Genomic DNA, 57,671 nt, shown 5'->3' with positions numbered 1-57,671 from the left:
GGGTAGTGCGGTTTACGAAGAACACCACCCCGGCAACCACGGCGAACAACGACTGCACAACCGGGTTGGGGAACAGGTCGAACAACGCCCAGCCTACGGTAAGGCCGAACGCGGTGCCGACTATCCGCTGCCCCAGCTTGCGCCGGGTTGCACCGTAGTTGGGCTGGCAGACGAACAGGGTGGTGAGGATGATCCAGTAGCCTTGGGTCGGATGGATCAGGTGCACCATGCCATAGCCGATCGACAATGCCAGCGGCAGGCGCAAGGCATGGCGGAACAACAGTGAGGTCGGTGTCAGTTGGGTGCGCAAGCGCGTCCACACGTCCTTCAGTGAACGTGGCGAGCGGTCGAGCAGGCTGCTGTCGCTGGCATCGGCCAGGCTGTCCGGGTTGCTGGCCGCACTGAGCAGGCGGTCCAGCGTTGCCAGGTTGGCCGCCAGCGCCCTCAGCGAGCGCAACAGGCCGCGCCACGCCGGGTTGCTCTGGATGCGCAGGTGTTCCAGCGAGGCGTTGAGGTCCTCGAGGGCTTCGGGATAACCGCTGGCCAGGACGAACGGCTGGCGCAGGCGGATCGAACGGGCCAGCTCCTGGCAGGATGAGCCCTGTTTGCGCAGCAGACGTTGACAGCGGAACATCACGTCGCTGTGGAAGAACGCCTCGGTCAGGGCGTTGTAGGGATAGTGCGAGGCGCTGACCCGCTCATGGATGTCCTGCGCCAGGAAGTACAGCTTGAGGTAGCGGCTGACCTTGGAGTTGGGCTGGCTGTTGCCGACTCGGTGCAGGATGATTTCCTTGGCTGCGTTGAGGGCCGCCACTACCTTGCCGTTCTGCTGGGCCAGCTCCAGGCGCCGCGCTTCGATGTCGAGGGTGCGGATGGGCTCGAACAGGCTGGCCTTGAGCTTGAGGTAGCTGCCCAGCTCGAAGAACAGCTTGGCCAGGCTCTGCTGCACCGGCTGGTTGGAAAACAGCGCCTGCCACAGCACCGACAGCAGCCCGTACCAGGCCGCACCTGCCACCAGCAGCAATGGTTCGTGCCAGAAGTCGGTGACCTGGCCGCCGCGCTGGTCTACGCCGATCATGGTGTAGACCGAAGTGATCAAGGTTGCCGAAGCGATGGCGCCATAGCGCTCGCCCAGCGCCCCGAGCATGGTCAGGCTGAAGGCCGCGAGGGCCAGGGCAATGACGAAGATCCAGGGGTAGGGGAACAGCAGCTCGACCGCCAGCGCGGCGATCGCGAAGCACACCAGGGTGACGGCCAGGGCGCTGAGGCGGCCCTGCCAGCTGTCATCGGTTTCCGCCAGGGCGCTGGCGATGATGCCGAGGAACAGCGGAATCAGCAGGGCCATCTCGTTCTGGTACCAGCACAGGGCCAGGCTGCCGGTGAGTGCGATGGTGACCCGGATGCTGTAGCTGAACTTGTCTTGGCCCCACAGGCGACGCAGTGACTGACGGAACGAGCTCGATGACATGATGGCCTGCTGGGCAGTGAGCGATTGAATGCATGGCGGCACGGTCAGCAAGAAGCGTTCCGTGCTGCTGAATGGATTCTACTCTACACGAACTGCGCAGCGGCGTTGGCGGAGGCCCAGGCCCATTGGAAGTTGAAACCGCCCAGGTGGCCGGTCACATCCAGCACCTCACCGATGAAATACAAGCCAGGGCTCTTCAGCGACTCCATGGTCTTGGACGACACTTCGCGGGTGTCCACCCCACCCAAGGTCACCTCGGCGGTGCGGTAGCCCTCGGTGCCGGCCGGTACTACCTGCCAGTTCGCCAGCTTGTCGGCGATCTGCGCCAGTTCTGCCGGGGTGTACTGCTTCATCGGCCTGGACTCGAACCACTGCTCGGCCAGCAGGTTGGCCAGCTTGCGGGTGAACACCTCGCCGAGCACGGTCTTCAGTTCGGCGTTGGCGCGTTCGGCCTGCATCTGTTGCAGCCAGGCCAGCGCGTCGCGGTCGGGCAGCAGGTTGATCTCGACCGTGTCACCGGCCTCCCAGAATGACGAGATCTGCAGGATCGCCGGGCCGCTGAGGCCGCGGTGGGTGAACAGCAGGTTCTCGCAGAAGCTGGTGCCGTTGCAGCTGGCGGTGCAGTCCAGCGAGGTGCCGGACAGCTCGGTGCACAGTGCCTTGAGTTGGGGCTCGGTGATGGTGAATGGCACCAGGCCGGCGCGGGTCGGCAGCAGGGTGTGCCCGAACTGGCGCGCCACCTGGTAGCCGAAGCCGGTGGCACCCAGGGTCGGGATCGACAGGCCGCCGGTGGCGATCACCAGTGACTGGCAGGCGAACTGGCCGCCGCTGGTCTGCAACAGGTAGCCGCCTTCGGTCTTCTCGATCTGTTCGATGCTGGTGTGCATGCGGATCTCGGCACCGGCCTCGTCGCATTCGGCCAGCAGCATGTCGAGGATGTCGCTGGCCTTGTTGTCGCAGAACAGCTGGCCGAGCTTCTTCTCGTGGTAGGGCACGCCGTGCTTGCACACCAGCTCGATGAAGTCCCACTGGGTATAGCGGGCCAGGGCCGACTTGCAGAAGTGGGCGTTGTGCGAGAGGAAGTTGCCGGGTTCGGTGTACAGGTTGGTGAAGTTGCAGCGCCCGCCACCGGACATGAGGATCTTCTTGCCCGGTTTGTTGGCGTGGTCGAGTACCAGCACCCGGCGGCCGCGGTGGGCGCTGAGCTGGGCGCACATCAGGCCGGCGGCGCCGGCGCCGAGGATGATCACGTCGGTGGAGTGCACGGTGTTACCTCTTCAGGATTGCTGGGGCTGCCTCGCAGCGCTTTCGCGACACAAGGCCGCTGCTGCAGGAGTTTCTTGCGATCCCCTGCAGGAGCGGCCTTGTGGCGCGAAAGGGCCGCGACGCGGCCCAAAATCAGGTCAGACGATGCGAACTTTCAGGGAGCGCCCCTTGATCTTGCCGCTGTTCAAGCGCTGCATGGCCTGCCTGGCCAGTGGCCGCTCCACGGCAACAAAGGCCTGGAAGTCAAAGATCGCAATCTTGCCCACCTGCTTGCCAGGGATCCCGGCATCCCCGGTCAGCGCGCCAAGGATGTCGCCCGGGCGCAGCTTGTCCTTGCGCCCGGCCGCGATGCACAGGGTGCTCATCTGTGGCAGCAGCGGCTCGCCGCCCTTGCTCTTCAGGCTGTCCAGCTGGTCCCAGCGCAGCGGGCTCTTCTGCAGGTCTTCGATGGCCTGGGCGCGGTGCCCCTCGGCAGGTGCCACCAGGCTGACTGCAATGCCTTTTTCGCCCGCGCGGCCGGTACGGCCCACGCGGTGCACGTGGATCTCCGCGTCACGCGCCAGCTCGACGTTGATGACCATGTCCAGGCCGTCGATGTCCAGGCCGCGTGCAGCCACGTCGGTGGCCACCAGCACCGAGCTGCTGCGGTTGGCGAACATGGTCAGTACCTGGTCGCGGTCGCGCTGCTCCAGGTCGCCGTGCAGGGCCTGGGCAACGATGCCCTTGGCGGTCAGGTGGGCGACCAGGTCCTCGCACTGCTGCTTGGTGAAGCAGAACGCCACGCAGGACTGCGGGCGATAGTGGCCGAGCACGCGGGTGACGGCCTCCAGGCGCTGCTGCGGGTCGATCTCGATGAAACGCTGCTCGATCTGGTTGTCGCTGTGCAGGCTCTCGACCTTGACCTGTTGCGGGTTGCGCATGAAGTCGGCGGCCAGTTGCTTGATACCGGCCGGGTAGGTGGCCGAGAACAGCAGAGTCTGGCGGCGCGACGGGGTCTTGCCGATGATGCTGGCGATGGCGTCGAAGAAGCCCATGTCGAGCATGCAGTCGGCTTCATCCAGCACCAGGGTGTTCAGGCCGTCGAGTACCAGGGTGCCCTTGTCCAGGTGCTGCTGGATACGCCCCGGGGTGCCGACGATGATGTGCGCGCCATGCTCCAGCGAAGCGATCTGCGGGCCCAGCGAAACGCCGCCGCACAGGGTGAGGATCTTGATATTGTCCTCGGCGCGGGCCAGGCGACGCAGCTCCTTGGCCACCTGGTCGGCAAGCTCGCGGGTGGGGCACAGCACCAGCGCCTGGCAGCCGAAATAGCGCGGGTTGATCGGGTTGAGCAGGCCGATGCCGAAGGCGGCAGTCTTGCCGCTGCCGGTCTTGGCCTGGGCAATCAGGTCCTGGCCCTTGAGGATGACCGGCAGGCTCTGGGCCTGGATCGGCGTCATCGAGGCATAGCCGAGGGCGTCCAGGTTGGCCAGCATGGCAGCGGACAGCGGCAGGGAGGCAAAGGCGGTGGAGTCGGTGGTCACGAGGCGGGCCTGCGGTGCGAAGCGAAAAATGCCGCATAGTCTACCAGCCTCGTGGCCATTCGCCCTACGACTCCATGTGTTGTTCCGGACGACGGGCACGCCTTCCGTCCGTCGGCGCCAGCTGCAGGAAGATCGCCGCCGCGAGCATGGCCATCACGCCGATGGTCACGAAGGTCAGCTGGAATGCGCCCAAGGTGGTTTCCACACCCTCGGCGCTGCCGGCAGCGGTGAAACCACCCAGCAGCGCACCGGCGCAGGCCACGCCCAGGCTCAAGGACAGCTGCGCTACCACCGACAGCAGGCTGTTGCCACTACTGGCGCTGGCGTCGTCAAGGTCGATCAGGGTTACGGTGTTCATCGCCGTGAACTGCATGGAGTTGACGGCTCCGAGCAGGCCAAGCTGAAGCAGCAACACGGCATAGGGCGTCTGCTCGTCGACCAGGCCGAGGCTGGCCAGCAGCACGCCCAGCAGCAAAGTGTTGCCGGTGAGGATGATGCGGTAGCCAAGGCGTTCGATCAGCGGCCGGGCGATGGACTTGGCGAGCATGGCCGCGGCGGCCAGTGGAATCATGCTCATGCCGGCCTGGGCCGGCGAGTAGCCCAGCGCCACCTGCAGCAGCAATGGCACCAGGAACGGCAGGGCGCCACTGCCCAGGCGGGCGAACAGGTTACCGAGGATACCGATGGCGAAGGTGCGCACGCGGAACAGGCTGGGCGAGAACAGTGGCTCCGGGTCGCGCCCGGCGCGCAGCCAGTAGGCCGCCAGGCAGGCCATGCCGGCGAACAGCAGCAACATCACCCGCAGGTGTGGCAGGTGCAGTTCACCCAGGCCCTCCATGGCGATGGTGATCAGCACCATGGCCGCGCCAAACAGCAGGAACCCCGGACCGTCGAAGGTGGTGCGTTCGGCGCCGCGCAGGTCGGGAATGAATCTCCACACGGCATAGCAGCCGACCAGGCCGACAGGCAGGTTGAGCAGGAAGATCCAGTGCCAGCTGAGAATCTCCACCAGCCAGCCGCCGACGGTCGGGCCCAATAGCGGGCCGAGCAGGCCGGGAATGGTGATGAAGCTCATGATGCGCACCAGCTCGGTGCGTGGATAGGCACGCAGCACCACCAGCCGCCCGACCGGCAGCATCAGCGCGCCGCCCAGGCCTTGCACGACCCGGGCGAAGATCAGGAAGCCGAGGCTATTGGCCGCAGCACACAGCAGCGAACCGAAGCTGAACAGCAGGATGGCGCTGAAGAAGATGCGCTTGGTGCCGAAGCGGTCGGCGATCCAGCCCGAGGCGGGGATCAGCAAGGCCACCGTGAGCATGTAGGCGATGATCACGCCTTGCATGCGCAGCGGGTCCTCGGCCAGCGAGCGAGCCATGGCCGGCAATGCGGTGTTGAGGATGGTGCCATCCAGGGACTGCATGAAGAAGGCGATGGCCACCACCCAGGGGATCCAGCGGGCAGTGACGGGGTCCAGCGGGGTGCGTTCGGGCATGACTTCCTCGTTTGTCAGTACCGGCCCTTTCGCGGGCACGCCCGCTCCCACCGGTAGCGCATCGCATTTGATGAGGGTGCAATACCTGTGGGAGCGGGCGTGCCCGCGAAGAGGCCGGTGGTGTCTATCACAATGTCAGAGTCAACCCTTTGACCAGCGCCCCCGGCAAATGACTCGACCCGGTACTGCGCTGACCATAGGTGCTGGTCGACAGGATCATCTCGCGCTCGCGGGTCAGGTCCTCCAGTTGGCTGCCGAGCAGGCTGTACAGGCTGTCATCGAAGCGCATGGTGCGCACCGGCCCCTGGATCTGCCCATTCTCCACCCAGAAGGTGGCGAAGCGGGTCAGCCCGGTCATCCGCGCTGCTGGCAGGTCGGAGTAGTTCAGGTACCACAGGTTGCTGATGTACAACCCGGTGCCGAGCCGCTCAAGCACCTGTTCGCTGGGCAAGCTCCCTGGTGCAAGGCTGAGCGCGCACGGCGATTCGTAGCTGTCGGCGCCATTGGCCAGCAACCCGAATTCGGCGGCGCTGCGTGCGCTGACCAGCCGTTGCAGCGCCTCGCCTTGCTGGATCAACGGCACGTCCAGGCGCGGCGAGCCTTCATCGGAAAACGCCGGGCTCAGCGAGCCGCTGACCTGCTCGCTGAAGCTCACCAGCGGGCTCAGCCGCGCATCGCCGTTGTAGAGGCGCTGCAGGGCGCTGTTGCCGGTAGCCAGGGCCTGCGCGGAAAACCCGCCCCAGCACAACATGCCGGCAATTTCGTCCATCGCCGCCGGGGCCAGGTAGGCGCGATAGCTGCCAGGCTTCAGGGTAACTGCCGGGCGGCCGAGGAAGCCCAGTTGTTCGCGTGCCTGGCGCAGCCGCGTGGTGAAGTCGTCAGCGCGCCACGCCTGCCCTGCGTAGTTGGCCTTCACCGCCTCGCCATTTGCATGGAACAGGCTCCAGTCGACGTTGAAGCTGTTGGCCTGATGCCAGCCGAAGGCCCCGAACGAGCTGGCGAAGCCCCGGCAGATGGGGCCGGCGGCGTAGATGCCGACCAGGTCCAGGTCGCCGGCTTCGTGCTCGAGCAGGGCCAGTACTTCATTCAGCTCGGGCAGCGGCTGTTGCTGCTGGCTGTGGCTGTGCCAAGCGCTTTCGTCCAGACGCAGGTACGGATCGACGGCCAACAGCGGCAGGGTCTGGCGCAGTTGCTCAAGGGCCGTGTTCAGGCGCTGGCTATCGAGTTGCGCGTCACCGCTCAAGGTCACCTGTTGCTCCGCCTGACGGCCATCGCGGATCAGGCGCAGTTGCGCACTGGCCTGGCTCACTTCGCCGGCCTGGCGCACCTTGGCGTGATTGAAACGTACGAACTGCGACTGCTCGGCACTGTAGCCGAGGGTGAACTGCTCGCCCGTTCGCAGGGTTTTGTTCAGCTCTGCGACCAAGGTTTCGAAAGCGTTCTTCACGAGGCGTCTCCTCCGAATACATCAATCTGGCGGAACACGCAGGCTGGCGAGGCATGACCAACCCGTACCACCTGGTTGGGTTCGCCCTTGCCACAGTTGGGCGTACCCAGCACCTGGAAGGTGCTGCGGTCACCGACCGCCGCCAGGTTACGCCAGAAATGCGCGGAAATGCCGCGGTAGTTGGGGTTCTTGACGATGCCCTTCAGTTCGCCATCTTCGATCAGCTGGCCCCATTCGCAGCCGAACTGGAACTTGTTGCGCGCGTCGTCGATGGACCAGGAACGGTTGGTGCGCATCAGGATGCCGTGCTCGATGCCCTCGATCAGCTGGTTCAGCGACTTGTCCCCCGGCTCGATGTTGAGGTTGGCCATGCGGTCGATCGGCGCACGGTTCCAGCCGCAGGCACGGCTGTTGGCCACGCCGTCGAGGCCGGAACGGAACTGCGACAGCGCGCCACCCAGCGGGCGCAGCAACAGGCCGTCGCGGATCAGGAACTGCTTGCTGGCCGGGGTCCCGTCGTCATCGAAGCTGTAGCTGGCCAGCTCTTCGCCGATGGTTGGGTCGAAGGTCACGTTCAGCAGGCTGGAGCCGTATTGCAGCTGGCCGAAATCGCTGGTTTTGACGAAGCTGGTGCCGGCGTAGTTGCGCTCGTCGCCGAGGATGCGGTCCATCTCCAGCGGGTGGCCGATCGATTCGTGAATCTGCAGTATCATCTGGTCCGGCATCAACAGCAGGTCACGCGGGCCGCTGGGGGTGTTCGGGGCCAGCAGCAGTTCCAGCGCCTCGTCCGCCACCCGGTGGGCAGCACCCACCAGGCCGCAGCGCTCGATGACCTCGAAGCCGCCCTGCTGGCCGAAGTTGTCACGGCCCAGGCTACGGCTCTGGCTGTCCTGGCCGTCGCTGGCGGTGACCCCGACGCCGGGGAACAGGAAGCGTTGCGCATGGCGCAGTTGCGCGCCGGCCGAATTCAGGTAGGTCTGCTCGACCAGGCTGATGCCCAGGCTGGCTTGCCAGTCCACCAGGCGGCTGTCCTTGGGCACGCTGGCCGATTCGGCCGCGAGCAAGCCAAGGCAATCGGCGAGGGAGGGCAGAGGCTGCTCGAAGTTGGGCGAAATGTGGTCATGCTGGGCACTGGTCACTGCCTGCCCGCGCAGGTCCAGCAGGCTGTGCCGGGCGATCTGCCGGGCCAGTGCCTCGGCTTGCTCCAGCGCGCGCTGCAAGCCGGCCTGGGACAGGTCGGCGGTGGCGGCATAGGCCTCTACGCCATTGACCCGCACGCTGAGCATGGCGCCTTCGTCCTGGCTGAACAGCGGCGGCTCTGCGACATTGCGGCGTACCGACAGCGCCTGGTGCGACTGTTTCACATGGCGCAGGGAAAACAACTCGGCCGTACTGCGCAGCGCGGCGAAGCGCTGACGCAGCAGGGCGCTGGAATCGAACATGCGGAAGCCTCCGTGTACACGGTGGCTCCCCCTAGAACCACCCGTCTTGCATGGCGAGGCAGGTGTCGTCGCGCGCCTCGAGCAATGCCAGCTCATTATGGCAGCCTGGTACTTCCCAGGTCAGGAAATAACGCGCGGCCTGTAGCTTGCCGAGGTAGAAGTCGCGGTCGAGCGGGCTGCCCTTGCGCAGGCCAAGCTCGGCGTGAATGGCCTGTTCCAGCCAGCGCCAGCCGATCACGCAATGGCCGAAGGCCTTGAGGTACAGGGCCGAGTTGGCCAGGGCGCCGGCGACTTTGCCCTGGGCCAGGTCGCCAAGCAGGGCCAGGGTGACGGCTTGCAGGCGGTTGACCAGTTGTTCCAGCGGCTGGCGCAGCGGGTCGAGGCTGGGGTGGTGGCTGGCGCGCTCGCCGGTGGCGGCTATCAGGCGGATCAGCTGCTTGAGACCTGCGCCATTGTTCTGCGCCAGCTTGCGACCGAGCAGGTCGAGCGACTGGATGCCCTCGGTGCCCTCGTGGATCGGGTTCAGGCGGTTGTCGCGATAGTACTGCTCGACGGGATATTCACGGGTGTAGCCATGGCCGCCAAGAATCTGGATCGCCAGTTCGTTGGCCTTGAGGCAGAACGTCGAAGGCCAGGATTTGACGATCGGGGTCAGCAGGTCGAGCAGGTCTTGCGCCTGTCTACGGGCGCTTTCATCGGCGGCGGTGTGGGTGTCGTCGAACAGGCGCGCTGCGTACAGGCCCAGGTCGAACGCGCCTTCCACATAGGCTTTCTGGGCCAGCAGCATGCGTTTCACATCCGTGTGCTCGACAATCGGCACCGCCGGGCTGTGCGGGTCCTTGTTGTCCGGTAGCCGGCCCTGCGGCCGCTGGCGGGCATAGTCCAGCGAGTACAGGTAACCGGCGTAGCCGAGCATCACTGCGCCCATGCCAACGCCAATGCGGGCTTCGTTCATCATCTGGAACATGCAGGCCAGGCCCTGGTGTGGCTGGCCGACCAGGTAGCCGACGCACTGGCCGTTGTCGCCGAAGTTCAGCGCGGTGGACGTGGTGCCACGCCAGCCCATCTTGTGGAACAGCCCGGCCAGCAGCACGTCGTTGCGCGGGCCGCGGCTGCCGTCGGGGTTGACCAGGTACTTCGGCACGATGAACAGCGAGATACCTTTCACCCCGGGCGGGGCGTCCGGCAGCTTGGCCAGCACCATGTGCACGATGTTTTCCGACAGTTCGTGGTCGCCGCCGGAAATGAAGATCTTGTTGCCCTTGAGCCGGTAGCTGCCGTCACCGGCAGGCTCCGCACGGGTGCGGATATCGGCAAGCGAAGAGCCTGCATGGGGTTCGGTCAGGGCCATGGTGCCGAAGTAGCGGCCTTCGATCATCGGCTGCAGGAACAGGCGCTTCTGTTCTTCGCTGCCGAAGCTCTCGATCAGGTTGGCTGCGCCCATGGTCAGGAACGGGTAGGCCGTGGTGCCGGCGTTGGCCGCCTGGAAGTGGGCGAAGCAGGCCTGCGAGACCAGGCTGGGCAACTGCATGCCGCCGACCTCGAAGTCGCGGTTGGCATTGAGGAAGCCGGCTTCGAGGAAGGCGTCGATGGCGGGTTTCACTTCCGCGATCAGTTCGGCGCGGCCGTCGACGTAGCGCGGCTCGTTTTCATCGGCCTTGCGGTTGTGCGGGGCGAAGAACCTTTCGGCGATGGTGCGGGCGGTGCTGAGCGCCGCATCGAAGGTTTCGCGGCTGTGCTCGGCAAAGCGCGGGCGCTGGGTCAAGGCTTCGGCGTCGAGTACTTCGTAGAGTTCGAAGGCCAGGTTGCGGGGGCTGAGCAGGGTCTCGGGCATGGTCGCGGTCCTGATGCGGGATGTTGCGAGTCTAGGCGGATAGGGAGGGGTGGGGGGAGGTTAATAGGTTTGGGTGATATGGGTTTAGAAAGCTGGGGTCCCTGCGTGGGCCCTTTGGCGTGAGACCACAGGATTGTGTTGATGCGGGGAACTGCGCATTACCAGTGGGAGGCACGAGAAAAGCCGAACAGGCACAGAAAAAACCGAGACGTTTCCCACAAGTCGGAGTGGATTTGGACTATCGCGGATCAAGTGGCGTTTGGCCTTGAATGTGCTCTTTGGTTTTCACAAGGCGACGTTTCAGATGAATGATGTCCTCAGTAACGACTTGACAGATGCCCAACGCGATCAGCTGCCCTTCTTCGTAGTTTCGCCTATGAAGTTTGGCGTAATGACCTTCTTCACCATGGGCTTCTACTGGCTGTATTGCTTCTATCAAAGCTGGAAGCTGTATGGAGCCACAACCGGTGAGAAGGTCAGCCCGTTCTGGCGAAGCGTTTTTGCGCTGTTTTTCATCTATCCACTACTGAGAAGAGTGAATGACCATATTCGCGACTCAGGTAGAAGCTATTCATGGTCCATCCTGGCGCTCACGCTGGGCTATTACGGTATGTGCGTTGTTTGGGTGGTCACCAGCATTGTTCTGGAGGACCGGCTGTGGGAAGCCTATTTTGCGGGGCTGTTGTCTCATGCTGCCTGGCTGATCGTTCTGGTACCCATGCAAAAAGGCACCAACTTTAGTGCGGGTGACAAAGAAGGGTTGGCCAACAGCCGTTTCACGCTGGCCAATTGGCTATGGATGTTACTGTTTATCTCGCTTGCAACAGCACAGCTGTTTGCTTTGATCGCACTTTCATCCATGGTTTGAGCGGATTTCTCTGCTGCGCGTAGGGGCGGCCCCAGGTTTCAGTTCCACTGCCGAAATTGCTGGGGGCCGCGTGGCGGCCGTTTCGCGACGCGAGATCGCTCCTACAGAAAGCGGTACTTCTGCGAAAACTGGAGGTGACATTGGAGAGCTCGAGCTTGAGCATGTGTAGAACCGCTTTCCTGTTCTGGGGAGGCATGGATGCGTTCTACCTCTTTCTTTACGTCCTTCGCAGCATGGCGCGAGGCGCAATACCCTTCTGGACGGATTTCAACGATGGATTGCACAACATGCAGAACTGGGGAGGAGGGCTGGAGTTCATAGTCTGGCTGGGCCTGGCTCTGCAGCTCTCCTTGATCGTGACTTGCGTGTTGTTTCTTCTGCGTTGTCGGGTGGCTGTCTACCTGGCGATGGTGCAGATCCCCTTTCGTATCTTTTTTTTCGTTCCTTCGATATCCACGATGCTGGTTTGGCCGATGCTGGTTTCCAATATGGGTTATTCGGTGTGGCTTGGGCTGATGCTGCTTTCGGAGGGAGGCAAAAGCTGGTGTCTCTGGTGGCTCTGGCGATGTGATGGACAAAGCCCTCATGGATGATGCTGAGTTGGACAGGAAGAAAGCCTGATTTTCAACTCAAGGACAAGCGCCCATAAAAAAAGGAGAGCCGAAGCTCTCCTTTCTCTTCAACAACCCTCAGCCATCAACCAATGGTCATCAGGCTGGCGTTACCACCCGCCGCCGCAGTGTTCACACTCACCGCCCGCTCGATCACCAGGCGCTCCAGCGCAATCTGATGATCGCCGCTGGACAGCCCGTGCACACCGACGATCGCCCCGGCACGCTTGGCCACCTGCTGGCACACGCCGCGCAGCTGGTCCGAATCGCCATGGTGGATCACGGCGTCGAACGCCACTTCGTCCTTGCTCCAGTCCGCCACCAGCTTGACCTTGGCCTGCAGCTCTTTCGGCAGGCGAGCGCGCAGGGCCTTGCCAGGTTCACCGTCTACCCACACCGCCGAGCTACCCACAGCCAGCACTGCGGCGAACTGCGCCAGCAGGTCGGCTTCGTTGTCAGCCAGGCACAGCACGTGCTCGCGCGGCAGTATGGTGTAGCTGTTGCGCTCGCCGGTCGGGCCTGGCAGCAGGCGGGCAATGCCGCTCTGCGACTGGCTGGCAAACTGGCTGCACAGCGCGGCCAGGTCGGCATGCTGGTTGCTCTCGGCCCAGGCTTTCAGGCCGTGCAACGGCTTGATCAGCTGCTCGTGCAGGGTGCGGTCCGGCTTGCCTTCGCCGTCCTGCTGCTGGAAGTGGCGGCCAATCGCGTCCGCCGGGCGGGTCGACAGCAGGCGGTACAGGTACAGCGGGCCGCCGGCTTTCGGGCCGGTACCGGACAGGCCTTCACCACCGAACGGCTGTACACCGACCACTGCACCGACGATGTTGCGGTTGACGTACATGTTGCCAGCATTGGCGGTTTCCACCACCTTGGCGATGGTCTCGTCGATGCGAGTGTGCACGCCGAGGGTCAGGCCGTAACCGGAATTGTTGATCTGCTCGATCAGCTGGTCGAGGTTGCGGCGGTTGTAGCGCACCACATGCAGCACCGGGCCGAAGATTTCGCGCTTCAGTTCATCGAAGCTTTCCAGTTCGATCAGGGTCGGCATGACGAAGGTACCGCGCTTGATCTCGGCGGCATCGGCAATCGCCACCTGGTAGACCGGGCGGCCTTTCTCGCGCATGCCCTGGATGTGCTTCTCGATGCCGGCCTTGGCTTCGGCGTCGATCACCGGGCCGATGTCCACGGCCAGGCGGTCCGGGCTACCCAGGCGGCTTTCGGCCATGGCGCCCTTGAGCATCTCGATCACGCGGTCGGCGGAGTCTTCCTGCAGGCACAGCACGCGCAGTGCCGAGCAACGCTGGCCGGCGCTGTCGAAGGCCGAAGACACCACGTCGATCACCACCTGCTCGGTCAGTGCCGAGGAATCGACGATCATCGCGTTCTGGCCACCGGTTTCAGCGATCAGCGGGATCGGGCGGCCCTGGTTATCCAGGCGGCCGGCGACGTTGCGCTGCAGCAGGCGGGCGACTTCGGTGGAGCCGGTGAACATCACGCCCTTGACGCGCTCGTCACCGACCAGGCCGGCGCCGACGGTTTCGCCACGGCCTGGCAGCAGTTGCAGCACGCCTTCCGGAATCCCGGCTTCCAGCAGCAGGCGCACGGCCTGGGCGGCAATCAGCGGGGTCTGCTCGGCCGGCTTGGCCAGCACCGGGTTGCCGGCGGCGAGGGCCGCGGCCACCTGGCCGGTGAAGATCGCCAGCGGGAAGTTCCACGGGCTGATGCACACGACCGGGCCCAGTGGGCGGTGGGCGTCGTTGCTGAAGTCGTTGCGTGCCTGCACCGCGTAGTAGCGCAGGAAGTCTACCGCTTCACGCACTTCGGCGATGGCGTTGGCGAAGGTCTTGCCGGCTTCGCGGATGAGCAGGCCCATCAGCGGCTGGATCTCGGCCTCCATCAGGTCGGCGGTGCGTTCCAGGATGGCAGCACGTTCGGCCGGCGGGGTGGCCTGCCAGATCGGTGCGGCATTCAGGGCGCACTGGATGGCGTTGTCGACGTCGGCGACAGTGGCTTCCTGCACATGGCCAACCACGTCGCGGTGGTCCGCCGGGTTCAGCACGGCGACAGCAGCGCTTTCACTGGCGGCGCAGGCCAGCAGCGGGGCGGCTTTCCAGTCGTTGTGGGCGGTGGCCAGCATGGCGCACGACAGCGATGCCAGGCGGTGTTCGTTGGCCATGTCGATGCCGGCCGAGTTGGCCCGCTCGCTGCCATACAGCTCACGCGGCAGCGGGATGCGCGGGTGCGGCAGGCCGATGCTGCCTTCCTGGGTGCCCATGCGCTCGATGCTGGCGACCGGGTCGGCGACCAGCTCCTGGATGGAGATGGAATGGTCGGCGATGCGGTTGACGAACGAGGTGTTGGCGCCGTTCTCCAGCAGGCGACGTACCAGGTAGGCCAGCAGCGTTTCGTGGGTGCCGACCGGTGCATAGACGCGGCATGGGCGGTTCAGCTTGCCTTCGGAAATCTTGCCGACCACTTGCTCGTACAGCGGCTCGCCCATGCCGTGCAGGCACTGGAACTCGTACTGGCCCGGGTAGTAGTTCTGCCCGGCAATATGATAGATGGCCGACAGGGTGTGGGCATTGTGGGTGGCGAACTGCGGGTAGATGGCTTCAGGCACGGCCAGCAGCTTGCGGGCGCAGGCGACGTAGGACACGTCGGTGTACACCTTGCGGGTGTAGACCGGGTAGCCTTCCAGGCCTTCGACCTGGGCGCGCTTGATCTCGCTGTCCCAGTAGGCGCCTTTCACCAGGCGGATCATCAGGCGGTGGCGGCTGCGCTTGGCCAGGTCGATGACATAGTCGATCACATAAGGGCAGCGCTTCTGGTAGGCCTGGATGACGAAGCCGATACCGTTCCAGCCGGCCAGCGAAGGCTCGAAGCACAGGCGCTCGAGCAGGTCGAGCGACAGCTCCAGGCGGTCGGCTTCCTCGGCGTCGATGTTCAGGCCGATGTCGTACTGCTTGGCCAGCAGGGTCAGCGACAGCAGGCGCGGGTACAGCTCTTCCATCACCCGCTCGTACTGGGCGCGGCTGTAGCGCGGGTGCAGCGCCGACAGCTTGATCGAGATGCCCGGGCCTTCATAGATGCCACGGCCATGGGAGGCCTTGCCGATCGAGTGGATGGCCTGCTCATAGGACGCCAGGTACTTCTGTGCGTCGTGCTCGGTCAGTGCGGCTTCGCCAAGCATGTCGTAGGAATAGCGGAAGCCCTTGGACTCGAAGCGGCTGGCATTGGCCAGGGCTTCGGCAATGGTTTCGCCCGTGACGAACTGCTCGCCCATCAGGCGCATGGCCATGTCGACGCCCTTGCGGATCATCGGCTCGCCGCTCTTGCCGATAATGCGGGTGAGCGAGGCAGTGAGGCCGGATTCGTTGTGGGTGGACACCAGCTTGCCGGTCAGCAGCAGGCCCCAGGTGGCGGCGTTGACGAATAGCGAGGGGCTGTTGCCCAGGTGTGGCTGCCAGTTGCCGGTGCTGATCTTGTCGCGGATCAGTGCGTCACGGGTGCCCTTGTCGGGGATGCGCAGCAGGGCTTCGGCCAGGCACATCAGTGCCACGCCTTCCTGGGACGACAGCGAGAACTCCTGCAACAGGCCCTGGACGATACCGGCACGGCCACCGGCGCTCTTCTGGTTACGCAGTTTTTCCGCAAGGCCGGCGGCCATCTTGTTGGTCGCTTCGGCCAGCGGAGCACTCAGGCGAGCCTGCTCCAGCAGCATCGGCACCACTTCCTGTTCGGGACGGCGGTAGGCGGCGGTAATCGCCGAGCGCAGCACCGACTGCGGCAGGATGCTCTCGGCGAACTCGAGGAAGCACTGGTGGCTGTGGTCGGGCTGGATTTCGCCAGCGTCGTCGGCGAGGTTGCTGGCGTGACCGTTGAGTTCGGTCAGGGTGGCACCACCCTCGAGCTTCTCCAGGTAGTTGAAGATCGCTTGCTTGATCAACCAGTGCGGCGTGCGGTCGATGGACTGCGCAGCTGCCTTGAGTCGCTCACGGGTCGGGTCATCGAGTTTGACCCCAAGGGTGGTCGTCGCCATTTCTTATCCTCGTTATTGCCACGGCTGTGGCCTAAGCTGGCGCCAAGAGTAGCTGTAGGACAATTTGGGTGCAACCAGGTGCAACCCTAATTTTTGATGAAAAAGGTGCAACTCGTCAGCTGGCTGATCGTGGAAGTATAAAAGGCGTGTTTTCGGTGCGCTTTATTCTGAAAACCGGCCCGATTGCTCCAGAAAGGAGCAAAAAATCGGCTTTATCGGAAAATGCGCGGGCAGGTGCAACTTGCCGGTGAAAAATGGTTGCACCCGCTTCGCGTTGTTGCATAGCATTCGCCGCCTGGGTGCAACCGCCATGGCTGCGGTTGCGCATGAGATAAAAACAAACGCCAGGGCACACATATGGGCAACCCACTAACGATCACGTTCGTGATCTACATCGCGGCAATGGTGCTGATCGGCTTCGCGGCCTATCGCTCCACCAAGAACCTTTCCGACTACATCCTTGGCGGTCGCAGCCTGGGCAGCGTGGTTACCGCGCTTTCCGCCGGTGCTTCCGACATGAGCGGCTGGCTGCTGATGGGCCTGCCGGGCGCCATCTATTTCTCTGGCCTGTCCGAAGCCTGGATTGCCATCGGCCTGACCGTCGGCGCCTACCTCAACTGGCTGTTCGTTGCCGGCCGTCTGCGCGTTCAGACCGAGCACAACGGCGATGCGCTGACCCTGCCGGACTACTTCTCCAGCCGTTTCGAAGACCATAGCGGCCTGCTGCGCATCATTTCGGCCATCGTGATTCTGGTGTTCTTCACCATCTACTGCGCTTCCGGCATCGTCGCCGGTGCCCGTCTGTTCGAGAGCACCTTCGGCATGCCGTACGAAACCGCGCTGTGGGCCGGTGCGGCGGCGACCATTGCCTACACCTTCATTGGTGGCTTCCTGGCGGTGAGCTGGACCGATACCGTGCAGGCATCGCTGATGATCTTCGCGCTGATCCTCACCCCGGTGATCGTGCTGATCTCCACCGGCGGCTTCGATCAGACCTTCGCCGCTATCGAGGTGGTGAACCCGGCTCACTTCGACATGTTCAAGGGCGCGACCTTCATCGGCATCATTTCGCTGATGGGTTGGGGCCTGGGCTACTTCGGTCAGCCGCACATCCTGGCGCGCTTCATGGCCGCCGACTCGGTGAAATCGATTGCCAACGCCCGCCGTATCTCCATGACCTGGATGATCCTGTGCCTGGCCGGCACCTGCGCCGTGGGCTTCTTCGGTATCGCCTATTTCTCGGCTCATCCTGATCTGGCTGGCCCGGTCACCGAGAACCACGAGCGTGTGTTCATCGAGTTGGCCAAGATCCTGTTCAATCCGTGGATCGCCGGTGTGCTGCTGTCGGCCATCCTGGCAGCGGTGATGAGTACCTTGAGCTGCCAGTTGCTGGTGTGCTCCAGCGCCCTGACCGAGGACTTCTACAAGGCCTTCCTGCGCAAGAACGCTTCGCAGGTCGAGCTGGTGTGGGTCGGTCGGCTGATGGTCCTGGCCGTGGCCCTGATCGCCATCGCCATGGCCGCCAACCCGGAAAACCGTGTGCTGGGCCTGGTGGCGTACGCCTGGGCCGGTTTCGGTGCCGCATTCGGTCCGGTGGTGCTGATTTCGGTACTGTGGAAAGGCATGACCCGTAACGGCGCCCTGGCCGGTATCGTGGTCGGTGCGCTGACCGTGATCCTGTGGAAGAACTTCGACACCCTCGGGCTGTACGAAATCATCCCGGGCTTCCTGTTCGCCAGCATCGCCATCGTCGTGGTGAGCAAGCTGGGCAGCCCGTCGAAAGCGATGGTGCAGCGCTTCGAGACGGCTGATGCGGCATACCACGCTGACAAGTAACACCCGCTGAATCGGCGGCGCCTGCTTCGCGGGCTTGCCCGCTCCCACTGGTGCTGCACAGGATTTGAGATCTGTGCAGGCCCTGTGGGAGCGGGCGAGCCCGCGAAGATGCCGCCGCCGATCGACAGCCAGGCCTGACTCCGCCCGCAAGGCAAGGTAAACTTGCCACCCCCGCAGGAGTTGCCATGAATTATCGTCACGCCTTCCACGCCGGCAACCACGCCGACGTCCTCAAGCACATCGTGCTGACCCGCCTCATCGCCCTGATGTCGCGCAAGGAGCAGCCGTTCGCCTACATCGATACCCACGCAGGGCTCGGCTTGTACGACCTGCAAGGCGACCAGGCAACCCGCACCGGCGAATACCTGGAAGGGGTGGCCCGCCTGTGGAACCGCGACGACCTGCCGGCCATGGCCGCTGACTACCTGCGCATCATCAAGCGCCTGAACGCTGATGGCGAGTTGCGCTATTACCCCGGTTCGCCCGAGCTGGCCCGCCGGCTGATGCGCCAGCAGGACCGCGCCCTGCTCAACGAGAAGCACCCCGAAGACGGGCCGCTGCTCAAGGAGAACATGAAGAAGGACCCGCGCGTGGTCGTGCACCTGGGCGAAGGCTGGCATGTGCCGCGAGCCCTGCTGCCGGTGCAGGAAAAGCGCGCGATCATGCTGATCGACCCGCCGTTCGAGCAGGCTGATGAATTGAAGCGCTGCACCACGGCGATGAAAGAAGCGATCAGCCGCATGCGCCAGACGGTTGCGGCCATCTGGTATCCGATCAAGGACCAGCGCTCGCTGACCCGTTTCTACCAGGACCTGACCAGCACCGGCGCACCGAAGCTGCTGCGTGTCGAGCTGTACGTGCACCACCAGGACAGCCCGCAGGGCCTGAATGGTTCGGGCCTGGCCATTGCCAATCCGCCGTGGGGGCTGGAGGACGAACTGAAGGAGCTGCTGCCCTGGCTGGCCAGGGAGCTGGCGCAGACCGCCGGCAGCTACCGCATGGACTGGCTGATCGCCGAATAATCAGCCCTGCGGTCCCCTGTAGGAGCGGCCTCGTGTCGCGAACGGCCGCAACGCGTCCCCGGCAATTTCTGCTGCGAAGCTGAAACCCTGGGGCCGCGTTGCGGCCCGTTCGCGACACAGGGCCGCTCCTACAACGACGCGCAGTTCGTGATGTTTGCGTTATAATCCCGCCCTTTAGCCGCCACCCGCCCGATGGGCCGCTGGCGCATTTCTACCGAATGAAGAGGCTGATCCCTTGGCATTGACGATTCTTGGCCTGTCCGGCGCCCTTAGCCATGACCCTTCCGCGGCCCTGTACATAGACGGCAAGCTGGTTGCCGCCGCCGAAGAAGAGCGCTTCGTGCGTGACAAGCATGCGAAGAACCGCATGCCCTACGAGTCGGCGAAGTTCTGCCTGGAGCAGGCCGGCATCAAGCCATCCGATGTCGACGTGGTAGCTATTCCGTTCGCCCCGATCAGCCTGTTCGGCAAGGCACGCTGGCACTACGCCAAGCGTTACTGGTACGCCCCGGATCGTGCCCTCGACGCCATCCTCATGGGCAACCGCCGCTACAAGCGCTACCGCAAGAAGATCGTCTGGTGCCTGGAGCAGCTGGGCTTCGACCCGAAAAAGGTCAAGATCGAGCCGGTCGAGCACCACCTGGCCCACGCCTCCAGCGCCTACCACTGCTCGGGCTTCAAGGAAAAGACCGCGATTCTCGGCATCGACGGTAAAGGCGAATATGCCACCACCTTCTTTGGCTATGGCGAAAACGGCAAGATCCACAAGATCAAGGAATTCTTCGACCCGGACTCGCTCGGTGGCCTGTACGGCGCAATCACCGAGTTCCTCGGTTTCGAGATGCTCGACGGCGAGTTCAAGGTCATGGGCATGGCGCCGTATGGCGACGCCAGCAAATACGACTTCTCGCGCCTGGCCAGCTTCGAAAACGGCGAGCTGGTGATCAACACCGAATACGCCAACGTGATCGGCCTGCGCCGCTATAAAGAGAAGGGCAAGGGCTTCTACTTCTCGCCGAAGCTGATCGAATGGCTGGGCCCCAAGCGCGAAGGCGACATCGCCGATGAGCCGTACATCCATTACGCAGCCAGCATGCAGGCGCTGTTCGAGAAGATCGCCCTGCAGATGATCGACCATTACCTGGGCGACACCCTGCGTGAAACCGGCAAGCTGGCCTTCGCTGGCGGCTGCGCGCTGAACGTCAAGCTCAACCAGAAGATCATCGCCCGTTCCGATGTGAAGGAACTGTTCGTGCAGCCGGCCTCCGGTGACGCCGGTACCGCCGTGGGCGCTGCCGCCTACGTGTCCCATGCCCGTGGCGTGCCGGTCGAGAAGATGGAGCACGTCTACCTCGGCCCGTCGTACTCCAACGAAGACGTGATCGCCGCCTGTGCCCGCCACCCGAACGCGCCGAAGTGGCGCAAGCTCGACGACATGCCGCAGCGCATCGCCCGGATCATGGTCGATGGCAACCCGGTGGCCTGGTTCCAGGGCCGCATGGAGTTCGGCCCGCGTGCCCTGGGTGGCCGCTCGATCATCGGTTGCCCGAGCGTGCCGGGCGTGGCCGACCGCATCAACGAGCAGATCAAGTTCCGTGAGCGCTGGAGACCTTTCTGCCCGTCGATGCTCGACACCGTCGCCCCGCAGATGATCAAGGTCGACCACCCGGCGCCGTTCATGACCTTCACCTTCGAAGTGGCTGAAGAGTGGAAGACCCGCGTGCCAGAAGTGGTCCACGAGGATGGCACGTCGCGGGCCCAGGTGCTCAAGCGCGAATACAACCCGCGCTACTACGACATGATGAAGGCGCTGGAGGACCTGACCGGCAATGGCGTGTCGCTCAACACCTCGCTGAACCGCCGTGGTGAACCGATGATCTGCTCGCCGACCGATGCCTTGAACATGTTCTTCGGCTCGGATCTGCAGTACCTCATCATGGAGGACATCCTGGTGGTGAAGGACGGCGCAGCCCTGTATGACCAGCCGCTCTGAACCGCGCATCCTGCAGTTCTGCCATGGCTATGACGGGCCGTTCCTGGACTGCGCCCGTCAGTATGCCAGCCTGTTCCAGGGGCATGGCTACCAGGTGACAACGGTGTTCCTCACCGGTGCTGCCGACCCGCAAGTGGCGGCCGGCTGCGCCTCGGACGAGGTATTGTTCCTGGAGTTCAGCTCCAAGGCCGTGCGCGGCCTGAAGCTCGGCGCCATCCGCGCATTGCGGCGGATTGCCGCCGAGCGCAATTTCGCCTTCTGCATTGCCCATCGCTTCAAGCCAATCTACGTTGCGCTGCTGGGTACCGGCTTGCCGGTGATCGGCGTGCATCATGCCTTTGGCGACTATCAGCGCAAGGGCCGCCGCCTGTTCGCCAACCTGTTCAGCCGGCGCCTGAGCCTGCTCGGGGTATCCGACGCGGTGCGGGACGAGATGCGCAACTGCCTGCCGAAGTGGCCAGCCGAACGTATCCAGACCCTGTACAACCGCATCGACATCGAAGCCCTGCAAGCGGCCCTGGTGCCACGCGCCGAAGCCCGTCAGGCCCTGGGCCTGGATGCGCAGGCATGGATTGTCGGCAATGTCGGGCGCCTGCACCCGGACAAAGACCAGGCCACCTTGTTGCGTGGTTTTGCCGAAGCACTGCCGGGGCTGCCGGCCGGTGCGCGTCTGGCGATCCTCGGCAAGGGCCGCCTGGAGGCCAGGCTCAAGGCACTGGCCGCCGAACTGGGCATTGCCGGGCAAGTGGACTTCCTTGGCCAGGTGCCGGACGCACGCCGTTATTTCCAGGCGTTCGACGTGTTTGCCCTCAGTTCCGACCATGAGCCGTTCGGCATGGTCCTGCTCGAGGCGATGGTCGCCGGAGTTCCCGTGCTGGCTACGGCCTGTGGCGGTGCGCGCGAAGTGGTCGAGGGGGTTGGCGTGCTGTTCCCGCTGGGTGATGCCGACCAGCTGGCCCAAGGCCTGAAGCACATGGCCGTGCTTGATGAGCCGCAGCGCCAGGCCTGTGCCGCGCACATGCTGCAGCGCCTGCGTGAGCGCTTCTCCGACCAGGCGGTGCGCGAAGCCTTCTGGCAGCTGCCGCAAGTCCGCTCTCTGGTAGGGAAGGCTTGATGCTCAACCGTATCCAGGCCTTCCGCGAACGCGGTTGGCAAGCCATCGACGCCAAGGCCTACGCCGAGGCATGGGCCCGCTTTGGCGGCAGCGTCGCTACCCATCCACTGGTGGTCGAACAACTGGCCGACCTGGCGCAGCTCCCGGTGCGTTACCTGGGATGGCACCAGGCTGGCGTGCTGAAGGCCGCCATCCCGGCCTGGGGGCACCACCTGGCGCTGTCCAAGGAGGTGCTCAAGCGCAGCGGCAAGAAAGCCCTGTTCGACCTGGGCAATGCCGAAATCATCCTGCCGGCGGCGGCCGATGCCGCCGCGCCGTTGCGTCATACGGCGCGTTACCTGTCCGAACTGAACCAGGGCCGCTTCACTGGCCTCAAGGCGCAGAAGGAACAGCTGGCCATGGCGCGTGCGCCGGAAGACTTGTCGAAGAAGTTCCGCTACAACCAGCGCCGCGAGCTGCGCCTGCTGGAAGAGGCGGGCGGCGTGGTGCGTCCGATCGGCGACTTCAGCGCGCAGGAGATTGCCAGCATGTACTGCGACCTGTTCCAGCGTCGCTGGGGTTTCCCGGCCACCGGGGCCGAGCGCATGGCCGATGTGCTGGAGCGCCTGCGCGAATTGCTGATCGGTTCGGTGTTGCTGCTGGACGGCAAGCCGATTGCAATCCAGCTGGTGTACCGCGTCGAAGCGCCCGAGTGGATCAGCGTCGAGTACATCAATGGCGGTGTCGACCCGGAAACCAAGGCCTTCAGCCCCGGTAGCGTGTTGAGCTTCCTCAACACCCAGGCTGCCTGGGAGGACGCCCGGGCGCGCAACAAACCGCTGCGGTTCTCGTTCGGCCGTGCCGACCGCGAGTACAAGGACCGCTGGTGCAACCCCGTGCCGGTGTATCAGGCGTGAGCCGCAAGCAGCAGTTGCTCAAGCGCCATCGGCGCAACAAGCGCCTGGGCCTGCTGGTGGGCCTGGTCGCGCTGGTTGCCCTGGGGCTATGCACCTGGTGGTGGCTGCCGCTGCTGCTATTGCCGCTGTTGTGGGCAGGCCACGAAGCCTGGTTTGCCGACCATCTGTTCTACGCGCCCAGCGAGGACTACGCCTACGACTTCGGCGACCAGGCCCGGCCGGTTGCCGCCAGGCTGGACGCTGGCCTGCTCAAGGCCGATTGCGCGCTGCAGGGCAACGAAACCCTGGTCCTTGAATTGCGCGTGAAAAGCACCTGGCTGGGGCGCTTCTTCGATCCGCGGGTTGAACTGCTGGCTACCGGGCAGGACGACCGGCAAACCTTCGAGCGCGGTGTCGATGGCCTGCGCTTTCTCAACCTGAGCGGCCTGGCCGCGCCCCTGCAAGCCGGTGCGTTGCGCCTGCGTGGCCGTCATTGCCGGTTGCAAGGCCAGCCGCGCCTGTGGATAACCCCGCCGGTCGAATTGCAACGGCGTCGGGTCATGGTGATTGCGCCGCATGCCGATGACGCCGAGCTGGCCGCTTATGGTCTCTACAGCCAGGCTGACGAAACCTGGGTGGTGACCCTGACCGCCGGTGAAATCGAGGCTGAGCACTACCAGCAGATGGGCCTGGCCAAGGCCGAGGCTGCACGCTTGAAAGGCCGCCTGCGGGCCTGGGACAGCATCGCCGTGCCACGCTGGGCCGGGGTCCCGGAATCGCGCTGCGTGCAACTGGGCTATTTCTGCCTGCAACTGCCCGCCATGCAGGCCGCGCCAGACCAGCCGGCCGCTTCCCGTGAGGCCGGCCTCGCCGATGTCCGCCTGTTCCGCCAGTTCAACCCGTTCCCGCTGCCGGCCGATGGCGATGGCGCGCCGACCTGGCACAACCTGCTTGCCGACCTGCGGGCCTTGCTGGAAATGGCCAGGCCGCAAGTGCTGGTGATGCCGCACCCGCAGCTCGACCCGCACCCCGACCACATCTGCGCCCAGGCCGCAGTTCTGGAAGCCTTGCAAGGCCTGGCCTGGCAGCCGCAAACCTTGCTCTGCTATGCCAACCACCTGCATGACAACGACCGCTGGCCGATGGGCGCCAGTGGCGATGGTGTAGCCCTGCCACCGCAGATGAGCGCTGATCAGGCCTGGGCGCCCTGCAGCCTGGTGCTCGACCTGGCGACCCAGCGCGACAAGGCCATGGCCCTGGGTATGATGCACGACCTGCAGCCGCCCGCGCCGTTCAAGCGCCGGGTACGCCGCTGGTTGCAGCGTTGGCTGGCCGGGCGGAGGCCATCGCCGTACGGCGAGAACGAGTTCTTCCGCAAGGCCGTGCGCCGACATGAACTGTTCTGGCGGCGCGAGCTGTAGCCCCCATGGTTGACCGCGATGGCGCAGAGCGCCCAAGGAAAGCAATGAAAGTCCTATTTCTGGTGCAGAAGGAACAGCGGGCCATTCTCGACCGCCTGTACGATGGCGTCGCGGCCAACTGCGAGTGTGACCTGCGCTGGCTGACCAGCGAAGACCAGCGCAACCTGCGTCGCTATTTCAAGCGGGAAGTGCAGGTCGAGCGCTATGACCGCATCGTGTTCTTCCTGCGCTTCAAGCAGGAGATTCGCCAGGTGGCGTTCATCCGCACGGTGCCGAACCTGGTCATTCTCGAGCATGATGCCTACCAGAACTACATCCCGTGCAAGTACACCGGCAAGTTCAGTGCGCATTATCGCCAGCTGCCATGGGCGCGGGTGATCAGCTCCGGCTACATGGTCAGCGAGCGCCTGCGCCAGGAAGGGTTCGATGCCGTGTTCGTACCCAAGGGCTACGACGAGCAGTTGCTCAGTGACCAGGGGCGCGAACGTGACATCGAGCTGGCGTTTGTCGGCAGCACCAACAGCGTCGCCTACAGCGGCCGCAAGGCGCTACTGGACGAGCTGGGCCGGGTCGAGAACCTGGTGGTGACCCGTACCAAATCGGGCGAGGATTACTGCAACACGCTCAATCGGATCCGCTTCTTCGTCAGTGCCGATGTCGGCATGGGCGAATACATGATCAAGAACTTCGAAGCCATGGCCTGCGGCTGTGTGTTGCTGGCATATGACCAGGGCGAGGAAGAAAACCGCGCGCTGGGCCTGCAGGACATGCACAACGTGGTGTTTTATGACAGCATCCCGACCCTTCAGGAAAAACTCCGTTCCTTGCGTGCGGACCCTGCACTGGCCCGCCAGATTGCAGAAAATGGTCGCCATCTGGCGGTTTCCCGTTTCAGTTTCGGGGCCGTTGGACGTAGCATCGTCGACCACATGCGCCCGGCGCTCAGGCCCCACCCGCCGTTGTCTGCATGGCAGCGGCTGCGCCTGAAGCTGGGCATCTAACACAAGAACTTTCGCCCGTACGGAGCGGGTGTTGAAAGTCGATAGTCGCAAGGCGGAGGGAGTCCGGTGCGCTTTTCAAATGAGAGTGATGTCACGCTCGTCGTGACCAGCTGTGGGCGGTTCGATCTGCTCAAAGATACCCTTGAGAGTTTCGATCGCTACAACACCGCGCCCATTCGTGAGGTATTTATCACCGAGGATTCCGGTGACGATGCCGTGCACGCCGCTGTGCCGGAGCACTGGAAGCCGCACTGCAAGGTGTTCGTCAACCGGCCCAAGCTCGGCCAGTTGCCGTCCATCGACCTGGCCTACAGCCACGTCAGGACGCCGTACATCTTCCACTGCGAGGATGACTGGCATTTCTACCGCCAGGGCTTCGTCGAAGACTCGCGGGCCATTCTGCAGGCCAGCCCCGACCTGTTGCAGGTGTGGCTGCGCAGCCATGCCCATGACTTGGCCATCCACAGCCCCTATATCCACCTCGGCGATCGTCAGGTGATCGCCGGTGTGCCTTGTTATCCGCTGCTGTCCGACAAGGCCGAGTGGCAGGCCTTTTCGCTCAACCCTGGGCTGCGCCGGCTCGCCGACTACCAGCGCTGCGCGCCATTTGCCGCCTATTCTGGAGAAAAGGCTCTTTCCCGACGCTATGCTGAGTTAAATCTTACAGCGGTCACCCTGGAGGGTGATGCAGTATTGCACACCGGCTTTGGTAACCACGTGACCTTGCCCATCGAAGTGGAGCGCAAGGCCAAACGTCGTAAGCGGGATCGGATCAAGTTGGCATTGACGTTGGTGGCAGGCGCCGTGATCGGCATGGGAATCACCCTATTTGTTCAATGAAGTCGCTGTCCCACCTGACATGAGCGGGAACGGACCCATGAACATCGTCAATATGATGTGGGCGGGCGGAACGCCGTACATGTCCATCCACAAGGTACATCGGCAAGTGTTGTCGCACGCGGGGGCCGATGCCCGGATCAGTAACTGGCTGCTGCTCGGTAGCGGGCTGTGTTGTGGGCTCGGCTCGACCCGGGAGTGGCACATGCCGCAACGGGCCCTGAAAGGGCGGCACTTGTGGCGCCTTTTACGTCCATGGTTGCGCATGCGCTTGCGCAAGGCGCTGGACGAGGCCCAGGCAGAAGTGGTGTTGCTCGACGGCGTCGGCGTGGCGCGGCTGGTGTTGCCGTTGCTGCAGCAGGTTCCGCGTTTGCGCGCCAAGGTGCTGTTCCATGGCAAGACGCGGCTGAGTGCTGGTGATGTGCACCTGCTACGCATGTTCCCGGCAGAGCGGCTGAGCATTGCCGCTGTTTCGCAGACGCTCGCCGCAGCGCTTGAACACGACCTGGGCAGGCCCGTGCAGACGTTGCGCATGGCCCTGGATCCTCGGGCTTTCGTCGAGCCGTTGTTGAGCCGCGAAGCAGCCAGGCAAGCGCTGGATTTGCCAGCGGCCAGCGGTCTGCTGCTGGGTGCGGTCGGGCGGCTGGTGGAGAGCAAAGGCTTCGAGATGCTGGTCGAGGCCTTTGCCAAGGCCAGCGCGCGCCAGCCGGGGCTGCAATTGGCGATCATTGGTGAAGGCCCGCTGCGTGCGGCGCTGCAGGCGCGTATCAATGCGCTGGGCCTGGCCGGGCGCGTACACCTGAGCGGACACCGCGACGATCTGCAGCAACTGTACCGTGCGTTCGACTGGCTCATGGTTCCTTCGCGTTCCGAAGGCCTGGGGCTGGTGGTGCAGGAAGCGGTCATGGCCGATGTGCCGGTGGTCTGCAGCGACCTGCAGGTATTCCGTGAGCAACTGCAGGATACGGGTTGCTACCTGCCCATTGCCGATGAAGACGCCTGGGCCGAGGCGATCGCGCAATGCGCGACGCGCGATGCCCCAGCAGCGGCCGCCCGGCAGCGCCACGCGCTGGCCCCTGAGCAGGCCTGGCAGGCGTTCTGCAACGACTCGCATAGCCTGCTGCGCGGTTGACTTTCAGCGCGCCAGCAGGGCTGCCTCGAAGGCGGCAACGGGGAATCGGTCACCGAGGTTCTCCCGCTCGATGTAGCGCACCATGTGCTGCACGTTGCGACGAATCATGCGCGCCGACAGGGGCGCGCGCAGGAAACGCATGTCCGCCACGTCGATCAGGCCCAGCTGATGGTCGGGGGTAACCACCACATTGCCTAGGTGCAGGGAACGGAAGTACACGCCGCTGCGATGCAGCTGGCGAATCAGCTCGATCAGGCGCGGCAGGTAGATATCCCAGCTGAAACCCTCATCGCGCGACATCTGCAGCAAGGTCCGCCCCGGCAGTGGGCGGTACAGCACCGCAGTCCGGCCTGGCAGGTCGAGCTTGTGCTGGCTGATCACTTCCAGGGTCGGGATGCCCATTTGCGCCAGGCGTGCGGCATTGTCGACGAAGCGCTGCGAGTACGGGCGCAGCAGTGCAGATGAAATCAGACGCTTGCGGCGAAAAACCTTGAGGAAATTACCATCCGCGAGCAGGTAGACTTTGGCGCCATGGCTGTCTGCCTCAAGCACCTGAGCGCCTTGTGTCAGCTGATCGAAGTCGACCTGGGGGAGCCGGGAGCATTGCATGAATAGGGCCTTGTCGTCTGGCGAGCAAAATGACCGGCAATAATGCCGAAAATAATGCAGTAGCACCATGGATGGTGTCTTTGATTCATCGGGGGAAAGGATGTTGTATAAAAAAAGCTGGGCTCGAGCCTGGTTGGGCCTGGGTCTGGTCTGGTTCCTGGCGGCTATCGCCCTGGCACCCAGCAACAAGATTTATCAGCAAGGCCTGGTGTTGTTCCTGTGGTTGCCGACGCTGGTCCTGGCCTGGTCTGCCAGGCAGGTTCTGGTGCAAGCCTGGAAGCAACAACCAGCTTTGTGGGGCAGTGTGCTGTTGCTGTTGGCGTGGAGCGGGCTGAGCCTGGCATGGTCGATAGCAGAAGATCCGGGACGGGAGACCAAGCGGCTGCTTTACATCCTCGTCTTCCTGCTGGCGTTCCCATTGCTGGCCCAGCTTGGCCAGGCACGCATTCGCCAGCTGCTGCTGGCCGGCAGCGCCTTGCTGGCCGTTGCCGCGCTGGTTTCCGTGATCCATTTCTACGGCATGCAGGGCCAGCCTTTGCTGGCCCGCCTGCAAGGCATCGGTGAAATCTCGCACCCGATCCTGGGCGCTTATGTCATCGGCTCGGCCGTGCTCTTCCTGCTTTACCTGCCGCCACGGCAACGCGGCCTCCAGCTGTTGTGGCTGGCAGCGCTGGCCTGTCTGGGCGCGTTCGCCATGCTCAGCCAGAGCCGTGGCGCGGTCTTGGCTCTGGTGCTTACCGTGATCCTGGCCCCGCTGTGGTTCCGTGACCGGCATAGCCGAGTGTTTTCGATCCTGGCGGCCACCGCCACTGGTTTGGCGTTCTACCTGGCATATGACCTGATCGCCCAGCGCGGCTCGTCCTACCGGCCGGAAATCTTCCATGCCGTGATCGACATGATTGCCGCACATCCGTGGACCGGCCTCGGCCTGGGGGCAGCCTACGACGTGAGTGCGGTGGGCAGGCACTTCGACCACACCCATAACATGTTCACCCATATCGCGGTGGAAATCGGCCTGCCCGGCATGCTGCTGTGGGTCTTGGTATGGCTGTACACGCTAGGTGAGATCGTACGCGCACGCGACACACTGTTCGGCAAGATCCTGCTCGGCTTCTGGGTCTATTCGACCTTGGCCATGCAGTTCGACGCCGCCAGCCTCACCGGTACTCCACGTGCCGAATGGTTCATCAGCTGGCTGCCCGTGGGCCTGGCCATGTTGCTGCCATGGGGGCGTGCCGAAAATGACGCCTGTGGTAAAATTTCCGGTTCAACCTGAACAGCGAGCTCGATAATGGCCGAAACACCGCGACCGGCGGAACACACCTCCAGCCTGAAGATCTACTTCCGGCTGCTGAGCTATGTGAAACCCTATGTCGGCATTTTCCTGCTGAGCATCGTTGGTTTCGTGATCTTTGCCTCGACCCAGCCGATGCTGGCCGGCATCCTCAAGTATTTCGTCGATGGGCTGAGCAACCCCGAAGCGGTGTTGTTCCCCAACGTCCCCTACCTGCGTGACCTGCAATTGCTGCAGGCCGTACCGCTGCTGATCATCCTCATTGCCGCGTGGCAGGGCCTGGGGTCGTTCCTCGGCAACTACTACCTGGCCAAGGTTTCCTTGTGCCTGGTGCATGACCTGCGCGTGGAGTTGTTCAACAAGTTGCTGGTCCTGCCCAACCGCTACTTTGACAACCACAACTCCGGGCACCTGATTTCGCGCATCACCTTCAACGTGACCATGGTCACCGGTGCGGCCACCGATGCCATCAAGGTAGTGATCCGCGAAGGCCTGACCGTGGTGTTCCTGTTTGCCTACCTGCTGTGGATGAACTGGCACCTGACCCTGGTGATGATTGCCATCCTGCCGTTGATCGCGGTGATGGTCAGTGTCGCCAGCAAGAAATTCCGCAAGCAGAGCAAGAAGATCCAGGTAGCCATGGGCGACGTCACTCATGTGGCTTCGGAAACCATCCAGGGCTACCGCGTGGTGCGCAGCTTCGGCGGCGAGGCCTACGAAGAGCAACGTTTCGGCAAGGCCAGCCAGAGCAACACCGACAAGCAGTTGCGCATGACCAAGACCGGTTCGTTGTACACGCCGATGCTGCAGCTGGTGATCTACATCGCCATGGCTGCGCTGATGTTCCTGGTGCTGTTCCTGCGCGGTGAGTCCACCGCTGGTGATCTGGTGGCCTATATCACCGCTGCTGGCCTTCTGCCCAAGCCGATTCGTCAGCTGTCCGAGGTAAGCTCGACCATCCAGAAAGGCCTTGCCGGTGCCGAGAGCATCTTCGAGCAACTGGACGAAGCGCCTGAAGTGGATACCGGCACCGTCGAGAAAGAGCGGGTCGAAGGGCGCCTGGAAGTGCGCAACCTGAGCTTCACCTACCCGGGCACCGATCGCGAGGTGCTCAGCGACATCAGCTTCGTTGCCGAGCCGGGGCAGATGATTGCCCTGGTCGGCCGCTCCGGCAGCGGCAAATCGACCCTGGCAGCGCTGATCCCGCGCTTCTATCACCACGACCAGGGGCAGATCCTGCTGGACGGCGTGGAAATCGAGAACTATCGCCTGCGCAACCTGCGCCGCCATGTTTCGCAAGTGACCCAGCACGTCACCCTGTTCAACGATACCGTGGCCAACAACATCGCCTATGGCGACCTGGCCGGTGCACCGCGCGCCGACATCGAAGCTGCTGCGGCCGATGCCTATGCCAAGGAATTCGTCGACCGCTTGCCGAACGGCTTCGATACCGAAGTGGGTGAAAACGGCGTCCTGCTCTCCGGCGGCCAGCGCCAGCGCCTGGCCATTGCTCGGGCACTGCTGAAAAACGCACCGCTGCTGATTCTCGACGAAGCTACCTCGGCGCTGGATACCGAGTCCGAGCGGCACATCCAGGCTGCCCTGGACCATGTGATGCAAGGCCGTACCACGCTGGTGATTGCCCACCGTCTGTCGACCATCGAGAAGGCCGACCAGATCCTGGTCATGGACCAGGGCCGCCTGGTCGAACGTGGCACCCATGCCGAGCTGCTTGCGGCTAATGGCCATTATGCCCGCCTGCATGCCATGGGCCTGGATGAGCCGGCCAAGGCCGATATCACCTGAACCCCTCGTTGATCGGGGCCATCACGGCCCCGATTGTCACGGGAATTTTCCCAGGGTGATCTGGCCGTAAAGCCGTTCCCAACCCTGTGCTAATATCCTGCCCCTGTTCATTATTTCCATATGGGTTGCCCATGAAGTTGTCCATGCCGCGTTTCGATCAAGCCCCGGTACTGGTGGTCGGCGATGTCATGCTCGACCGCTACTGGCATGGCGGTACTTCGCGTATCTCGCCGGAAGCGCCAGTCCCGGTGGTCAAGGTCGACCAGATCGAGGATCGCCCCGGCGGCGCGGCCAACGTTGCCTTGAACATTGCCGCCCTGGGTGCACCGGCTTCGCTGATTGGCGTCACCGGCCAGGACGAGGCCGCCGACAGCCTGGCCAACAGCCTGCAGGCCGCCGGCGTGCGTTCGGTGTTCCAGCGCATCGCGCACCAGCCGACCATCGTCAAGCTGCGGGTCATGAGCCGTCACCAGCAACTGCTGCGCATCGATTTCGAAGAACCGTTCGCCACCGACCCGCTGTCGCTGGGTGCCGAGGTCGACAGCCTGCTCGAGGGCGTCAAGGTGCTGGTCCTGTCCGACTACGGCAAGGGCGCACTGAAAAATCACCAGAGCCTGATCCAGGCGGCGCGGGCCAAGGGCATTCCGGTGCTGGCCGACCCCAAGGGCAAGGACTTCTCGATCTACCGCGGTGCCAGCCTGATCACCCCGAACCTCAGCGAGTTCGAGACCATCGTCGGCCGTTGCGCCGATGAGGCCGATCTGGTCGCCAAGGGCCTGCAATTGCTGCAGGACCTCGACCTGGGTGCCCTGCTGGTGACTCGGGGCGAACACGGCATGACCCTGCTGCGCAGTGGCCAGCCGGCACTGCACTTGCCGGCACGGGCGCGGGAAGTATTCGACGTGACCGGTGCCGGTGATACCGTCATCTCCACCCTCGCGGCAGCCATCGCTGCCGGAGAGGACCTGCCCCACGCGGTGGCCCTGGCCAACCTGGCGGCAGGTATCGTGGTCGGCAAACTGGGTACGGCGGCGATCAGTGCCCCTGAACTGCGCCGGGCTATCCAGCGTGAGGAAGGCTCCGAGCGCGGCGTGCTGGGCCTGGAGCAGCTGCTGCTGGCCATCGATGACGCGCGGGCGCACAAAGAGAAGATCGTCTTTACCAACGGTTGCTTCGACATCCTGCACGCCGGCCACGTCACCTACCTGGAGCAGGCCCGTGCCCAGGGCGACCGCCTGATCGTCGCGGTCAACGACGATGCTTCGGTCAGCCGCCTGAAAGGGCCGGGCCGGCCGATCAACAGCGTCGACCGACGCATGGCCGTACTGGCCGGGCTGGGGGCGGTGGACTGGGTGATCAGTTTCCCCGAGGGTACCCCGGAGAACCTGCTGAGCCAGGTCAAGCCGGATGTGCTGGTCAAAGGTGGTGATTATGGCATCGACCAGGTGGTGGGCGCCGATATCGTCAAGGCCTATGGCGGTACCGTGAAGGTGCTGGGGCTGGTCGAGAACAGCTCGACCACGGCGATTGTCGAGAAAATCCGCAAGCACTGACCTGCCCTTTGGGGCTGCGCAGCAGCCCCCTGGGTCCTACTTGTGCAGCGAAGTACGCGCCCGCTCCAGCAGTGCCCGCGCCTTGTCACCAAAGCGCTGCAGGTGCGAGGCCCGCAGCGGTTTGCTTTCCACCAACCCCTGCTGCTTCACCCAATCCTTCCAGCGCACCCGCTCTTCCTTCACCACCCAACCCTCCTGGCGGGCAAAACTTTCGGCCAGGTACAGCCCACGGGTGCTTGCCGGTACCAGCTCATCCTTCTTGAGCGTATACAGCTCAGCCAGTGGCTGGCCGTCCTGTAGCGGCATCAGGTACAGGTCCGGCCGTTTGCGGTTGAGCCGCGCCACCAGTTGGTCGCCCTCGAGCCGCTCATCGACGTGGAACAGGCTGAGCTTCTTGGCCTCCCGCGGAACCTGCAGGCGCATGTCATAGATCAGTTGCAACGAGGCGGTGGGCAGGTGCACGTAGGCTCTTGGCCGTTCCAGCAGCATCAGTTTGCCGCAATGCACCGGGCGCGCTGCACCGGACTGCGGGGTCAGCACAAAATGCGGGTTTTCGCGGTAGTGCAGGGCGGCCGCGTAGGGCACAGGCAGCCAGGTATCATTGAAGCGCCCGCCCAGCCAGCCTTCCGGCGTTTCCAGCAGGCATTCCTCGGCGACTTCCTGCACGGCGGTGTGCAACGGCAGGTTCAGCTCCTGCGCCGGCACGTAACCGGAAATCAGTTTCAGCACCACATCGCCACGGTCCTGCCGACGCTGGCGCACCAACACCCAGTAATCGCGATTCTGCCAATGCAAGGTCAGTCGCACCGACACGCCCAGGTTGGCCAGCTCCACTACGAAGCGCTGCGCATCGGGCAACTGGATGGCCTTGCGCCGCTGTTGGGTCTGGGCGAAATTCAGCGGCATGCCGATGCTCTGGTAGATCAGCCCTTCGGGCGTGGCCTCGACATGCAGCGGCAGCGTCTTGAAGTTGCTCGGGTTCTTGCGGATCAGCGTTCGCGCCACGCGGCTCCTCCTTGCGTCCGGTCAGTCTCCAGGCCCTGAGGCCAGGGGCAACTCAATGCTGGCCAAGAATACGGGCGACGGTTGCCACATTGTGGGCCAGGTGCAGCGGATTGATGGTGCCGACGATAGCACTGCTGACGCCCGGATGGGCAAACAGCAGCTCGAAGCTGGCTTGCACCGGGTCAACGCCCGGGGCCAGGCAGATATGCCCGCTGGCCAGGGCCTTCTTCACCAGGATGGCCTTGCCGTGTTCGGCAGCGTAGTCCAGCACCGGGCGTTCTGCCTGCTCGTTGAGGTTGTAGGTGACCATGGCGCAATCGCCGTGCTCCAGGGCCTTCAGGCCCCCGGCGACGGTCTTGCCAGACAGGCCATAGCCGAGGATCTTGCCCTCCTGCTTGAGCTCGGCGAGGGTCTGGTACACCTCCTGCTGTTCGAGTATCGCCAGGTCATTGCCGTCGGAGTGCACCAGCACCAGCTCGATACGGTCGGTTTCCAGGCGCTGCAGGCTGCGCTCTACCGAACGGCGGGTGTGGGCAGCACTGAAGTCGAAGTGTGACTGGCCGTTGTCGAATTCTTCGCCAACCTTGCTGACGATCACCCATTCATCGCGTTGGCCGCGCAACAGCGGGCCCAGGCGTTCTTCACTGCGGCCATAGGCCGGGGCGGTGTCGATCAGGTTGATGCCCAGCTCGCGGGCCTGGGCCAGCAGCAGGCGGGCTTCGTCATCACCGGGGATGGTGAAGCCGGTGGGGTACTTGACGCCCTGGTCGCGGCCCAGCTTGACCGTACCCAGGCCCAGCGGCGATACCTTGAAGCCGGTGCTGCCCAGGTTGCGGTGGAAGTCGTGCAGGGTGGGCAGGCTCATGGCAGCAGTTGCTCCCAGGCCGGTACGCCCAGTGGTGGGCGCGGCAGGTCGGCGAGGTCGGCGTGGGCTTGTGGGCGGATGCCGTCGCGCTCCAGGTGGGCGATGACCCGGTCGCTGAAGTCCGGTGCCAGGGCCAGCTTGGTCGGCCAGCCGACCAGCAGGCGCTGCTGGTCGGCGAGGAAGGCGTTGTCCGGGCGCACCAGGCCTGATTGCGCCGGTTCTGCGCGGTTGACCCGCAGGGTGGCCCAGCGCACCTGGCTCTGGTCGACCCAAGGCAGCAGGCTGGCGATTTCCTTCTGTGCCGCCGCGATTTGCGCAGACGGCTCGCGGGCGACGCCATCGGCTTCGGCCAGGTCGCCGCCGATGTACCAGACCCACTGGCCATCGGCGGCCGGATGGGTGGTCACTGTCACCCGCGGCTTTGGCCCGCCGCCCAGGCAGTGGGCATAAAGCGGCTTCAAATTGGCACCTTTGGCCATGACCATGTGCAGCGGGCGGGTCTGCATGGCTGGCTGGGTCAGGCCCAGGGCATGCAGCAAGTCTTCGGTGCCGGCGCCGGCGCTGAGCACGATGCGCTGCGTGCGGATATCGCGGCCGTCGACGCGCAGGCCGACCAGCTCGTCAGCCTCGCGCAATGGTTCGATGTGCTCGCCGGCCAGCAGGCTGTCACCCGCCAGTTCGGCCAGGTTGGCCAGCAGGCTGGGCACGTCGACGACCAGTTCGGCCAGGCGATAGACCTTGCCCTTGAAGGCGCGGTCCTGGAGTGCGGGTGGCAGTTGCTCGCCCTTCACCTGGTCGACCCGGCCGCGCACGGCCTTGCTGGCGAAGAAGCTGGTGAGGTTGCCGGCCAGTGTGCCTGGCGACCACAGGTAGTGGGCGTCGGACAGCAGGCGGGTATGGGTCAGGTCCAGCTCGCCGCTGCCATTCAGCGCTTCGCGCCAGCGGCGCGGCATGTCGGCAATGGCTTCCGAGGCACCGGTGAGGGCGCCGTGCAGGGCGTACTTGGTGCCACCATGGATGATGCCCTGGGACTTGATGGTCTGCTCGCCGCCAAGGCTGGCACGCTCCAACAACACCGTTGAATAGCCCAGGCGGCGCAAGCGGGCATTGAGCCAGAGACCTGCGACCCCGGCGCCGACGATCAGCACGTCAGTGGAAATGGCGGATGGCATGGCGATACCTCGAAAACTGGGACAGCTGGCAAGTATACAGGCAACATCAATGGCCAGCCGTGTTCGAAAACAGCTGAATCACCACCACCCCACCCACGATCATCGCCATACCCAGCATGGCCGGCACATCCAGCTTCTGGCCGTAGATCACCAGCGCCGCCACACTGATCAGCACGATCCCCAAACCTGACCAGATGGCATAGGCGATCCCCACCGGAATGCTGCGTACCACCAGGGTCAGCATCCAGAATGCGACGGCGTACCCGACTACCATGAGCAACAGCGGCAAGGGCGTGCTCAGGCCTTTGACCGCTTTCATCGAGGCGGTGGCAATGACTTCGGCGCAGATGGCGATGGCGAGGTAGGTGTAGGCATTCATGGCGAGATCCTCCGGTAACTGGCGGCAGATTCTAGACTCACCTTGAATGGGGTAAAGTCATTACCTATCTATAGGGGAGATAGGTCGATGGCCGAGCAGTGGAACCTCGAACAGCTGCGTACGTTCGTGCGGGTTGCTGAACTGCGCTCGTTCTCGGCCGTGGCCCGCGAACAGCGCAAGGCCCAGTCGGCGATCAGCAGCGCGATAGCCCTGCTTGAAACCGACCTGGGGGTCACCTTGTTCGAGCGCAGCAGTGGCCGCCAGCCCCGGCTGACTGAAAACGGCAGTGCCCTGCTGGAAGATGCCCGTGAACTGTTGCGCCAGTGCGAGCGCCTGGATGGCCGTGCGCTGGCGCTGATGCGCGGCCAGGAGGCCCTGCTGCGGGTGGCTCAGGACGAAGCCATGCCCTACCAGCCGGTGATCGACAGCCTCGACGAGCTGGCCAGCCGCTACCCGTTCCTGGAGGTGCAGCTGGCCAGTGGCGCCCAAGGCGATGTGGCGCGCAAGCTGGTGGAGCGACGCGCCGACCTGGGCTTGTTCTTCAACCACGAACGTATCCCGGCCTCCTTGGAGCGGCGTGCCCTGGGCAGTGTGGAAATGGTCACCGTGTGCGCGGTCGGCCACCCGCTGGCAGGCGAAGGTCGGGTAACCCGCCAGCAATTGGCGCGGCACCGCCAGTTGCTGATCACCCCGCAGCAAAGTGGCTATCCCGGCGGCGAGGCAATCAGCCCGCAGGTATGGCGCGCCGACAGTTTCTATGCCATGGCGGAGCTGTTGATGCGTGGGCTGGGCTGGGCCTGGCTGCCGCGCCACGTGGTGCAATACCCGACCTACCAGGCGCACATGGTCGAGCTGGACAGCGAATGGCGGCCACCGGCCTTGGTCGCGGAGCTGGCCTGGCGCCGCGACGAGCCCTTGGGCCCGGCCGCGCAGTGGCTGGCCGAGCGCTTTGCAGTGCACCTGCGCGCGATCGGGTAAACTGCGCCGCCATGAACAGAACACTCTATACCTTGCTGTTTCACCTGGGCCTGCCGCTGGTTGCGCTGCGCCTGTACCTGCGCGCGCGCAAGGCGCCGGCCTATGGCCAGCGCATCGGCGAGCGCTTTGCCTGCAAGCTGCCAGCCATGCGTCAGGGTGGCATATGGGTGCATGCCGTTTCGGTGGGCGAGAGCATCGCCGCGGCACCCATGGTGCGCGCCTTGCTCAAGGCTTACCCGGGGCTGCCAATCACCCTGACCTGCATGACCCCGACCGGTTCCGAGCGCATTCGCGCCCTGTTCGCCGACGAGCCTCGTGTGCAGCACTGCTACCTGCCCTATGACCTGCCGTGGGCGGCTGGGCGTTTTCTCGACCATGTGCAGCCGACGCTCGGCATCATCATGGAAACCGAACTGTGGCCCAACCATATCCATCAATGTGCCAGGCGTGGCATCCCGGTGGCCTTGGCCAACGCGCGCCTTTCCGAGCGCTCGGCCCGTGGCTATGGGCGCTTTGCCAAACTGACCCGGCCGATGCTGGCCGAGATGAGCTTGATTGCCGTGCAGACCGAAACCGAGGCCCGGCGCTTCCGTGAGCTGGGCGCGCGCCCCGAGTGCGTGCAGGTCACCGGTTCGATCAAGTTCGACCTGAAGATCGACGGGCAACTGCTGCCGCGTGCCAGGGCATTGCGTGAGCAGTGGGGCGCTGAACAGCGCCCGGTGTGGATCGCCGCCAGCACCCACGAAGGTGAGGATGCGTTGATCCTGCAGGCGCATCGGCAGTTGCTGCAGGTACATGGTGATGCGTTGCTGATCCTGGTGCCGCGTCATCCGGAGCGGTTCGCTGCGGTACACGCGCTGTGCAGCGAACAGTTTACCTGCGTGCGCCGGTCTGCCGGCAGCCTGGTCGATGCGCAGACGCAGGTGTTGGTCGGTGACACCATGGGCGAGTTGCTGTTCCTCTATGCCTTGGCCGACATTGCCTTCGTTGGCGGCAGCCTGGTAGCGACCGGTGGGCACAACCCGCTGGAACCGGCAGCGCTGGCCTTGCCGGTGCTGATGGGGCCGCATGTGTTCAACTTCCTCGAGATCAGCGCCATGCTGCGCGAGGCGGGGGCGTTGCAACAGGTGGACGATGCCGACGGGTTGGCCGAGGCCGTGCGACGCTTGATTGAGCTGCCGCAGGATGCCCAGCGCATGGGCGAGGCGGGCAGGGCAGTGATGCGAGCCAATCAGGGGGCACTGCAGCGACTGCTCGATGGCCTCGGTAAACTCATGCACTGATGTGCAGATAGATCATCACAGCGATGCGATTTCAGAGGCGCGGCCTTGAGTCGCGAAAGGGCCGCAGAGCGGCCCCGGCAATATGAGCTTCACGCTGATATCCCCGGGGGCCGCTTTGCGGCCCTCTCACGACACAAGGCCGCTCCTGCAACGACTGCGCTTCAGGGGCGACGCTCGAAGTTCTTCGCCGCCGCCGCCGCCAGGTCCGGTGGCAGGAAGTCCTTGTCCGGGTTGTAATCCGGTTTCAGGTACTGCTTGAGGTCCTGCAGGTCCTGCGGGCTCAACGTGCCGGCCGCCTGCTTCAGGCTCAGGTTGTCGAGAATGTAGTCATAGCGGCTGTTGTTGTAGTCGCGCACCGAGGTGTACAGCTGGCGTTGGGCGTCGAGCACGTCGACGATGTTGCGGGTACCGACCTGGTAGCCGATTTCCGTGGCTTCCAGTGCGCTCTGGTTGGAAATGATCGACTGCTTGCGCGCTTGCACCTGTTCCACGTCGGTGTTCACCGCGCGGTGCAGGTTGCGGGTGTTCTCCACCACCTGACGGCGCAGGCTTTCGCGTTGCTGCTCGCTCTGGCTCAGGCGCTGGTAGGCCTCGCGTACCTGCGAACTGGTCAGGCCGCCGCTGTAGATCGGAATGTTCAGTTGCAAGCCGATGCTGGTCTGCTCGACATCGCCGCTGTAATGCACGGTTGGCAGCGCAGCCGAGTTGGTGAAACCTAGGTTGTCGTTGTCGCCTTTCTGGTACTTGGCAACGGCATCAAGGGTTGGCGCATGGCCGGCCTTGCGCTGGCGCAGGGTTTCTTCGGCAGCGGTGACCGCGTGGTTGGTGGCCAGCAGGTTGAGGTTCTGGCGCCCGGCGGTTTCGACCCAGGCCTTGGCGTCGTTGGGCGTGGGCACCTGCACCGGCAGGGTATGCACCACGCCCTGGATCGAGGTGTATTCCCGGTTGGTCAGGGTCACCAGTGCCTCGAAGGCATCCTGAACCTGGCGTTCGGCGATGATCCGGTTGGCCCGGGCGGTATCGTAGCTGGCCTGGGATTGCAGCACGTCGGTCTTGTCGGACAGGCCGACGTCGAACCGTTCGTTGGACTGGTCCAGCTGGCGCTTGAATGCGGCTTCTTCGGCTTTGGTCGCGGCCAGGTTGTCCTGGGCGCGGAGCACGGCGAAGTAGCTCTGTGCGGTTTGCAGGATCAGGTTCTGCTCGGTCGCCGACAGTTCCAGGGCCGCCTGTTCGTTGACCGCTTCGGCCGCCTGCAACTGGAACCAGCGGTCGGCACGGAAGATCGGCTGGGCGAGGGTCGCGCTCCAGGTATTGCCGCTGCGGTTGCTGGTGGTCGAGGGTTCATCCAGCTTGGTGCGGGTGTTCATCATTTCGGCACCGGCCGACAGGTTCGGTAGCAACCCGGCACGGGCCTGCGGCACCACTTCGCGGCGGGCGCCGTAATCGGCGCGGGCGGCGGCCAGGTCAGCGTTGTTGTCCACCGCCTCCTGATAGACGCTGACCAGGTCGGTTTTCACTGTAGTGGGCACGTCCGCTGCCCAGACCACTCCGTTGGACGCACAAGACACGGCTATTGCCAGTGAGAGTTTGCGCAGCATAGAGGCAATCCTTGTACGAAAAATTGAATTACTGAACTGTTGAGTATCGGGCGACGGGCCAGTGTAGTGCCATGCGCACCCGGCAACAATCGCTCGGTGTGCCTTTCATCATCCGCGCATTTACCTGCTTGGCTTTGCCGACCACTCCAGTCTAGACTGCGCATGTTCTTGTCGGGGTGCCTTGAAGCAAAGGCTGAGATCGCAAAGTTGCGGATCCCGTTGAACCTGATCAGGTTAGCGCCTGCGTAGGGAACAAGATTGCTCGCCTTCCCGGCCAGCCTCTTGTGCCAGGTCCGGGAATGTCGCAGCTGCATGCAGCTTCAGGCACCCCCATATCCGGCACTGCACCCATGAAGGGGTGCGTCCGCGCCTTTCAGGTTCACCCCGACATTCCACTGCTAGGAAGCCGTCTGGAGAGCCTGTGATGACCAAACAAGAAAAAGCGATAAACCTCAGCGAATCGGCACAAGTCGATCAGCAGTCCGTGCAACCTTTCCCGCGTTCGCGCAAGGTGTATGTCGAAGGCTCGCGCCCCGACATCCGCGTGCCCATGCGTGAAATCAGTCTGGACGATACCCCGACCGACTTCGGTGGCGAGGCCAATGCCCGGGTTCTGGTCTACGATACCTCCGGCCCGTACACCGACCCCAACGTGGTCATCGATGTGCGCAAGGGCCTGGCCGATGTGCGTTCGGCATGGATCGAAGCCCGCGGTGATACCGAGCGCCTGGATGGCCTGAGCTCCCACTTCGGTCAACAGCGCCTGAACGATGCCGAACTGGCCAAGCTGCGATTCGCCCATGTGCGCAACCCGCGCCGTGCCAAGGCGGGCGCCAACGTCTCGCAGATGCACTATGCCCGCAAAGGCATCATCACCGCCGAGATGGAATACGTGGCCATCCGTGAAAACATGAAGCTGCAAGAGGCCCGCGCTGCCGGCCTGCTGAACGAGCAGCACGCTGGCCACAGCTTCGGCGCCAATATCCCGAAGGAGATCACCCCCGAGTTCGTTCGCCAGGAAATCGCCCGTGGTCGCGCGATCATCCCGGCCAACATCAACCACCCGGAGCTGGAGCCGATGATCATCGGCCGCAACTTCCTGGTGAAGATCAACGGCAACATCGGCAACAGCGCCCTGGGTTCCTCGATCGAGGAAGAAGTGGCCAAGCTGACCTGGGGTATCCGCTGGGGTTCGGACACGGTCATGGACCTGTCCACCGGCAAGCACATCCACGAAACCCGCGAGTGGATCATCCGCAACTCGCCGGTGCCGATTGGTACCGTGCCGATCTACCAGGCCCTGGAAAAGGTCAATGGTGTAGCCGAAGACCTGACCTGGGAGCTGTTCCGCGACACCTTGATCGAGCAGGCCGAGCAGGGCGTGGACTACTTCACCATCCACGCCGGCGTACTGCTGCGTTATGTGCCGCTGACTGCCAAGCGCGTCACCGGTATCGTCAGCCGCGGTGGCTCGATCATGGCCAAGTGGTGCCTGGCGCATCACAAGGAAAACTTCCTGTACACGCATTTCGAAGAGATCTGCGAGATCATGAAGGCCTACGACGTCAGCTTCTCGCTGGGCGACGGCCTGCGCCCGGGCTCGATTGCCGACGCCAACGATGCCGCGCAGTTCGGTGAACTGGAAACCCTCGGCGAGCTGACCAAGATTGCCTGGAAGCACGACGTGCAGTGCATGATCGAAGGCCCCGGCCACGTGCCGATGCAGCTGATCAAGGAAAACATGGACAAGCAGCTGGAGTGCTGCGACGAGGCGCCGTTCTACACGCTCGGCCCACTGACCACCGATATCGCCCCAGGCTACGACCACATCACCTCGGGTATCGGTGCGGCGATGATCGGCTGGTTCGGTTGCGCCATGCTCTGCTACGTCACGCCCAAGGAGCACCTCGGCCTGCCGAACAAGGATGACGTCAAGACCGGCATCATCACCTACAAGATCGCCGCGCATGCTGCCGACCTTGCCAAGGGCCACCCAGGCGCGCAGATTCGCGACAACGCCTTGTCCAAGGCACGCTTCGAGTTCCGTTGGGAAGACCAGTTCAACCTGGGCCTGGACCCGGACACCGCCCGCGCCTTCCACGACGAGACCCTGCCGAAGGAGTCGGCCAAGGTCGCGCATTTCTGTTCGATGTGCGGGCCGAAGTTCTGCTCGATGAAGATCACCCAGGAAGTGCGGGAATACGCCGCCAAGATCGAAACCGTGGACGTCACGGTCGAGCAAGGCATGCGTGAGCAGGCTGAGCGGTTCCGCCAGGAAGGCAGCCAGCTGTACCACAAGGTCTAAGCCGCAGCACCTTACCCTGTGGGAGCGGGCGTGCCCGCGAAGCAAGCACCGCGGTGCATGGCAAGGGCTTCGCCCTTGTTCGCGGGCACGCCCGCTCCCACAGGATGCCGTGTGCAACTCCTAATTCTTCCGGCGAATATAACAATGACCACTCCCAGCCAGTTTTCACCCGACCACCCGGTCCCCACCGCCCAGCGCATCTTCGGTGCCCGCGACCTGTTCTCGCTGTGGTTCTCCCTCGGCATTGGCCTGATGGTGCTACAGGTCGGCGCCATGCTGGCGCCTGGCCTGGGCCTTGCAGGCGCGGTGCTGGCCATTGCTCTGGGTTCGGGTGTGGGCGTGCTGTTGCTGGGCGCTGCCGGTGTCATCGGTAGCGATACCGGGCTGTCGGCCATGGGCACCCTGAAACTCAGCCTGGGCAACCATGGCGCACGCCTGCCAGCGCTGCTCAACCTGCTGCAACTGGTGGGCTGGGGCGCGTTCGAAATCGTCGTCATGCGCGATGCCGCCAGCCTGCTGGGTGCGCGGGTGTTCGGTGAAGCCAGCGCCTGGAACAGCCCGATGCTCTGGACCCTGTGTTTCGGCGCCCTGGCCACCTTGCTGGCAGTCAGCGGGCCATTGGCGTTCGTACGCAAGGTGCTGCGTGCGTGGGGCATCTGGCTATTGTTGGGCGCATGCCTGTGGCTGACCTGGAACCTGTTTGCCAAGGCTGACCTGGCTGGGTTGTGGGCGCGCGCCGGGGACGGATCGATGTCGCTGGCCGTGGGCTTTGACATCGTCGTTGCCATGCCGCTGTCCTGGCTGCCCCTGATCGCCGACTACTCGCGTTTCGCCCGCAATGGCAAGCCTGTATTCGGCGGTACGGTAATCGGCTATTTCATTGGCAACACCTGGCTGATGAGCCTGGGCGTGGCCTACACCCTGGCCTTCGCCGCCAGTGGCGAAGCCAACGCCTTGCTGCTGGCCCTGGCGGGCGCAGGCATGGGCATTCCACTGCTGCTGATTCTGCTCGACGAGTCGGAAAAGGCGTTCGCCGACATCCATTCGGCGGCCGTTTCCAGCGGCGTGCTGGTGCGCCTGAAGGTCGAACACATGGCGCTGGCCATTGGTGTGCTGTGCACCTTGATCGCCCTACTGGCGCCGCTGGCACAGTACGAGAACTTCCTGTTGTTGATCGGCTCAGTGTTCGCGCCGCTGTTTGGCGTGGTGCTGGTGGACCACTACCTGATCCGTCGTCGCCGCCTGCCAGCGCAAGTGAGTGGCTTGCACTGGCAGGCGCTGCTGGCCTGGGGGGTGGGCGTGGCGGCTTATCATGGCATCGCCACGCAGGCTCCGGACCTGGGGGCGACCCTGCCGGCATTGCTGCTGGCCGGGCTGGTGTACGGGCTGCTGGGTTTCAGCCGCGGCCGGGAAACAGCTCAGGCTTGAGCACGCCATTCAGGCGCGGGTAAGGGATTTTCAGTTCCACGTGGCCCATGGAGTAGGGCGCGATGGCATAGACCTCGTACTTCACCACCACCGCGCCGTAGGTCAGGGCGATGTGCGGCGACTGCTTGAACGGCCAGGTCTTGAGGAATTCGGCGTCCTTGTCCATGCCTACGCTCATCAGCCAGGCGCGGTGCGATTCCTCGACGGTTTTCCAGAAAGTGTCTTCCTGGCCGGGCACCAGCATGTCTTGCAGGGTCAGCACCTTGTCCAGCTTGCGCGAATAGTTGATGAAGCCGCGCCCGGGCATGCCGTGAGCGCCGCCGCTGTCCAGGTAGCTGGACAGCTCGATGATCACCAAGCCGTCATGCTGCTCGCGTACCTTGGCCTGCAGGTAGCTGCTGTTGCGCTTGTCGGCGCTGGCCAGGTACTGCTGCTCGTAGGCTTGCAGGGTGGTTGGCGTGTTGCCGCGCTGGTTGTCTTCGGTCAGCTGCAGCAGGCGTTTCTCGACGATGCCGTCGAGCTTCGGCAGGGCCGGGAAGTGGATGGTGTCAATGTTCACCAGCGGGCAGTCGCTTTCGCTGCAGCCGGGTTTGACATGCTCCCAGGCTTCGCGCTTGACCTCGAGCGGCGCCCGGTAGTTGGGCGTGAACAGGCTCTGGCAGGCGCCCAGGGCCAGGGCCAGCACGGCCACGGAAGTCAGTTTGACAAGTGTCATGGTGATCCTTGCAGAACAGGGAAAAGTCGGCCTTTGACCGTCTGCGCGGCCTTCAGTTCGCCACTAAGCTAACAGAGTGCTGGCGCGCTGTCCCGACTGCGCGAACGGTAACCGGAAAGGGGTGAAACACGCTGGCGTGCAGAGTAGGATGGCGCGATGCTGTAAACGAGGTAATGAGGATTCCCATGTCAGATACGTTGAACTCAGCGCCCAGGGCGGTCGAGATCGTCAAGCGGGATAACTGCTTCCAGGGCTTCTACCGGCTCGACAAGGTGCACCTGCGCCACGAGTTGTTCGCCGGTGGCATGGGCCGCGAGATCAGTCGCGAACTGTTCGTGCGCCATGATGCGGTGTGCGTGCTGCCCTATGATCCGCAACGCGATGAAGTGGTGCTGATCGAGCAGTTTCGGGTAGGGGCCATGGGCAAGATCGACAACCCCTGGCTGATCGAGTTGGTCGCCGGGTTGATCGACAAGGAAGAGCAACCCGAGGAAGTCGCCCACCGCGAGGCCGAAGAGGAGGCCGGCCTGGTCTTCAGCGCGCTGTGGCCGATGACCCGTTACTTCCCGTCGCCTGGCGGCAGTGATGAATACGTACACCTGTTCCTCGGCCGCTGCAGCAGCGAAGGTGCAGGTGGCCTGCATGGCCTGGAGGAAGAGGGTGAAGACATTCGCGTGCGGGTGTGGTCGTTTGAAGATGCCATGCAAGCCGTGCGCGACGGGCGTGTCTGCAACGCGGCTACCATCATTGGCCTGCAATGGCTGGCGCTGAACCGTGACGAAGTACGAGGTATGTGGAAGTGAACCTGTTGCGCGAGCGTTATCGGGTGGACCTGGTCGGGCTGCAGGCAGCCTGCGAGGCCAACTACGCCCGGTTGATGCGCCTGTTGCCAGACATGCGCACCACCCAGAGCTCGCGCCGCATCGGCATGACCCAGGGCGACCAGATGCTTGGCGTTCTGGTGCTTGACGTGGTGCTCGCCTGCCCGTACACCACCACCCTGCATGTGCGCCAGGAGCACAGCCTGCCATGGCTGCCGGTGCCGCACCTGGAAGTGCAGGTGTACCACGATGCCCGCATGGCTGAAGTGGTCAGTGCCGAGCATGCCCGGCGCCTGCGCAGCATCTACCCCTATCCCAACGCGGCCATGCACCAGCCGGACGAAAAGGCCCAGCTCAACCTGTTCCTGGGCGAATGGCTGAGCCACTGCCTGGCCTGCGGCCACGAACTGGCCAGCGTTCGCTGACGATCGCGGAATTGTGACGTGGGTCGGCTGCGGGTGTTTGCTCGCAACCGTTGTGCAGCCATAATTCGTGCTGAATCCGCTAGAGGAGACGGCCGTTGCCGCAGCCAGACCAATCGCGCCCCGTGCATGTGGTGCAACTGACCGATGCCCACCTGTTCGCTGACCCGGCCGGCAGCATGCTGGGGCTCAATACCCGTGACAGCCTGCGCCATGTGGTAGCCCAGGTGCGCCGCGAGCAAACACCTGTCGACCTGCTGCTGTGTACCGGTGATCTGTCCCAGGATGCCAGCGTGGCGTCGTATGAAGCGTTTCGCGAGCTCACCGCGCCGCTCGCCGTGCCCACTCGCTGGTTGCCAGGCAACCATGACGAGGCGCGGGTGATGGCGCAGGTTGCCCCCGAATTGATGCAGGCGGTGACCGATGTCGGTGCGTGGCGCATCGTCATGCTCGACACAGCGGTGCCTGGAGCGACCCACGGGTGGTTGCAGGATGAGCAACTGGCGGTGCTGAAAGCGGCCCTGGAGTCGGCGGGCGACCGGCACTGCCTGGTGTGTTTCCACCATCAGCCAGTGGACATCGGCTGCGCCTGGATCGCGCCGATCGGCTTGCGCAACGCGCAGGCGCTGTTCGCTATCGTCGGCGCTTATCCACAGGTACGGGCGTTGCTCTGGGGGCATGTGCACCAGCCATGGGATGAAATGCGCGCGGGGCGCCGTCTGCTGGCCACGCCGTCCACCTGCATTCAGTTCGCGGCAGGCAGCGAGGACTTCAAGGTCAGTGAAGAACAGCCTGGCTACCGTTGGTTGCGCCTGCACGCCGACGGGCGGCTGGAGACCGGCGTGGAGCGGGCGTTGGACTTCGAGGTGAAGCTCGACTTCGACAGCCCGGGGTACTGAGCCGCGTCAGCAGGCGGGGCTGGCAAAATTGTTGCGAAACCCGTGACACTGCGTCAAAACCCGCCGAACGCGCTACACTGCGCGTCCCTGCGCCCGCATCATCAGGCGCCAAGCCACAGATTACCGGGGGCAGCATGTCGGGTTCCATCCTCTATATCCATGGCTTCAACAGCTCGCCGCTTTCGACCAAGGCACGCCAGCTCGTGGCTGCCATGCAGCAGCTGGGCATGGCCGAGCAGTTGCGCGTGCCCGCCCTGCACCACCACCCGCGCCAGGCCATCGCCCAGCTTGAAGCGGCCATCGCCGAACTGGGTGCGCCACTGCTGGTAGGCAGTTCGCTCGGCGGCTACTATGCCACCCATCTGGCCGAGCGCCATGGCCTCAAGGCCCTGCTGGTCAACCCGGCGGTAACGCCGCACAAGCATTTCGACGGGTACCTGGGCACCCAGCGCAATCACTACAGTGGTGAAACCTGGGAGTTGACCCACGACCACGTGCAGGCGCTGGCCGAGCTGGAAGTACCGGCCCCGGTGGACCCCAGCCGCTATCAAGTGTGGCTGCAGACCGCCGATGAAACCCTGGACTATCGTCACGCCGAGCGCTATTACCGTGGCTGTGCCCTGCGCATCCAGGCTGGCGGTGACCACAGTTTCCAGGGCTTCGCCGAGCGCCTGCCGGCACTGCTGGCCTTCGCCGGCATTGCCCGCGGGCAGTATGCGACGCTCGATTTTTCTGTATTTTGACTTTCTTGCATTCACCAGACTGACGACGAGACCCCATGGCCAATCCCAGCGCTAGCGCCTATAACGCAGACGCCATCGAAGTCCTCTCGGGCCTTGACCCGGTCCGCAAGCGGCCGGGCATGTACACCGACACCAGCCGCCCCAACCACCTGGCCCAGGAAGTCATCGACAACAGTGTCGACGAAGCCTTGGCCGGGCACGCCCGTTCGGTGCAGGTCATCCTCCATGCCGACCACTCGCTGGAAGTCAGCGACGATGGCCGTGGCATGCCGGTGGACATCCACCCGGAAGAAGGCGTGTCCGGGGTGGAGCTGATCCTCACCAAGCTGCACGCCGGCGGCAAGTTTTCCAACAAGAACTACCAGTTTTCCGGTGGTCTGCACGGGGTGGGCATCTCGGTGGTCAATGCCCTGTCGACCCAGGTGCGCGTGCGCGTCAAACGCGACGGCAACGAATACCAGATGACCTTCGCCGACGGTTTCAAGGCCAGCGAGCTGGAAGTGATCGGTTCGGTCGGCAAGCGCAATACCGGCACCAGCGTGTACTTCAGCCCCGACCCCAAGTACTTCGATTCGCCGAAGTTCTCCATCAGCCGCCTCAAGCACGTGCTCAAGGCCAAGGCCGTGCTGTGCCCGGGCCTGCTGGTCAGTTTCGAGGACAAGGCCAGCGGCGAAAAGGTCGAATGGCACTATGAGGATGGCTTGCGCTCCTACCTGGTCGACTCGGTCAATGAATTCCAGCGCCTGCCCGACGAGCCGTTCTGCGGCAGCCTGGCCGGTAACAAGGAAGCCGTCGACTGGGCCCTGCTGTGGCTGCCCGAAGGGGGTGACAGCATCCAGGAAAGCTACGTCAACCTGATCCCCACCGCCCAGGGCGGTACCCACGTCAACGGCCTGCGCCAAGGCCTGCTGGATGCCATGCGCGAGTTCTGCGAATTCCGCAACCTGCTGCCGCGCGGTGTGAAGCTGGCGCCGGAAGACGTCTGGGAACGCATCACCTTCGTGCTGTCGATGAAGATGCAGGACCCGCAGTTCTCCGGGCAGACCAAAGAGCGCCTGTCCTCGCGCGAGGCGGCGGCGTTCGTGTCCGGCGTGGTCAAGGACGCCTTCAGCCTGTGGCTGAATGCCCATCCCGAACTGGGCATGCAACTGGCGGAGCTGGCGATCAGCAACGCCGGGCGCCGCCTCAAGGCCAGCAAGAAGGTCGAGCGCAAGCGCATCACCCAGGGCCCGGCGCTACCCGGCAAGCTGGCCGACTGCGCCGGTCAGGACCCGATGCGTGCCGAACTGTTCCTGGTCGAAGGCGACTCGGCCGGTGGTTCGGCCAAGCAGGCGCGCGACAAGGAGTTCCAGGCGATCCTGCCGCTGCGCGGCAAGATCCTCAACACCTGGGAAGTCGACGGCGGTGAAGTGCTGGCCAGCCAGGAAGTGCATAACATCGCCGTGGCCATCGGCGTTGACCCAGGGGCCAGCGACCTGGCGCAACTGCGCTACGGCAAGATCTGCATTCTCGCCGACGCCGACTCCGACGGCCTGCATATCGCCACGCTGCTCTGCGCGCTGTTCGTCCAGCATTTCCGCGCCCTGGTCGAGGCCGGGCATGTGTACGTGGCCATGCCGCCGCTGTACCGCATCGACCTGGGCAAGGAAATCTACTACGCCCTCGACGAAGCCGAGCGCGATGGCATCCTCGACCGCCTGGTGGCCGAGAAGAAGCGCGGCAAGCCGCAGGTCACCCGCTTCAAGGGCCTGGGCGAGATGAACCCGCCCCAGCTGCGTGAAACCACCATGGACCCGAATACCCGGCGCCTGGTGCAACTGACCCTGGACGATGTACAGGCCACCTGCGAGCTGATGGACAAGCTGCTGGCCAAGAAGCGCGCGGGCGATCGCAAGAGCTGGCTGGAAACCAAGGGCAACCTGGCCGAGGTCATGGTTTGATTCGGCGGCTTCTGGCTACCTGCCTGATGCTGGTTGCCCTGCCAAGCCTGGCGGGCGACTGGCCAGAGCTGAAGCTGAGGGCCGAATACCCGATCGACGGCATGCGCGGCGGCAACCTGTCTGGCCTGGTGGAATGCCGGGGCGGGTTATGGGGCGTGTCCGACCGCGACGACGACCGCATCTACCGCTTCGACCGGCAGGACCCGGCCTGGCGCGCGCAGCCGCTCATCTTTACCCCGCCACCGGCGCCGGACAGCGGCCTGCCGTGGGGCCTGAAGTCGCGCAACTGGGCGGCGTCGTATATCCGCGGGGGCGAACTGGACTGGGAAGGCATCACTTGCGACCAGGCCGGCAACCTGTACCTGGTCAGCGAGGCTAATGCCGGCGTGCTGCAACTGCCACCGGATGGCCAGGCGGGCTGGTTGAAGATCGACCCGGCCATGGTGCGTCAGGCCCGGGCCAGCGGCATGCTGTTGAACTTCAATGCCTTGTTCGAAGGCCTGGCCATCAACCCGGCGGGCGACCGCCTGTGGCTGGCTGCCGAGCGCGAGCGCCGTGGGCTGGTGGCGATCGAGCGCCAGCAGTCGGTGTGGGCCTGTGGCCGCAGCTGTGTCCTGCTCAGCGAAGCCGGGGTCGAGATGCAACCGGCGCAAATGCCCGATGCCCGGGCCCAGTCGCGCGACTTTGCCGACCTGGCCTGGTTCGAGGGCAAGCTGTTCACCCTCGAGCGCAACGCCTACCGGGTTTGCCGGCGTGATGCCGACAGCGGTGCGGTCGAACGCTGCTGGTCGTTCGCTGCCGACGCCCTGACCGAGTCGCGCCGCTATCAACAGCCGTATGGTCTGGCCGAGGCCCTGGTGATCGACGCCGAGGGCGCCTGGATTGGCGTGGACAACAACAACGGCGCGCGTGCCGATGGCGAGACACGGCCGATCGTCTGGCGTTTCGACGCGCCGCAAGGCGGCTGGAGCGCCAAGCCATGAGCCAGGCGCCGGGCAGGCGGGCTGGCAAGGTACTGATGTTCGTCGCCTGGGCGGCGGCGCTGTTCCTTGCCACGCGCTTCTTCGGTCAATGGGAGGACCGTCAGCGCAACCCCAATGCCCAGGTGCAGTCGTCGCATGGCGAAGGCTTTATCGAAGTGCGCCTGCTGGGTAATGGCCAGGGCCACTTCGTGATGGATGGCGCGATCAACGGCCAGGTCATGCACTTCATGCTCGACACCGGCGCCACCGACGTGGTTATCCCCGAGGCGCTCGGCCGCGAGCTGGGCCTGGAACGTGGTAGCCCGGTGCAGCTCAGTACCGCCAACGGCCGCACCGAAGGCTACCGGACGCGCCTGGCCAGCCTGCAGCTGGGTGACATCCGCCTGCAGGACGTACGCGCCATTGTGGTGCCGGGCCTGGACGGGCAAACCGTATTGCTGGGCATGAGTGCCCTGAAACAACTTGAATTTACCCAGCGCGGCGGCACCATGCTGCTGCGCCAGAACCTGAAATGACGAGGCCCGCATGAGCGACTCACTGGAACTCAGCCTGGACGGCGTCGAACGCCGCTCGCTGGCTGACTTCACCGAACAGGCCTACCTCAACTATTCCATGTACGTGATCATGGACCGCGCCCTGCCGCACATCGGCGATGGCCTGAAGCCGGTGCAGCGACGCATCGTCTACGCCATGAGCGAGTTGGGGCTCGATGCCGACGCCAAGCACAAGAAATCGGCACGTACTGTCGGTGACGTGCTCGGCAAGTTCCACCCCCACGGCGACTCGGCCTGCTACGAAGCCATGGTGCTGATGGCGCAGCCGTTCAGCTACCGCTACACCCTGGTCGACGGCCAGGGCAACTGGGGTGCGCCGGACGATCCGAAGTCGTTCGCCGCCATGCGCTACACCGAAGCGCGGTTGTCGCGCTATGCCGAAGTGCTGCTCAGCGAAGTCGGCCAGGGCACCGTGGACTGGGTGCCGAACTTCGACGGTACCTTGCAGGAGCCGGCCGTGCTGCCGGCGCGCCTGCCGAACATCCTGCTCAATGGCACCACCGGTATTGCCGTGGGCATGGCCACCGACGTACCGCCACACAACCTGCGGGAAGTGGCTACGGCCTGTGTGCGCCTGCTTGACGAGCCCAAGGCCAGCATCGAACAGCTGTGCGAGCACATCCAGGGGCCGGACTACCCGACCGAGGCCGAGATCGTCACGCCGCGGGCAGAAATCCTCAAGATGTACGAAAGCGGCCGCGGCTCGATCCGCATGCGTGCGGTGTACCGCGTGGAAGACGGCGATATCGTCGTCACCGCACTGCCGCACCAGGTTTCCGGGGCCAAGGTGCTGGAGCAGATCGCTGCGCAGATGCAGGCCAAGAAGCTGCCGATGGTCGCCGACCTGCGCGACGAGTCGGACCATGAGAACCCGTGCCGCATCGTCATCATCCCGCGCTCCAACCGCGTCGACGTCGACGAACTGATGCAGCACCTGTTTGCCACCACCGACCTGGAGAGTACCTACCGGGTCAACGTCAACATCATCGGCCTGGACGGCCGGCCACAACTGAAGAACCTGCGTGCGTTGCTGCTGGAGTGGCTGGAGTTCCGCACCGCTACCGTTCGTCGCCGTCTGCAGCACCGTCTGGACAAGGTGGAGAAGCGCCTGCACCTCCTGGAAGGTTTGCTCACTGCGTTCCTCAACCTGGACGAGGTGATCCACATCATCCGTACCGAGGACCAGCCCAGGCAGGCGCTGATCGCCCGTTTCGGCCTGACCGAGATCCAGGCTGACTACATCCTCGAGACTCGCCTGCGGCAGCTGGCGCGTCTGGAAGAGATGAAGATCCGTGGCGAGCAGGACGAACTGCTGAAGGAGCAGGCCAAACTGCTGGCCCTGCTGGGTAGCGACGCCAAGCTGCGCAAGCTGGTCCGCAGCGAGTTGATCAAGGATGCCGAAACCTATGGCGACGACCGCCGCTCGCCGATCGTCGAGCGCGCCGAAGCCAAGGCCCTGTCGGAAAACGAGCTGATGCCGACCGAGCCGGTCACCGTGGTGCTGTCGGAAAAGGGCTGGGTACGCTGCGCCAAGGGCCACGACATCGACGCCACTGGCCTTTCGTACAAGGCGGGCGATGGCTTCAAGGCCGCAGCCATCGGGCGCTCCAACCAATTCGCCGTGCTGATCGACTCCACTGGCCGCAGCTATTCGCTGGCCGCCCACAGCCTGCCGTCGGCGCGTGGCCAGGGTGAGCCGCTGACCGGCCGCCTGACGCCGCCCCCGGGGGCCACGTTCGAATGCGTGCTGCTGCCTGATGACGAGGCGCTTTACGTGGTCGCTTCGGATGCCGGCTACGGCTTCGTGGTCAAGGGTGAGGACCTGCAAGCCAAGAACAAGGCCGGCAAGGGTTTGCTCAGCCTGCCCAACGGCGCCAAGGTCATGACCCCACGCCCGGTGGCCAACCGCGAACAGGATTGGCTGGCGGCGGTGACCACCGAAGGCCGTCTGCTGGTATTCAAGGTCAGTGATCTACCCCAGCTGGGTAAAGGCAAGGGCAACAAGATCATCGGTATACCCGGTGATCGGGTGGCCAGCCGTGAAGAATTTGTTACCGATATTGCCGTGATTGGCGAGGGTGCGACACTTGTATTGCAAGCCGGCAAGCGTACCCTATCCCTGAAAGCGGACGACCTGGAGCATTACAAGGGCGAGCGTGGACGGCGTGGCAGCAAGCTGCCGCGCGGGTTCCAGCGAGTCGACGGATTGCAGGTGGAAGTGCCGGCTTGACCGGTTGAAATGTCTGGAACGGCAATTTCAGCGCCGTTCCGGGCAGAAATGCTGGAGTCGGACGGTTATTTCGCGGATGATATGGCCCTTGCGGTGCCGGCGTGGCCGTGTGCCCGTTTGAATCTACGTGTATCACTGCGGTTGGCCTGTTGGCGACCGCCTGGATGGGATGATGAAACTTCTGCGCCTTCCATTTGCGCTGTTGATGACTGGCCTGCTGGGCCTGGGCGGGTGCACCATGCACCAGCCGGTTGCCCTGTACCAGCTCGACAGTGGTGATCCTGGCCAGCCTTCGCAGAGTGCAGGCATGGCCGTGGTACTCGGCCCGGTATCGGTAGCCGATTACCTGCAACGCGAGACATTCCTGCAGCGTCAGGCCGACGGCAGCTTGAGCTCGGCGACCGACGGTCGTTGGGCTGGTAGCCTTTCGGCGGATATCGACCAGCTGCTGGTGCGCCAGCTTGCCTGGCGCCTGGACAGCCAGCGCGTGGTGCTGGCGCCGGCGACTGCCGGCTTCACCCCGGATGTACAAGTGCTGCTATCGATCACTCGCCTGGATTCGGGCAAGGACCAGCCGGCCATCCTGGATGCCCAGTGGCGCCTGCTGGACCGCCGTGGCCATGTGCGCGACAACCGCATCGTTCACCTCGAGCAACAGCACGAGGGCAGCGAGGCATCGCAGGTGCAGGCCCAGGGCCAATTGCTGCAGAAGCTGGCCGAACAGCTGAGCACCGCAGTGAAACCGCTGGCCAACCAGCCTGCGATTGCCGAAGAAACGCCCAAGAAGCCAGCTGCGCCGGTACAGGTGAAAAAGGCTCCGGAGAAATCCAAGATCCCGATGGCTGCGCCGATTCGTACCGATATGGAAGTCTATCGGTTCTGATCGAACCGCCAGCCACAAAAAAGCCCGCATCGTTGCGGGCTTTTTTGTGGCTGCAAGGTCGGTGCCGCTCCTACATTCATCAGGCCCTGCGTTCGTGCATCCGCGCCAACTGCCGTTCCAGCATCGATGGGTAGGGCTCCATCAAGCGCTCCACGCAACAGGCGCCTTCCGGGCTGGCAATCGGGCGAATGCGGGCGCGCTGGCGAATCAGCGTGTCGTCGCTGATCTGCCGCTCCACCAGCAACAGGTTGCGGCTGTGTTGCGACAGCGCCAGCGCGTCCTGGGCCTTCTCGGTCATCAGCAGGTCTACCAGCTCCAGGCCTTGCAGGTCGTTACCCAAGGCCAGGCCCAGTTGCAACTGCAAGGTGATGCCGCTGTCCGCCACTTCGATCTGCAGGGCATGGCCCAGGGCACGCAGCAGCTCGCCGCAGCAGATGGCGTTGGTCAGGTAGTCCTCGCCGCAGTCGCGGCTGTGGAACAGCACCAGGGTGCTACCGTCGTTGAGGGTGTAGGTTTCGCCGTCGTAGAGTGAGGCCGCGTGCTCCAGGCAGTCGCGGTAGCGCTCGGTCAGCTCGGTCAGGCGCGTGCGCGGCAGGCGACGCAGCTGTTCCTGGGAACCCAGCTGCACGGCAAGTACGGCGGTGAACTGCGGCTCGTCGGACTCGACCACGGCAGCCTTGGGGGTGTTGTCGTCGTCCAGCAGGCCGGCGAAGGCCTCGTCGTCATCTTCATCGGCCTGGGCAGCAGCCTTCACGCGCGGTGCGGCTTTCGCGGCGAGAGGGGCGTCCTGCACGTCATGGAAATGCTCGTCGTCCTCTTCCTCCAGCTCCGGCTCCGGTGGTGGCGGCGGCGCCAGGCGTGCGTGCAGCTGGCGGGCGATATCGCCGATCTCGTCCTGACGGTCGGTAGCCGGAGTATAGGGCTGCGGGTCGCGCAGCCAGACCCTCAATTGCAGCAGCGGCAAGGTGATGAAGCGGCCCTGGCGCAGGCTCAGGGTCAGCGCCAGCACCAGCAGGATGCCGGCGAGGATGCCCATGCTCTGCAAGCTGATCAGCATCGGCTGCTGGAACTGGCTCATGTCCAGGCTGATGCGCAGTTGCCCGGCAGTCACGTCCTGGAAGGTGATCTTGGTCTGGTACAGGCCTTCGGCCTCGCCCAGCAGGCTGTTGCGCGGGCGCTGGCCGGCTTCGGCGAGAATGCGGTTGTCCACGCTATAGATGGCGGCGTGGGCTACCAGCGGGTTCTTCACCAGGTTACCCAGCAGCACGTTGAGGCTGAGGATATCGTTGGCCACCAGCAGCTCGGTCGCCGAGGTGGCGGTCTGGGTGGTCAGGCTCTGGCCCAGGGCATCGGCCTGCTCGTGCATGGCCTGCTTGAATTGCAGGCCCATCACGCAGGCATAGATCACCAGCGCCAGCGCCACCAGGAAAATGTTGGTGCAGGCGATGCGCAGTGCCAGCGGCACGCGACGTTGACTCAGGGCGCGATAGATCATCAGGAAGAAGTTGTCTGGTTTGACGGGCGTGGGCCGGTTCACTGAGCTCGGCTCTTAATGGCATGAAAGTGTGGGGAGTATAGCGAGCCGGGTTTTGTCGGCAAAGTATCGTCGGCGCCCGATGGTCACGGAAAATCGGTAGAATGCGCATTTTTCATCGAAGTCGGAGCCAGGTTGTGCGCGAAATCGTCCTGATAAACATCACCGGTGAGGACCGTCCCGGTCTCACTGCGGCCATCACCGGCGTCCTGCTGCAGGGCGGTGTGAGTATCCTCGACATTGGCCTGGCCGTCATGCACGGCACCCTGTCGTTCGGCATCCTGGTCGACATTCCGGACAACGAAGTGGCGACTGCCTTGCTGCAAAGCGTGCAGGCCAAGGCCCACGAACTGAACCTGCAGGCCCGCTACACGCCGATTTCCGAGGCCGACTACCAGCACTGGGCCGACGGCCAGGGTGAGGCGCGCCACATCGTTACCCTGCTCAGCCGCAAGATCACCCCCGAGCAACTGCAGCGGGTGAGTGCGGTAATCAGCCAGTACGGCCTGACCATCGAGCGTATCGAGCGCCTGTCGGCCCGTGTCGCGCTGGATGCCCAGACCGGCAAAGGCAAGGCGGCCATCGAGATCTCCGTGCGTGGTGTACCGAGCGATGGCCAGGCCCTGCGTGCCGATTTCTTCGCCCTGGCCGAGGAACTGAGCATTGATATCGCTTTCCAGAAGGACGACCTGTTCCGCCGCAACCGTCGCCTGGCGGTGTTCGACATGGACTCGACGCTGATCGAAGCCGAAGTCATCGATGAACTGGCCAAGGCCGCCGGCGTGGGCGAACAGGTGGCGGCAATCACCGAGCGCGCCATGCGCGGCGAACTGGACTTCCGCGCCAGCTTCAAGGAGCGCATGGCGCTGCTCAAAGGGCTGGATGTCGGGGTGCTGGACGAAATCGGCGCTTCGCTGCGCCTGACCGAGGGGGCCGAGAACCTGTTCGCCGAACTCAAGCGCCTGGGCTACAAGACCGCGATCCTGTCCGGTGGCTTCACTTACTTTGCGCGCCAGGTGCAGGCGCGTCTGGGTATCGATTACGTGTTCGCCAACGAGCTGGAAGTGGTCGATGGCAAGGTGACCGGCGTGGCCGTGGAACCCATCGTTGATGCCCAGCGCAAGGCCGAGCTGCTGCAGAAGCTGGCCAGCGAAGAAGGCCTGGAGCTGGAGCAGACCATTGCCGTGGGCGATGGTGCCAACGACCTGCCGATGCTGTCACTGGCTGGCCTGGGCGTGGCGTTCCGCGCCAAGCCGCTGGTACGCCAGTCGGCCAAGCAGGCGATTTCCACCCTGGGGCTGGATGGGGTGTTGTACCTGCTGGGTGTGCGTGACCGCGACGCGCGCGGCTGATCTGCACATTCGGGGCTGCTTTGCAGCCCTTCCGCGACACCAGGCCGCTGCCACAGGTAATCGCATACCTCCTGTGGCAGCGGCCTTGTGTCGCGATGGGCCGCAAAGCGGCCCCAGCGATCTATCAGGCAGTCAAGCCTGCACAGGCAGCGCCAGCTGCTGCCCCATGCGTACCGCAGAGCCGGCACCCAGCGTCTCGGCCCATTTCACCTGCTCTGGCCCGAACAGCACGATAGCGGTCGAGCCCAGCTTGAAGCGGCCCAGCTCGGCCCCTTTTTCCAGGTGGATCGGTGCGCGGCTGGCTTCGTCGTAACGGAAGGTCTTCAGCTCGCGCTTGGGCGGCGTCACCAGCCCGGCCCACACGGTCTCGATCGAGGCGACGATCATCGCACCCACCAGCACCACGGCCATCGGCCCGCGTTCGGTATCGAACAGGCACACCACGCGTTCGTTGCGGGCGAACAGCTCGGGGACGTTCTCGGCGGTAGTCTGGTTGACCGAGAACAGGCGGCCCGGCACATAGACCATTTCGCGCAGGGTGCCGGCCAGCGGCATGTGTACGCGGTGGTAGTCCTTCGGCGACAGGTAGATGGTGGCGAACTCGCCGCCCATGAACGGAGCGGCCATCGCCGGGTCACCGCCCAGCAGTTCCTGGGCGCTGAAGCCGTGGCCCTTGGCCTGGAAGATGCGGCCGTGCTCGATCGGACCCAGCTGGCTGACGGCACCGTCGGCCGGGCACAGGATGGCGCCCGGGGTTTCGTCCAGTGGGCGCGCGCCTGGCTTCAGGGCGCGGGTGAAGAACGCATTGAAGTGCTCGTAGGCGCTCAGGTCTTCGACCAGGGCTTCGGCCATGTTCACCTGGTAGCGCTTGGCGAACCAGGCGGTAAAGGCGTTCTTGAACCAGCGCACACGGCATTCGGCGATGCAGCCGGCCAGGCGCGACAGCAGATGGTGCGGCAGCAGGTACTGGCTGATGATGAACAAACGGGATTTCATGCAGGTTCCTTAGACTTCTACAGGCGTGTCCGGGTGGTTGCCCCATTCGCTCCACGAGCCGGCGTAGGCCTTGACGCGTGGGTAGCCGAGGGCCTTGGCCACC

47 protein-coding genes and 1 riboswitch (2 of these 48 cut by a window edge) are annotated in these 57,671 nt (G+C 64.2%); of the genes, 29 read left to right on the top strand and 18 right to left on the bottom strand.

The features are described from left to right. From yccS to ACLEJP_RS11365, 7 genes are all read right to left on the bottom strand, one after another. Positions 1-1,468, bottom strand: partial view of a YccS family putative transporter gene (gene yccS / locus ACLEJP_RS11395; protein WP_289134215.1) — the 5' portion only. Its footprint begins 716 nt before the window's first position; only the first 1,468 of its 2,184 coding nucleotides appear in the window; its start codon is at positions 1,466-1,468; its stop codon lies off the left edge, out of view. An 83-nt stretch (positions 1,469-1,551) separates the two neighbouring features. Then, positions 1,552-2,733, bottom strand: coding sequence for an NAD(P)/FAD-dependent oxidoreductase (locus ACLEJP_RS11390; protein ID WP_440806467.1), 1,182 nt, complete (start codon positions 2,731-2,733; stop codon positions 1,552-1,554). Positions 2,734-2,871: 138 nt separating this feature from the next. Beyond that, positions 2,872-4,209, bottom strand: coding sequence for an ATP-dependent RNA helicase DbpA (gene dbpA, locus ACLEJP_RS11385; protein ID WP_440806597.1), 1,338 nt, complete (start codon positions 4,207-4,209; stop codon positions 2,872-2,874). A 112-nt stretch (positions 4,210-4,321) separates the two neighbouring features. Continuing rightward, the gene (gene mdtD, locus ACLEJP_RS11380) at positions 4,322-5,749 is read right to left on the bottom strand and encodes a multidrug transporter subunit MdtD (protein ID WP_289133655.1); all 1,428 of its coding nucleotides are present in this window, start codon (positions 5,747-5,749) and stop codon (positions 4,322-4,324) included. 127 nt (positions 5,750-5,876) lie between these two features. After that, positions 5,877-7,196 (bottom strand): TldD/PmbA family protein, encoded by a 1,320-nt coding sequence (locus ACLEJP_RS11375; protein ID WP_440806463.1) that lies wholly within the window; start codon positions 7,194-7,196, stop codon positions 5,877-5,879. Next, on the bottom strand, positions 7,193-8,638 hold the full coding sequence (locus ACLEJP_RS11370) for a TldD/PmbA family protein (RefSeq protein WP_440806460.1): 1,446 nt from the start codon (positions 8,636-8,638) through the stop codon (positions 7,193-7,195). Before ACLEJP_RS11370 ends, ACLEJP_RS11375 begins: the two co-directional genes overlap by 4 nt. A 31-nt stretch (positions 8,639-8,669) precedes the next feature. Continuing rightward, a complete protein-coding gene (locus ACLEJP_RS11365; RefSeq protein ID WP_440806459.1) occupies positions 8,670-10,472 on the bottom strand; it encodes an acyl-CoA dehydrogenase in 1,803 nt (600 codons plus the stop codon). 304 nt (positions 10,473-10,776) lie between these two features. Between ACLEJP_RS11365 and ACLEJP_RS11360 the strand changes: the two genes are divergently transcribed. Both ACLEJP_RS11360 and ACLEJP_RS11355 read left to right on the top strand, forming a co-directional pair. Continuing rightward, complete coding sequence (locus ACLEJP_RS11360; protein ID WP_440806457.1) at positions 10,777-11,340, top strand: hypothetical protein; 564 nt, start codon at positions 10,777-10,779, stop codon at positions 11,338-11,340. 194 nt (positions 11,341-11,534) lie between these two features. After that, positions 11,535-11,933: a hypothetical protein gene (locus ACLEJP_RS11355; RefSeq protein WP_440806455.1), complete on the top strand. Its 399-nt coding sequence runs from the start codon at positions 11,535-11,537 to the stop codon at positions 11,931-11,933. 103 nt (positions 11,934-12,036) lie between these two features. Here the strand turns inward: ACLEJP_RS11355 and putA are convergent, their stop codons facing one another. Further along, a complete protein-coding gene (gene putA, locus ACLEJP_RS11350; RefSeq protein ID WP_296233808.1) occupies positions 12,037-15,990 on the bottom strand; it encodes a trifunctional transcriptional regulator/proline dehydrogenase/L-glutamate gamma-semialdehyde dehydrogenase in 3,954 nt (1,317 codons plus the stop codon). 68 nt (positions 15,991-16,058) lie between these two features. Between putA and ACLEJP_RS11345 the strand changes: the two genes are divergently transcribed. From ACLEJP_RS11345 to ACLEJP_RS11300, 10 genes are all read left to right on the top strand, one after another. Continuing rightward, a complete protein-coding gene (locus tag ACLEJP_RS11345; RefSeq protein ID WP_440806452.1) occupies positions 16,059-16,241 on the top strand; it encodes a hypothetical protein in 183 nt (60 codons plus the stop codon). Positions 16,242-16,347: 106 nt separating this feature from the next. Then, on the top strand, positions 16,348-17,826 hold the full coding sequence (putP, locus tag ACLEJP_RS11340) for a sodium/proline symporter PutP (protein WP_440806451.1): 1,479 nt from the start codon (positions 16,348-16,350) through the stop codon (positions 17,824-17,826). Between the two features lie 185 nt (positions 17,827-18,011). Next, a complete protein-coding gene (locus ACLEJP_RS11335; RefSeq protein WP_225779478.1) occupies positions 18,012-18,848 on the top strand; it encodes a 23S rRNA (adenine(2030)-N(6))-methyltransferase RlmJ in 837 nt (278 codons plus the stop codon). A gap of 235 nt (positions 18,849-19,083) precedes the next feature. After that, positions 19,084-20,841, top strand: coding sequence for a carbamoyltransferase family protein (locus ACLEJP_RS11330; RefSeq protein WP_406820159.1), 1,758 nt, complete (start codon positions 19,084-19,086; stop codon positions 20,839-20,841). Beyond that, positions 20,825-21,955: a glycosyltransferase gene (locus ACLEJP_RS11325; RefSeq protein WP_440806449.1), complete on the top strand. Its 1,131-nt coding sequence runs from the start codon at positions 20,825-20,827 to the stop codon at positions 21,953-21,955. The genes ACLEJP_RS11330 and ACLEJP_RS11325 overlap by 17 nt, the downstream gene beginning before the upstream one ends. Next, entirely contained in the window at positions 21,955-22,851 is an 897-nt protein-coding gene (locus ACLEJP_RS11320) for an antimicrobial resistance protein Mig-14 (protein WP_440806448.1), read from the top strand. The genes ACLEJP_RS11325 and ACLEJP_RS11320 overlap by 1 nt, the downstream gene beginning before the upstream one ends. Further along, positions 22,848-24,251 (top strand): PIG-L deacetylase family protein, encoded by a 1,404-nt coding sequence (locus tag ACLEJP_RS11315; RefSeq protein ID WP_440806447.1) that lies wholly within the window; start codon positions 22,848-22,850, stop codon positions 24,249-24,251. The genes ACLEJP_RS11320 and ACLEJP_RS11315 overlap by 4 nt, the downstream gene beginning before the upstream one ends. Before the next feature lie 44 nt (positions 24,252-24,295). Further along, positions 24,296-25,252 (top strand): glycosyltransferase family protein, encoded by a 957-nt coding sequence (locus ACLEJP_RS11310; RefSeq protein ID WP_440806446.1) that lies wholly within the window; start codon positions 24,296-24,298, stop codon positions 25,250-25,252. Between the two features lie 66 nt (positions 25,253-25,318). Then, positions 25,319-26,092 carry a glycosyltransferase family 2 protein gene (locus ACLEJP_RS11305; RefSeq protein WP_225779473.1) on the top strand — a complete coding sequence of 258 codons (774 nt, stop codon included), beginning with the start codon at positions 25,319-25,321 and terminating at the stop codon, positions 26,090-26,092. 37 nt (positions 26,093-26,129) lie between these two features. After that, positions 26,130-27,221, top strand: a complete 1,092-nt coding sequence (locus ACLEJP_RS11300) for a glycosyltransferase (RefSeq protein WP_440806444.1) — start codon at positions 26,130-26,132, stop codon at positions 27,219-27,221. A 3-nt stretch (positions 27,222-27,224) separates the two neighbouring features. On the opposite strand, the gene ACLEJP_RS11295 is transcribed toward ACLEJP_RS11300, so the two are convergent. Beyond that, entirely contained in the window at positions 27,225-27,830 is a 606-nt protein-coding gene (locus ACLEJP_RS11295) for a toluene tolerance protein (protein WP_440806442.1), read from the bottom strand. Positions 27,831-27,930: 100 nt separating this feature from the next. On the opposite strand from ACLEJP_RS11295, the gene ACLEJP_RS11290 reads away from it, so the two are divergent. The 3 genes from ACLEJP_RS11290 (at position 27,931) to hldE (ending at position 32,483) form a co-directional block, all read left to right on the top strand. After that, a complete protein-coding gene (locus tag ACLEJP_RS11290) occupies positions 27,931-29,106 on the top strand; it encodes an O-antigen ligase family protein (RefSeq protein ID WP_440806441.1) in 1,176 nt (391 codons plus the stop codon). Positions 29,107-29,121: 15 nt separating this feature from the next. Continuing rightward, the gene (gene msbA / locus ACLEJP_RS11285; RefSeq protein ID WP_440806439.1) at positions 29,122-30,930 is read left to right on the top strand and encodes a lipid A export permease/ATP-binding protein MsbA; all 1,809 of its coding nucleotides are present in this window, start codon (positions 29,122-29,124) and stop codon (positions 30,928-30,930) included. Between the two features lie 131 nt (positions 30,931-31,061). Next, positions 31,062-32,483, top strand: a complete 1,422-nt coding sequence (gene hldE, locus ACLEJP_RS11280; RefSeq protein WP_225779468.1) for a bifunctional D-glycero-beta-D-manno-heptose-7-phosphate kinase/D-glycero-beta-D-manno-heptose 1-phosphate adenylyltransferase HldE — start codon at positions 31,062-31,064, stop codon at positions 32,481-32,483. Positions 32,484-32,519: 36 nt separating this feature from the next. On the opposite strand, the gene ACLEJP_RS11275 is transcribed toward hldE, so the two are convergent. Genes ACLEJP_RS11275 through ACLEJP_RS11260 form a run of 4 tightly spaced genes read right to left on the bottom strand, consistent with a single transcriptional unit; the run spans position 32,520 to position 35,904 of the window. Then, positions 32,520-33,488, bottom strand: a complete 969-nt coding sequence (locus tag ACLEJP_RS11275) for a metal ABC transporter ATPase (protein ID WP_440806436.1) — start codon at positions 33,486-33,488, stop codon at positions 32,520-32,522. A gap of 52 nt (positions 33,489-33,540) precedes the next feature. Beyond that, positions 33,541-34,353 (bottom strand): aldo/keto reductase, encoded by an 813-nt coding sequence (locus ACLEJP_RS11270; protein ID WP_440806433.1) that lies wholly within the window; start codon positions 34,351-34,353, stop codon positions 33,541-33,543. Further along, positions 34,350-35,525, bottom strand: coding sequence for an NAD(P)/FAD-dependent oxidoreductase (locus ACLEJP_RS11265; protein ID WP_440806431.1), 1,176 nt, complete (start codon positions 35,523-35,525; stop codon positions 34,350-34,352). Before ACLEJP_RS11265 ends, ACLEJP_RS11270 begins: the two co-directional genes overlap by 4 nt. A gap of 46 nt (positions 35,526-35,571) precedes the next feature. Beyond that, positions 35,572-35,904 carry a DMT family transporter gene (locus ACLEJP_RS11260; protein ID WP_440806428.1) on the bottom strand — a complete coding sequence of 111 codons (333 nt, stop codon included), beginning with the start codon at positions 35,902-35,904 and terminating at the stop codon, positions 35,572-35,574. A gap of 87 nt (positions 35,905-35,991) precedes the next feature. Between ACLEJP_RS11260 and ACLEJP_RS11255 the strand changes: the two genes are divergently transcribed. Together ACLEJP_RS11255 and waaA are read left to right on the top strand one after the other, a co-directional pair. Then, on the top strand, positions 35,992-36,882 hold the full coding sequence (locus tag ACLEJP_RS11255) for a LysR family transcriptional regulator (RefSeq protein WP_440806426.1): 891 nt from the start codon (positions 35,992-35,994) through the stop codon (positions 36,880-36,882). 11 nt (positions 36,883-36,893) lie between these two features. Further along, positions 36,894-38,165 carry a lipid IV(A) 3-deoxy-D-manno-octulosonic acid transferase gene (waaA, locus tag ACLEJP_RS11250; RefSeq protein ID WP_440806424.1) on the top strand — a complete coding sequence of 424 codons (1,272 nt, stop codon included), beginning with the start codon at positions 36,894-36,896 and terminating at the stop codon, positions 38,163-38,165. Between the two features lie 161 nt (positions 38,166-38,326). Here the strand turns inward: waaA and ACLEJP_RS11245 are convergent, their stop codons facing one another. Continuing rightward, a complete protein-coding gene (locus tag ACLEJP_RS11245) occupies positions 38,327-39,763 on the bottom strand; it encodes a TolC family outer membrane protein (protein WP_440806421.1) in 1,437 nt (478 codons plus the stop codon). Positions 39,764-39,925: 162 nt separating this feature from the next. Beyond that, a riboswitch (TPP riboswitch) is annotated at positions 39,926-40,032 on the top strand. 155 nt (positions 40,033-40,187) lie between these two features. Between ACLEJP_RS11245 and thiC the strand changes: the two genes are divergently transcribed. Both thiC and cytX read left to right on the top strand, forming a co-directional pair. Next, positions 40,188-42,068, top strand: coding sequence for a phosphomethylpyrimidine synthase ThiC (gene thiC, locus ACLEJP_RS11240; protein WP_440806418.1), 1,881 nt, complete (start codon positions 40,188-40,190; stop codon positions 42,066-42,068). 144 nt (positions 42,069-42,212) lie between these two features. Beyond that, positions 42,213-43,496: a putative hydroxymethylpyrimidine transporter CytX gene (cytX, locus tag ACLEJP_RS11235; protein ID WP_440806416.1), complete on the top strand. Its 1,284-nt coding sequence runs from the start codon at positions 42,213-42,215 to the stop codon at positions 43,494-43,496. Here cytX and ACLEJP_RS11230 read toward each other — a convergent pair. Beyond that, the gene (locus tag ACLEJP_RS11230; protein ID WP_225779458.1) at positions 43,465-44,211 is read right to left on the bottom strand and encodes an RsiV family protein; all 747 of its coding nucleotides are present in this window, start codon (positions 44,209-44,211) and stop codon (positions 43,465-43,467) included. The two genes, cytX and ACLEJP_RS11230, sit on opposite strands and share 32 nt — an antisense overlap. 185 nt (positions 44,212-44,396) lie before the next feature. On the opposite strand from ACLEJP_RS11230, the gene ACLEJP_RS11225 reads away from it, so the two are divergent. The 9 genes from ACLEJP_RS11225 to ACLEJP_RS11185 all read left to right on the top strand — a co-directional run bounded on the left by ACLEJP_RS11225 (position 44,397) and on the right by ACLEJP_RS11185 (position 53,686). After that, entirely contained in the window at positions 44,397-45,014 is a 618-nt protein-coding gene (locus ACLEJP_RS11225) for an NUDIX domain-containing protein (RefSeq protein ID WP_440806413.1), read from the top strand. Beyond that, positions 45,005-45,457: a DUF1249 domain-containing protein gene (locus ACLEJP_RS11220; protein ID WP_114170587.1), complete on the top strand. Its 453-nt coding sequence runs from the start codon at positions 45,005-45,007 to the stop codon at positions 45,455-45,457. Before ACLEJP_RS11225 ends, ACLEJP_RS11220 begins: the two co-directional genes overlap by 10 nt. A 95-nt stretch (positions 45,458-45,552) precedes the next feature. Beyond that, positions 45,553-46,353: a 3',5'-cyclic-AMP phosphodiesterase gene (gene cpdA / locus ACLEJP_RS11215; protein ID WP_440806411.1), complete on the top strand. Its 801-nt coding sequence runs from the start codon at positions 45,553-45,555 to the stop codon at positions 46,351-46,353. Positions 46,354-46,487: 134 nt separating this feature from the next. Continuing rightward, positions 46,488-47,096 carry a YqiA/YcfP family alpha/beta fold hydrolase gene (locus ACLEJP_RS11210; RefSeq protein WP_440806408.1) on the top strand — a complete coding sequence of 203 codons (609 nt, stop codon included), beginning with the start codon at positions 46,488-46,490 and terminating at the stop codon, positions 47,094-47,096. 35 nt (positions 47,097-47,131) lie between these two features. Then, positions 47,132-49,036: a DNA topoisomerase IV subunit B gene (gene parE / locus ACLEJP_RS11205; RefSeq protein ID WP_225779454.1), complete on the top strand. Its 1,905-nt coding sequence runs from the start codon at positions 47,132-47,134 to the stop codon at positions 49,034-49,036. Then, positions 49,033-50,019, top strand: a complete 987-nt coding sequence (locus tag ACLEJP_RS11200; protein ID WP_225779453.1) for an esterase-like activity of phytase family protein — start codon at positions 49,033-49,035, stop codon at positions 50,017-50,019. Before parE ends, ACLEJP_RS11200 begins: the two co-directional genes overlap by 4 nt. Then, positions 50,016-50,534: a retropepsin-like aspartic protease family protein gene (locus tag ACLEJP_RS11195; RefSeq protein WP_440806405.1), complete on the top strand. Its 519-nt coding sequence runs from the start codon at positions 50,016-50,018 to the stop codon at positions 50,532-50,534. Before ACLEJP_RS11200 ends, ACLEJP_RS11195 begins: the two co-directional genes overlap by 4 nt. A gap of 10 nt (positions 50,535-50,544) precedes the next feature. Then, positions 50,545-52,803 (top strand): DNA topoisomerase IV subunit A, encoded by a 2,259-nt coding sequence (gene parC / locus ACLEJP_RS11190; RefSeq protein WP_440806403.1) that lies wholly within the window; start codon positions 50,545-50,547, stop codon positions 52,801-52,803. Positions 52,804-52,975: 172 nt separating this feature from the next. Continuing rightward, a complete protein-coding gene (locus ACLEJP_RS11185) occupies positions 52,976-53,686 on the top strand; it encodes a PqiC family protein (RefSeq protein WP_225779450.1) in 711 nt (236 codons plus the stop codon). Positions 53,687-53,765: 79 nt separating this feature from the next. Here the strand turns inward: ACLEJP_RS11185 and ACLEJP_RS11180 are convergent, their stop codons facing one another. Further along, positions 53,766-55,223, bottom strand: a complete 1,458-nt coding sequence (locus ACLEJP_RS11180) for a histidine kinase (protein WP_440806400.1) — start codon at positions 55,221-55,223, stop codon at positions 53,766-53,768. A gap of 134 nt (positions 55,224-55,357) precedes the next feature. Here ACLEJP_RS11180 and serB point away from each other — a divergent pair, with 134 nt between their 5' ends. Next, on the top strand, positions 55,358-56,572 hold the full coding sequence (gene serB / locus ACLEJP_RS11175) for a phosphoserine phosphatase SerB (protein ID WP_186672498.1): 1,215 nt from the start codon (positions 55,358-55,360) through the stop codon (positions 56,570-56,572). A gap of 132 nt (positions 56,573-56,704) precedes the next feature. Here serB and asd read toward each other — a convergent pair whose 3' ends face one another. Together asd and ACLEJP_RS11165 are read right to left on the bottom strand one after the other, a co-directional pair. Further along, positions 56,705-57,568, bottom strand: a complete 864-nt coding sequence (gene asd / locus ACLEJP_RS11170; RefSeq protein WP_440806397.1) for an archaetidylserine decarboxylase — start codon at positions 57,566-57,568, stop codon at positions 56,705-56,707. A gap of 9 nt (positions 57,569-57,577) precedes the next feature. Then, positions 57,578-57,671: the end of a rhodanese-like domain-containing protein gene (locus ACLEJP_RS11165; RefSeq protein ID WP_440806394.1), read on the bottom strand. It continues 716 nt past the right edge of the window; only the last 94 of its 810 coding nucleotides appear in the window; its start codon lies beyond the right edge, outside the window — the gene reads right to left on this strand; the stop codon is at positions 57,578-57,580.

Origin of the sequence: Pseudomonas sp. SMV7, assembly GCF_052041995.1 — a bacterium.
Lineage (GTDB): Bacteria > Pseudomonadota > Gammaproteobacteria > Pseudomonadales > Pseudomonadaceae > Aquipseudomonas.
Note: the sequence above shows the minus strand (reverse complement) of the source record. Positions and strands in the feature narration are given on the sequence as shown.

What these genes read in the sequence shown, in the direction of transcription:
- ACLEJP_RS11320 (WP_440806448.1), top strand. Translation starts at nt 21,955, where the DNA reads ATGCTCAACCGTATCCAGGCCTTCCGCGAACGCGGTTGGCAAGCCATC.
- ACLEJP_RS11355 (WP_440806455.1), top strand. Translation starts at nt 11,535, where the DNA reads ATGGATGCGTTCTACCTCTTTCTTTACGTCCTTCGCAGCATGGCGCGA.
- ACLEJP_RS11225 (WP_440806413.1), top strand. Translation starts at nt 44,397, where the DNA reads ATGTCAGATACGTTGAACTCAGCGCCCAGGGCGGTCGAGATCGTCAAG.
- ACLEJP_RS11260 (WP_440806428.1), bottom strand. Translation starts at nt 35,904, where the DNA reads ATGAATGCCTACACCTACCTCGCCATCGCCATCTGCGCCGAAGTCATT.
- cytX (WP_440806416.1), top strand. Translation starts at nt 42,213, where the DNA reads ATGACCACTCCCAGCCAGTTTTCACCCGACCACCCGGTCCCCACCGCC.
- ACLEJP_RS11185 (WP_225779450.1), top strand. Translation starts at nt 52,976, where the DNA reads ATGAAACTTCTGCGCCTTCCATTTGCGCTGTTGATGACTGGCCTGCTG.
- ACLEJP_RS11335 (WP_225779478.1), top strand. Translation starts at nt 18,012, where the DNA reads ATGAATTATCGTCACGCCTTCCACGCCGGCAACCACGCCGACGTCCTC.
- ACLEJP_RS11290 (WP_440806441.1), top strand. Translation starts at nt 27,931, where the DNA reads ATGTTGTATAAAAAAAGCTGGGCTCGAGCCTGGTTGGGCCTGGGTCTG.
- ACLEJP_RS11210 (WP_440806408.1), top strand. Translation starts at nt 46,488, where the DNA reads ATGTCGGGTTCCATCCTCTATATCCATGGCTTCAACAGCTCGCCGCTT.
- asd (WP_440806397.1), bottom strand. Translation starts at nt 57,568, where the DNA reads ATGAAATCCCGTTTGTTCATCATCAGCCAGTACCTGCTGCCGCACCAT.
- mdtD (WP_289133655.1), bottom strand. Translation starts at nt 5,749, where the DNA reads ATGCCCGAACGCACCCCGCTGGACCCCGTCACTGCCCGCTGGATCCCC.
- dbpA (WP_440806597.1), bottom strand. Translation starts at nt 4,209, where the DNA reads ATGCTGGCCAACCTGGACGCCCTCGGCTATGCCTCGATGACGCCGATC.
- ACLEJP_RS11300 (WP_440806444.1), top strand. Translation starts at nt 26,130, where the DNA reads ATGAACATCGTCAATATGATGTGGGCGGGCGGAACGCCGTACATGTCC.
- ACLEJP_RS11255 (WP_440806426.1), top strand. Translation starts at nt 35,992, where the DNA reads ATGGCCGAGCAGTGGAACCTCGAACAGCTGCGTACGTTCGTGCGGGTT.
- ACLEJP_RS11270 (WP_440806433.1), bottom strand. Translation starts at nt 34,353, where the DNA reads ATGAGCCTGCCCACCCTGCACGACTTCCACCGCAACCTGGGCAGCACC.
- ACLEJP_RS11195 (WP_440806405.1), top strand. Translation starts at nt 50,016, where the DNA reads ATGAGCCAGGCGCCGGGCAGGCGGGCTGGCAAGGTACTGATGTTCGTC.
- ACLEJP_RS11360 (WP_440806457.1), top strand. Translation starts at nt 10,777, where the DNA reads ATGAATGATGTCCTCAGTAACGACTTGACAGATGCCCAACGCGATCAG.
- ACLEJP_RS11230 (WP_225779458.1), bottom strand. Translation starts at nt 44,211, where the DNA reads ATGACACTTGTCAAACTGACTTCCGTGGCCGTGCTGGCCCTGGCCCTG.
- putA (WP_296233808.1), bottom strand. Translation starts at nt 15,990, where the DNA reads ATGGCGACGACCACCCTTGGGGTCAAACTCGATGACCCGACCCGTGAG.
- ACLEJP_RS11310 (WP_440806446.1), top strand. Translation starts at nt 24,296, where the DNA reads ATGAAAGTCCTATTTCTGGTGCAGAAGGAACAGCGGGCCATTCTCGAC.
- thiC (WP_440806418.1), top strand. Translation starts at nt 40,188, where the DNA reads ATGACCAAACAAGAAAAAGCGATAAACCTCAGCGAATCGGCACAAGTC.
- ACLEJP_RS11325 (WP_440806449.1), top strand. Translation starts at nt 20,825, where the DNA reads ATGACCAGCCGCTCTGAACCGCGCATCCTGCAGTTCTGCCATGGCTAT.
- ACLEJP_RS11370 (WP_440806460.1), bottom strand. Translation starts at nt 8,638, where the DNA reads ATGTTCGATTCCAGCGCCCTGCTGCGTCAGCGCTTCGCCGCGCTGCGC.
- parC (WP_440806403.1), top strand. Translation starts at nt 50,545, where the DNA reads ATGAGCGACTCACTGGAACTCAGCCTGGACGGCGTCGAACGCCGCTCG.
- msbA (WP_440806439.1), top strand. Translation starts at nt 29,122, where the DNA reads ATGGCCGAAACACCGCGACCGGCGGAACACACCTCCAGCCTGAAGATC.
- putP (WP_440806451.1), top strand. Translation starts at nt 16,348, where the DNA reads ATGGGCAACCCACTAACGATCACGTTCGTGATCTACATCGCGGCAATG.
- ACLEJP_RS11265 (WP_440806431.1), bottom strand. Translation starts at nt 35,525, where the DNA reads ATGCCATCCGCCATTTCCACTGACGTGCTGATCGTCGGCGCCGGGGTC.
- waaA (WP_440806424.1), top strand. Translation starts at nt 36,894, where the DNA reads ATGAACAGAACACTCTATACCTTGCTGTTTCACCTGGGCCTGCCGCTG.
- hldE (WP_225779468.1), top strand. Translation starts at nt 31,062, where the DNA reads ATGAAGTTGTCCATGCCGCGTTTCGATCAAGCCCCGGTACTGGTGGTC.
- ACLEJP_RS11245 (WP_440806421.1), bottom strand. Translation starts at nt 39,763, where the DNA reads ATGCTGCGCAAACTCTCACTGGCAATAGCCGTGTCTTGTGCGTCCAAC.
- ACLEJP_RS11365 (WP_440806459.1), bottom strand. Translation starts at nt 10,472, where the DNA reads ATGCCCGAGACCCTGCTCAGCCCCCGCAACCTGGCCTTCGAACTCTAC.
- ACLEJP_RS11295 (WP_440806442.1), bottom strand. Translation starts at nt 27,830, where the DNA reads ATGCAATGCTCCCGGCTCCCCCAGGTCGACTTCGATCAGCTGACACAA.
- parE (WP_225779454.1), top strand. Translation starts at nt 47,132, where the DNA reads ATGGCCAATCCCAGCGCTAGCGCCTATAACGCAGACGCCATCGAAGTC.